General features: G+C 63.9%; 61 protein-coding genes (1 of these 61 only partly in view). 17 read left to right on the forward strand and 44 right to left on the reverse strand.

Translation table 11 applies throughout. The features are described from left to right. Window positions 1–324 carry the 3' end of a DUF499 domain-containing protein gene (locus tag BN1313_RS07235; protein WP_091738393.1) on the forward strand. It extends 2,976 nt beyond the left edge of the window, so the window shows 324 of its 3,300 coding nt (coding positions 2,977–3,300); its start codon lies beyond the left edge, outside the window; its stop codon occupies window positions 322–324. A gap of 87 nt (window positions 325–411) precedes the next feature. Beyond that, window positions 412–1,359: a LysR family transcriptional regulator gene (locus tag BN1313_RS07240; protein ID WP_091738396.1), complete on the forward strand. Its 948-nt coding sequence runs from the start codon at window positions 412–414 to the stop codon at window positions 1,357–1,359. Here BN1313_RS07240 and BN1313_RS07245 read toward each other — a convergent pair. The 24 genes from BN1313_RS07245 to BN1313_RS07360 form a co-directional block, all read right to left on the reverse strand. After that, on the reverse strand, window positions 1,326–1,574 hold the full coding sequence (locus tag BN1313_RS07245; RefSeq protein ID WP_091738399.1) for a DUF2274 domain-containing protein: 249 nt from the start codon (window positions 1,572–1,574) through the stop codon (window positions 1,326–1,328). The genes BN1313_RS07240 and BN1313_RS07245 overlap by 34 nt on opposite strands. Before the next feature lie 4 nt (window positions 1,575–1,578). After that, complete coding sequence (locus BN1313_RS07250) at window positions 1,579–2,823, reverse strand: TraB/TrbI/VirB10 family type IV secretion system protein (RefSeq protein ID WP_091738402.1); 1,245 nt, start codon at window positions 2,821–2,823, stop codon at window positions 1,579–1,581. Beyond that, the gene (gene trbG / locus BN1313_RS07255; RefSeq protein WP_091738405.1) at window positions 2,820–3,821 is read right to left on the reverse strand and encodes a P-type conjugative transfer protein TrbG; all 1,002 of its coding nucleotides are present in this window, start codon (window positions 3,819–3,821) and stop codon (window positions 2,820–2,822) included. The genes BN1313_RS07250 and trbG overlap by 4 nt, the downstream gene beginning before the upstream one ends. Then, entirely contained in the window at window positions 3,821–4,507 is a 687-nt protein-coding gene (gene trbF, locus BN1313_RS07260) for a conjugal transfer protein TrbF (RefSeq protein ID WP_091738408.1), read from the reverse strand. The genes trbG and trbF overlap by 1 nt, the downstream gene beginning before the upstream one ends. Beyond that, window positions 4,504–5,802, reverse strand: coding sequence for a P-type conjugative transfer protein TrbL (trbL, locus tag BN1313_RS07265; protein ID WP_091738411.1), 1,299 nt, complete (start codon window positions 5,800–5,802; stop codon window positions 4,504–4,506). Before trbL ends, trbF begins: the two co-directional genes overlap by 4 nt. Continuing rightward, window positions 5,802–6,149, reverse strand: a complete 348-nt coding sequence (trbK-alt, locus tag BN1313_RS07270; RefSeq protein ID WP_091738414.1) for a putative entry exclusion protein TrbK-alt — start codon at window positions 6,147–6,149, stop codon at window positions 5,802–5,804. Before trbK-alt ends, trbL begins: the two co-directional genes overlap by 1 nt. Before the next feature lie 8 nt (window positions 6,150–6,157). Beyond that, window positions 6,158–6,901, reverse strand: a complete 744-nt coding sequence (trbJ, locus tag BN1313_RS07275; RefSeq protein WP_069321294.1) for a P-type conjugative transfer protein TrbJ — start codon at window positions 6,899–6,901, stop codon at window positions 6,158–6,160. Then, a complete protein-coding gene (gene trbE, locus BN1313_RS07280) occupies window positions 6,898–9,333 on the reverse strand; it encodes a conjugal transfer protein TrbE (RefSeq protein ID WP_091738417.1) in 2,436 nt (811 codons plus the stop codon). Before trbE ends, trbJ begins: the two co-directional genes overlap by 4 nt. A gap of 8 nt (window positions 9,334–9,341) precedes the next feature. Next, complete coding sequence (locus BN1313_RS07285; RefSeq protein WP_011157784.1) at window positions 9,342–9,614, reverse strand: VirB3 family type IV secretion system protein; 273 nt, start codon at window positions 9,612–9,614, stop codon at window positions 9,342–9,344. Continuing rightward, window positions 9,614–9,925: a TrbC/VirB2 family type IV secretion system protein gene (locus BN1313_RS07290; protein ID WP_234803422.1), complete on the reverse strand. Its 312-nt coding sequence runs from the start codon at window positions 9,923–9,925 to the stop codon at window positions 9,614–9,616. The genes BN1313_RS07285 and BN1313_RS07290 overlap by 1 nt, the downstream gene beginning before the upstream one ends. A 2-nt stretch (window positions 9,926–9,927) precedes the next feature. Continuing rightward, window positions 9,928–10,863: a P-type conjugative transfer ATPase TrbB gene (gene trbB, locus BN1313_RS07295; RefSeq protein WP_218054387.1), complete on the reverse strand. Its 936-nt coding sequence runs from the start codon at window positions 10,861–10,863 to the stop codon at window positions 9,928–9,930. Between the two features lie 184 nt (window positions 10,864–11,047). Further along, window positions 11,048–11,491 (reverse strand): CopG family transcriptional regulator, encoded by a 444-nt coding sequence (locus tag BN1313_RS07300; protein WP_091738423.1) that lies wholly within the window; start codon window positions 11,489–11,491, stop codon window positions 11,048–11,050. Next, window positions 11,488–13,491 (reverse strand): conjugal transfer protein TraG, encoded by a 2,004-nt coding sequence (locus tag BN1313_RS07305; RefSeq protein ID WP_091738426.1) that lies wholly within the window; start codon window positions 13,489–13,491, stop codon window positions 11,488–11,490. The genes BN1313_RS07300 and BN1313_RS07305 overlap by 4 nt, the downstream gene beginning before the upstream one ends. A gap of 110 nt (window positions 13,492–13,601) precedes the next feature. Beyond that, window positions 13,602–15,134, reverse strand: coding sequence for a relaxase/mobilization nuclease domain-containing protein (locus tag BN1313_RS07310; protein WP_245620128.1), 1,533 nt, complete (start codon window positions 15,132–15,134; stop codon window positions 13,602–13,604). Between the two features lie 490 nt (window positions 15,135–15,624). Beyond that, window positions 15,625–16,467, reverse strand: a complete 843-nt coding sequence (locus BN1313_RS07315) for a lytic transglycosylase domain-containing protein (protein ID WP_091738431.1) — start codon at window positions 16,465–16,467, stop codon at window positions 15,625–15,627. Continuing rightward, window positions 16,464–16,985: a S26 family signal peptidase gene (locus tag BN1313_RS07320; RefSeq protein WP_091738434.1), complete on the reverse strand. Its 522-nt coding sequence runs from the start codon at window positions 16,983–16,985 to the stop codon at window positions 16,464–16,466. Before BN1313_RS07320 ends, BN1313_RS07315 begins: the two co-directional genes overlap by 4 nt. Then, the gene (locus BN1313_RS07325) at window positions 16,982–17,455 is read right to left on the reverse strand and encodes a DUF2840 domain-containing protein (protein WP_069321286.1); all 474 of its coding nucleotides are present in this window, start codon (window positions 17,453–17,455) and stop codon (window positions 16,982–16,984) included. The genes BN1313_RS07320 and BN1313_RS07325 overlap by 4 nt, the downstream gene beginning before the upstream one ends. After that, the gene (locus BN1313_RS07330) at window positions 17,452–17,697 is read right to left on the reverse strand and encodes a hypothetical protein (protein ID WP_091738437.1); all 246 of its coding nucleotides are present in this window, start codon (window positions 17,695–17,697) and stop codon (window positions 17,452–17,454) included. The genes BN1313_RS07325 and BN1313_RS07330 overlap by 4 nt, the downstream gene beginning before the upstream one ends. Beyond that, window positions 17,694–18,332, reverse strand: coding sequence for a ParA family partition ATPase (parA, locus tag BN1313_RS07335; protein ID WP_091738440.1), 639 nt, complete (start codon window positions 18,330–18,332; stop codon window positions 17,694–17,696). The genes BN1313_RS07330 and parA overlap by 4 nt, the downstream gene beginning before the upstream one ends. A 202-nt stretch (window positions 18,333–18,534) precedes the next feature. Further along, window positions 18,535–19,437: a replication initiator protein A gene (locus tag BN1313_RS07340; RefSeq protein WP_091738443.1), complete on the reverse strand. Its 903-nt coding sequence runs from the start codon at window positions 19,435–19,437 to the stop codon at window positions 18,535–18,537. Next, on the reverse strand, window positions 19,434–19,712 hold the full coding sequence (locus BN1313_RS07345) for a helix-turn-helix transcriptional regulator (RefSeq protein WP_091738446.1): 279 nt from the start codon (window positions 19,710–19,712) through the stop codon (window positions 19,434–19,436). Before BN1313_RS07345 ends, BN1313_RS07340 begins: the two co-directional genes overlap by 4 nt. Window positions 19,713–19,867: 155 nt before the next feature. Continuing rightward, window positions 19,868–20,428: a DUF2285 domain-containing protein gene (locus BN1313_RS16525; protein WP_176695935.1), complete on the reverse strand. Its 561-nt coding sequence runs from the start codon at window positions 20,426–20,428 to the stop codon at window positions 19,868–19,870. Further along, window positions 20,373–20,615, reverse strand: a complete 243-nt coding sequence (locus tag BN1313_RS17085; protein WP_091738451.1) for a transcriptional regulator domain-containing protein — start codon at window positions 20,613–20,615, stop codon at window positions 20,373–20,375. The genes BN1313_RS16525 and BN1313_RS17085 overlap by 56 nt, the downstream gene beginning before the upstream one ends. Window positions 20,616–20,773: 158 nt before the next feature. Then, entirely contained in the window at window positions 20,774–21,034 is a 261-nt protein-coding gene (locus BN1313_RS07360; RefSeq protein ID WP_091738453.1) for a DNA -binding domain-containing protein, read from the reverse strand. Between the two features lie 193 nt (window positions 21,035–21,227). On the opposite strand from BN1313_RS07360, the gene BN1313_RS07365 reads away from it, so the two are divergent. Continuing rightward, a complete protein-coding gene (locus BN1313_RS07365; RefSeq protein ID WP_091738456.1) occupies window positions 21,228–21,473 on the forward strand; it encodes a helix-turn-helix domain-containing protein in 246 nt (81 codons plus the stop codon). 68 nt (window positions 21,474–21,541) lie between these two features. On the opposite strand, the gene BN1313_RS07370 is transcribed toward BN1313_RS07365, so the two are convergent. The 3 genes from BN1313_RS07370 to BN1313_RS16530 form a co-directional block, all read right to left on the reverse strand. Further along, window positions 21,542–21,865 carry a DUF736 domain-containing protein gene (locus BN1313_RS07370; RefSeq protein WP_069321281.1) on the reverse strand — a complete coding sequence of 108 codons (324 nt, stop codon included), beginning with the start codon at window positions 21,863–21,865 and terminating at the stop codon, window positions 21,542–21,544. 627 nt (window positions 21,866–22,492) lie between these two features. Then, complete coding sequence (locus BN1313_RS07380; RefSeq protein ID WP_218054330.1) at window positions 22,493–22,945, reverse strand: hypothetical protein; 453 nt, start codon at window positions 22,943–22,945, stop codon at window positions 22,493–22,495. Between the two features lie 126 nt (window positions 22,946–23,071). Next, window positions 23,072–23,233: a hypothetical protein gene (locus BN1313_RS16530; RefSeq protein ID WP_173655763.1), complete on the reverse strand. Its 162-nt coding sequence runs from the start codon at window positions 23,231–23,233 to the stop codon at window positions 23,072–23,074. A 210-nt stretch (window positions 23,234–23,443) separates the two neighbouring features. Between BN1313_RS16530 and BN1313_RS07385 the strand changes: the two genes are divergently transcribed. Next, window positions 23,444–23,833 carry a hypothetical protein gene (locus BN1313_RS07385; RefSeq protein WP_091738460.1) on the forward strand — a complete coding sequence of 130 codons (390 nt, stop codon included), beginning with the start codon at window positions 23,444–23,446 and terminating at the stop codon, window positions 23,831–23,833. A gap of 20 nt (window positions 23,834–23,853) precedes the next feature. Here the strand turns inward: BN1313_RS07385 and BN1313_RS07390 are convergent, their stop codons facing one another. The 10 genes from BN1313_RS07390 to BN1313_RS07435 all read right to left on the reverse strand — a co-directional run bounded on the left by BN1313_RS07390 (window position 23,854) and on the right by BN1313_RS07435 (window position 36,657). Then, entirely contained in the window at window positions 23,854–24,669 is an 816-nt protein-coding gene (locus tag BN1313_RS07390; RefSeq protein WP_425414998.1) for a DUF2493 domain-containing protein, read from the reverse strand. Window positions 24,670–25,115: 446 nt separating this feature from the next. After that, the gene (locus tag BN1313_RS07395; RefSeq protein ID WP_245620129.1) at window positions 25,116–26,180 is read right to left on the reverse strand and encodes a DUF7146 domain-containing protein; all 1,065 of its coding nucleotides are present in this window, start codon (window positions 26,178–26,180) and stop codon (window positions 25,116–25,118) included. Further along, window positions 26,167–30,522 carry a strawberry notch-like NTP hydrolase domain-containing protein gene (locus BN1313_RS07400; protein WP_091738469.1) on the reverse strand — a complete coding sequence of 1,452 codons (4,356 nt, stop codon included), beginning with the start codon at window positions 30,520–30,522 and terminating at the stop codon, window positions 26,167–26,169. Before BN1313_RS07400 ends, BN1313_RS07395 begins: the two co-directional genes overlap by 14 nt. 87 nt (window positions 30,523–30,609) lie before the next feature. Then, window positions 30,610–30,852, reverse strand: a complete 243-nt coding sequence (locus BN1313_RS07405; protein WP_091738472.1) for a DUF6117 family protein — start codon at window positions 30,850–30,852, stop codon at window positions 30,610–30,612. A gap of 88 nt (window positions 30,853–30,940) precedes the next feature. After that, window positions 30,941–33,046, reverse strand: coding sequence for a ParB/RepB/Spo0J family partition protein (locus BN1313_RS07410; protein ID WP_091738475.1), 2,106 nt, complete (start codon window positions 33,044–33,046; stop codon window positions 30,941–30,943). 119 nt (window positions 33,047–33,165) lie between these two features. After that, window positions 33,166–34,110 (reverse strand): ArdC family protein, encoded by a 945-nt coding sequence (locus tag BN1313_RS07415; RefSeq protein WP_091738478.1) that lies wholly within the window; start codon window positions 34,108–34,110, stop codon window positions 33,166–33,168. A 108-nt stretch (window positions 34,111–34,218) separates the two neighbouring features. Next, complete coding sequence (locus BN1313_RS07420; protein WP_141653100.1) at window positions 34,219–34,632, reverse strand: hypothetical protein; 414 nt, start codon at window positions 34,630–34,632, stop codon at window positions 34,219–34,221. A 194-nt stretch (window positions 34,633–34,826) separates the two neighbouring features. Next, on the reverse strand, window positions 34,827–35,264 hold the full coding sequence (locus BN1313_RS07425; RefSeq protein ID WP_245620131.1) for a thermonuclease family protein: 438 nt from the start codon (window positions 35,262–35,264) through the stop codon (window positions 34,827–34,829). Beyond that, a complete protein-coding gene (locus BN1313_RS07430; RefSeq protein WP_091738487.1) occupies window positions 35,261–35,989 on the reverse strand; it encodes a hypothetical protein in 729 nt (242 codons plus the stop codon). Before BN1313_RS07430 ends, BN1313_RS07425 begins: the two co-directional genes overlap by 4 nt. 44 nt (window positions 35,990–36,033) lie before the next feature. After that, window positions 36,034–36,657 (reverse strand): hypothetical protein, encoded by a 624-nt coding sequence (locus tag BN1313_RS07435; RefSeq protein WP_091738489.1) that lies wholly within the window; start codon window positions 36,655–36,657, stop codon window positions 36,034–36,036. 107 nt (window positions 36,658–36,764) lie between these two features. Here BN1313_RS07435 and BN1313_RS07440 point away from each other — a divergent pair, with 107 nt between their 5' ends. The 8 genes from BN1313_RS07440 to BN1313_RS07475 all read left to right on the forward strand — a co-directional run bounded on the left by BN1313_RS07440 (window position 36,765) and on the right by BN1313_RS07475 (window position 42,587). Beyond that, window positions 36,765–37,067 carry a hypothetical protein gene (locus BN1313_RS07440; protein ID WP_091738492.1) on the forward strand — a complete coding sequence of 101 codons (303 nt, stop codon included), beginning with the start codon at window positions 36,765–36,767 and terminating at the stop codon, window positions 37,065–37,067. Window positions 37,068–37,257: 190 nt separating this feature from the next. Then, a complete protein-coding gene (locus tag BN1313_RS07445) occupies window positions 37,258–37,590 on the forward strand; it encodes an ArsR/SmtB family transcription factor (protein WP_011157809.1) in 333 nt (110 codons plus the stop codon). An 11-nt stretch (window positions 37,591–37,601) separates the two neighbouring features. Further along, complete coding sequence (arsC, locus tag BN1313_RS07450; protein ID WP_091738495.1) at window positions 37,602–38,030, forward strand: arsenate reductase (glutaredoxin); 429 nt, start codon at window positions 37,602–37,604, stop codon at window positions 38,028–38,030. Further along, the gene (locus tag BN1313_RS07455; protein ID WP_091738498.1) at window positions 38,030–39,313 is read left to right on the forward strand and encodes an arsenic transporter; all 1,284 of its coding nucleotides are present in this window, start codon (window positions 38,030–38,032) and stop codon (window positions 39,311–39,313) included. Before arsC ends, BN1313_RS07455 begins: the two co-directional genes overlap by 1 nt. Further along, on the forward strand, window positions 39,313–40,068 hold the full coding sequence (arsH, locus tag BN1313_RS07460) for an arsenical resistance protein ArsH (RefSeq protein ID WP_011157812.1): 756 nt from the start codon (window positions 39,313–39,315) through the stop codon (window positions 40,066–40,068). Before BN1313_RS07455 ends, arsH begins: the two co-directional genes overlap by 1 nt. 381 nt (window positions 40,069–40,449) lie before the next feature. Next, entirely contained in the window at window positions 40,450–41,007 is a 558-nt protein-coding gene (locus tag BN1313_RS07465; protein WP_091738501.1) for a DUF1697 domain-containing protein, read from the forward strand. A 39-nt stretch (window positions 41,008–41,046) separates the two neighbouring features. Beyond that, complete coding sequence (locus tag BN1313_RS07470) at window positions 41,047–42,099, forward strand: type III polyketide synthase (protein WP_091738504.1); 1,053 nt, start codon at window positions 41,047–41,049, stop codon at window positions 42,097–42,099. Next, on the forward strand, window positions 42,096–42,587 hold the full coding sequence (locus BN1313_RS07475) for an isoprenylcysteine carboxyl methyltransferase family protein (RefSeq protein WP_091738507.1): 492 nt from the start codon (window positions 42,096–42,098) through the stop codon (window positions 42,585–42,587). Before BN1313_RS07470 ends, BN1313_RS07475 begins: the two co-directional genes overlap by 4 nt. 1 nt (window position 42,588) lies before the next feature. Here BN1313_RS07475 and BN1313_RS07480 read toward each other — a convergent pair whose 3' ends face one another. The 4 genes from BN1313_RS07480 to BN1313_RS07495 all read right to left on the reverse strand — a co-directional run bounded on the left by BN1313_RS07480 (window position 42,589) and on the right by BN1313_RS07495 (window position 43,773). After that, entirely contained in the window at window positions 42,589–42,843 is a 255-nt protein-coding gene (locus BN1313_RS07480) for a hypothetical protein (RefSeq protein ID WP_091738510.1), read from the reverse strand. Further along, window positions 42,840–43,052, reverse strand: coding sequence for a hypothetical protein (locus BN1313_RS07485; protein WP_245620132.1), 213 nt, complete (start codon window positions 43,050–43,052; stop codon window positions 42,840–42,842). Before BN1313_RS07485 ends, BN1313_RS07480 begins: the two co-directional genes overlap by 4 nt. 173 nt (window positions 43,053–43,225) lie before the next feature. Then, a complete protein-coding gene (infA, locus tag BN1313_RS07490) occupies window positions 43,226–43,495 on the reverse strand; it encodes a translation initiation factor IF-1 (protein WP_091738513.1) in 270 nt (89 codons plus the stop codon). A 68-nt stretch (window positions 43,496–43,563) separates the two neighbouring features. After that, entirely contained in the window at window positions 43,564–43,773 is a 210-nt protein-coding gene (locus BN1313_RS07495) for a cold-shock protein (RefSeq protein WP_091738516.1), read from the reverse strand. A 271-nt stretch (window positions 43,774–44,044) separates the two neighbouring features. Between BN1313_RS07495 and BN1313_RS07500 the strand changes: the two genes are divergently transcribed. Continuing rightward, a complete protein-coding gene (locus BN1313_RS07500; protein ID WP_091738519.1) occupies window positions 44,045–44,704 on the forward strand; it encodes a glutathione S-transferase family protein in 660 nt (219 codons plus the stop codon). Here the strand turns inward: BN1313_RS07500 and BN1313_RS07505 are convergent. The 3 genes from BN1313_RS07505 to BN1313_RS07515 form a co-directional block, all read right to left on the reverse strand. Further along, window positions 44,701–45,450, reverse strand: a complete 750-nt coding sequence (locus BN1313_RS07505) for an alpha/beta fold hydrolase (protein ID WP_091738521.1) — start codon at window positions 45,448–45,450, stop codon at window positions 44,701–44,703. The two genes, BN1313_RS07500 and BN1313_RS07505, sit on opposite strands and share 4 nt — an antisense overlap. Before the next feature lie 50 nt (window positions 45,451–45,500). After that, window positions 45,501–46,748 (reverse strand): MFS transporter, encoded by a 1,248-nt coding sequence (locus BN1313_RS07510; RefSeq protein ID WP_091738524.1) that lies wholly within the window; start codon window positions 46,746–46,748, stop codon window positions 45,501–45,503. 282 nt (window positions 46,749–47,030) lie between these two features. Further along, on the reverse strand, window positions 47,031–47,990 hold the full coding sequence (locus BN1313_RS07515) for a quinone oxidoreductase family protein (RefSeq protein WP_091738527.1): 960 nt from the start codon (window positions 47,988–47,990) through the stop codon (window positions 47,031–47,033). A 132-nt stretch (window positions 47,991–48,122) separates the two neighbouring features. Here BN1313_RS07515 and BN1313_RS07520 point away from each other — a divergent pair, with 132 nt between their 5' ends. From BN1313_RS07520 to BN1313_RS07535, 4 genes are all read left to right on the forward strand, one after another. Beyond that, on the forward strand, window positions 48,123–49,502 hold the full coding sequence (locus BN1313_RS07520; protein WP_176695936.1) for an aromatic ring-hydroxylating oxygenase subunit alpha: 1,380 nt from the start codon (window positions 48,123–48,125) through the stop codon (window positions 49,500–49,502). Between the two features lie 125 nt (window positions 49,503–49,627). After that, window positions 49,628–51,004, forward strand: coding sequence for an aromatic ring-hydroxylating oxygenase subunit alpha (locus tag BN1313_RS07525; protein WP_176695937.1), 1,377 nt, complete (start codon window positions 49,628–49,630; stop codon window positions 51,002–51,004). 173 nt (window positions 51,005–51,177) lie between these two features. Then, window positions 51,178–52,566, forward strand: coding sequence for an aromatic ring-hydroxylating oxygenase subunit alpha (locus BN1313_RS07530; RefSeq protein ID WP_091738536.1), 1,389 nt, complete (start codon window positions 51,178–51,180; stop codon window positions 52,564–52,566). 192 nt (window positions 52,567–52,758) lie between these two features. Beyond that, complete coding sequence (locus BN1313_RS07535; RefSeq protein ID WP_091738539.1) at window positions 52,759–54,135, forward strand: aromatic ring-hydroxylating oxygenase subunit alpha; 1,377 nt, start codon at window positions 52,759–52,761, stop codon at window positions 54,133–54,135. Window positions 54,136–54,300: the final 165 nt, after the last annotated feature.

Consider the following 54,300-nt stretch of genomic DNA (forward strand, 5'->3'; position numbering starts at 1 on the left):
CCTTCCGTTGCAGGTCCTCCCGCCAGTCCAGAAGGTCTCCCACCCGCCGCTGGTCCTGCGGATGGAACGCCGGATGCCCCGGCACCGGAGCGTAAGCCGACCCGGTTTTTCGGGACGGTCATGATTTCTGCTGAGCGACCCGCGCGGGAAATCCATCAAATCGTGGAAGCGATCGTGGAGCAACTGACGACGATCCCTGGCAGCGCCGTGACTCTTAAGTTGGAGATCGATGCGGACGTGCCCAGCGGCCTCGATCGAGCCAAGGTTCGGACCCTGATCGAAAACGCCAACACTTTGGGATTTGTCGAAAAATCGATCGAATGATTGTCATCAAGGCTTAATCATCGTCGAATTATCGTGCGGCCAGAGGTCGCTTATGAGTATTCCGACGATCTGGAGGCTGGGTAGCAAATGACGGCTGGTTTCAAACCCAGTCGTCGTCTCGGCCTTGATCTGGCGTCCATTCGTCTGGCGCTTTCCATAGCCGAACATCGCAGCCTCCGCCGTGCGGCGAGAGTGATTGGTATCAGCGAGTCGGCATTGAGCCATCGTCTCCGCGCCCTGGAGGATGTGCTGGCTGTTGCTCTGTTTCATCGCTCATCGGAGGGAGTGGAGCCTACTCAAGCGGGGCTGGTCTTTTTTGAACAAGCGCGCGACGCATTGCGCGTGCTTGACCTTGCGGTGGCCAATGCTGGCGCGACCAGTCGGGGTGTTGCCGGTCGCTTGACCCTTGGCCTTTACACATCGCTCTCGACGGGCCGCCTGCGTGATGCGCTGGCGGCCTACACTGACCGGCACCCTGAAGTGGAGCTCCACGTTGTTGAGGGCGATCGCTCGCGCATGGTCGAGGGCATCAGCTCGCGCTCGATTGATATTGTGGTCCTCCTCGGCGCTCCAGATGACATGCTTGGCGAACCGCTCCTGCTTTGGCGCGAGCGGCTGCACATCATCCTCATGGCCGATCACCCATTGGCGGAGAGGTCCGAAATCGCTTGGTCAGATATAGAAAGCGAAACCTTCCTCGTGTCGGCCCACGGCGCCGGCCCTGAAGCAGTTCAGTTGCTCGCGGCGCAGCTTGCTGGGCCAGGCCGCCAGCCACTCACACGTTCGCATCTGATCAGTCGCGAGACGGCGCTTTCCATGGTCGGTATGGGCTTGGGCATCGCATTGATGATCGAATCCGATCTGGGGCGGCTGCCTGAAGGCGTCGTGGCGGTGCCGCTCGGCAGCGGGGCGGACGACGCCTTGGTGCCGCTGACGGCGTATCGTGATCCAGGAAACGATAACCCACCGCTGCGGCGGTTCTGGTCGTTCCTCAAGAGCGGCTATGTCGAGCCGTCGCCGTCACCCGAGGGGTGAGCCTTAGCCCGACGGGCTTTGGCGAAAGCGCGATCCGAAGCCATGAACCGCGCAAGCATCGGCGCGATCAACTTGGTCGGCTCGGTCTTCGTGCCGGTCTCCCGCGCCAAGACGTCGGCATAGGCGGCCAGGTCACGGTGAATTGCAGCGGGCAGTTCGATCGTCAGACGAACCGGGCGGTCATCAACCAGTGCGCCGAGTTTGAGCCTTGTCATCGGTTCAGCCTCTATAAGGTTCGAGGACGAGATCGCGGGTGACGATCACGCGGACCGGGAAGCCAGGGCGGATGGTGATGGTGGGCTGGATACTCAGCGAGCGGCCGACAATCTGCCGTCCTGTCTGGCTGATGCTGTCGGATCCGCCACGCCGTATCGCCTGAAGCAGGTCGCTCTCATCCGAGGATGTGCCTGCTTCCGACCCAACGCTCAGCAGGGTGGACAGCATCGCGGCCCGGAAAAGTTGCCCCCAATGATTGTCCACCTTGTCTTCGAGTCCGGCATAGCCGGAGGCGTCGGCGCCGGGCTGACGCTCCAGGATGATCGAGCGGCCGTTGGGGAGGATCAGGCGGTTCCAGACCAGAAGCGCCCGAGATTGGCCGAAACTGACCTGTGCATCGTACTGTCCAATCAGCCGGGCACCTTGGGGGATGAGCAAGATGCGCCCGGTGGGGCCATCATAGATATTCTCGGTGACTTGCGCGGTAATTTGGCCCGGCAGGTCCGAGCGCAGGCCCGTCACCATCGCGGCGGCAATCACAGCGCCCGCTTGCACGGTATAGGGACTCGCCGGGGCCTGAAGCGTTTCGGTACTGATCGTGCGCCGGTCAGCGGGACCGCCCAAGAATGCCGACCTCCGATCGCCTTCGCTTGGCGGCGGTGTCGGTTGACCGCTTCCGGCCGCGAGGGCGCCGAGTTGCGGCGACGCCGCTCCCGGCATCTCGAGCCCAGCGGCTGAGGGACCGCTGCCGGGCGTGCGGGATTCCCCCGCGAACAGTCGACTGGCGCGAGCGGCCTCGCGTTCCTGAGCGATCCGCTGACGCTCCTGCGCAACGCGCTGGGCTTCCGGATCCGGCGCGGTCGCGGGTGCCGGAGCGCCCGGGATAGGACCGGGCTGGATGCCGTTGTTGAGCATGGGGCGTCCGAGATCGCCGGGGAGCGGCGGCCCGAGCGGCGGCACTTCACGAGGCACCCCGGCATAGGATGTAGGCAGCCGCGACAGGCCGTCGGCCGTGGTCCTGTTGTCGGTGTTATAAAGCTCGGCGGTCGTTCTCGGTCGGCTGGATTGCAGCGCCCATATCAACGATCCGCCGATGGCGACGGCCGAAACGCCCGCGATGAGGCCGAGCACTTTTCGCGAAAGGCGGACGACCTTGGGCCGGTCGGGCCGAAGACGCAGCTCAGCGGCGATTTCGCGCTCTGGCCGAGGAGGCTCGTCCGGCGTTTGCTCAAGAACGGGGCCGGTCACGATGCCGGCCTCGGGTCAATGCGAACGATACGGACGCGCCGTTGGCGGTCTCCGCCCAGGCGAAGCTCAGCGCCGCCAAAGAGACGGTCAACGACCATGTAGCGGCCACGCACGCGGTAGTTCACCAGTTCCGCATTGCCCTGTGCGCCGATGATCCAGAGCGGGGGCATCTCGCCCTGCGCAATGCCAGTTGGAAACTCGATGAAGACCTGCCGCCCGTCGTCGAAGGCCCTAACCGGTCGCCAAGCCGGATTGTCGCCTTCGATCCGGTAGCGAAAGTTCAGCGACTCCAGCGCCGGCAACGGCGAGGTCGCTGCCGTCTCCGCGGCCTGCGCTTGTGAGTTCTGGCGGCGTAGGGCGATGAGCTGGTCTTGCGGATAAGACCAGGAAACACTGGCCATGTAGGTGCGCTCGGCCGCCCGCAGTTCGAGATGATACGTCCGGCGATCGGTATTGATCACCAAGTTGGTCTGAAGATCGGCGCGCGTCGGCTTGACGAGGATATGGATCCGTCGGGTCGGCCCGCTGCCGCTTTCCGTATCACCGATGATCCAGCGCACCGTGTCGCCGGCGGCCACAGGTCCTGTGCCGACCAGTTGCTCACCCGCTTCGAGGGCGATGTCGGTCACCTGGCCCGGCGCTGTGTACACTTGGTACAGCGCGCCATCCGAATAGGGATAGACCTGAACCGCGTTGAAATAGCCGGACCGGCTTGGCTGAATGCGGGCGGCGCCATTGGCGGCTTCCACCCGTGCGCGCGGGTCGGCCGGCTCCGGTGTCTGCGAGGGGGGCGGTGGAATGCGTTGGAGTTGGCCTGGCAGAGGCAAGGGCGTCGGAATCTGCACGATTTCGACCGGCTTGGGCGGCTCGACCTCGGGCGTCGCCGGCTGCGGGGCCGCGATAGGATCATAGGTGATCTCCGGCGGCTTCCAGGTATGCGAACAGGCCGCGAGCGATACCGACGCAAGCATGATGGTTGTAACGGGGATCAGTCGCATCAGCCGAGCTCCTTCGACCAATTGAGGGCATGGACGTACACACCGAGCGGATTCTTGCGCAGGCGCTCGACGTCACGAGGGGTTTGGATTGTGATGGTCAGGATGGCCGTCCAGCGCTCGGTGGCCGCGAGCGCCCCATCGACGTATCGCCGCTCGACCCAAGCAACGCGAAAGCTCCCCGGTGACGCTCGGATGACGCTGGAGACATCGACCGCGACCTGTTCCCGGCCGACCTTGGCAAACGGGTCGTTGACCCGTGCATAGTCGTTAAGCGCCAGCGCGCCTTGGTCGGTCGTATAGTCGTAGGCGCGTAGCCAGTTCTGGCGCAGCACGATCGGGTCCGCCGGGATTGAGCGGGTTTCCTCGATAAAGCGGGCGAGATGCCAAGCTATCTGAGGATCGGTCGGCCGATAGCCGGTCTCGGCTGGCGAGATCGCTTGGGCTTGCCCGAGCCGGTCAACCTGCACGACCCACGGCACGACCGTTCCAGACATGGCTTGCCAAACGACGGCAGCGGACAGGCCGGCAGACAGGCACAGCGAGCCGAACGCCATCAGTCTCCAGTTGCGAGCCTGGATGCGCGCAGACCCGATGCGGTCATCCCAAGCCTGAGCGGCACGTTGATAAGGGGTCTCGGGTTCGGGCGTCCGGCCGTAACGGCTGGACGGTCGTTTGAAGAACATCATTCACCCTCTCGAATGCTGACAGAAGAGCCTGCGCCGCCTCCATCGCCGGCACGGACGGCATGAATGGCGGTCTGGATGCCGTGCGCGGCTGATTGGCGTTGACGCATCGATTTGGCCCAGGCGGGCTCCCCGGAGGCGGAGCCCGCATCGTTGGCCGGGCTGGCGTCGGTCCCTCCGGTGACTTTGCCGCCCATGGCTTCGAACGCCGCCCGGCCACCGGCTTGGTAGCGCTGCCCCATCTCGGCGGCTGCTCTGCGGAGCGGCGAGGCCGCTGCGGAAGCCCCGGCTTGCGCGACGCCGGATAGTCCGCCCGCAACGCTGCCCCCTTTGGCGGCGCTTCCAAGTTGATAGGCCGTCGAAGCGCCGCCAGCGACACTGGCTCCGCCCCGCACGGCCGCCATCGCCGCACCGCCCGCCATGCGCGCGCCGGCTGCGCCAGCAAGGAGCGCGCCGCCGGCAGCCAGTCCAGTGCCAACGGCTGCCCCGGCGCCAAGCTGCGGGCCGCCCGAGACGATGCCATTGGCGATCGAGGGGCCAAAAATGCCAAGGCCGAGCAGCGACAGCGCAGCAAGCACCAGCGCCATCGCGTCTTCGATTGTGGGCTGGGCCTGAAAACCTTGCGTGAACTCGCCGAACAACGTCGATCCGATGCCGACCACAACGGCGAGCACCAGCACCTTCACGCCTGAACTGATCACGAGACCAAGCACTCGTTCGGCCATGAACGCGGTCTTGTTGAACAGGCCAAAGGGCACGAGCACGAAGCCGCATAAGGTCGCGAGCTTGAACTCGATCAGGCTGATGAAGAGCTGGATGGCGAGGATGAAGAAAGACAGCAGCACGATCGCCCAGGCCAGCAGCAGGACGACGATCTGGATGAAATTTTCGAAGAAGCTGATGTAGCCCATAAGCCCGGAGATGGACTCCAGGATGGGCCTACCGGCATCGAAGCCGACTTGGGCAATCCGACCGGGGCGCAGAAATTCCGCAGCCGTCAGCCCTGTGCCCGATGCCTTCAGCCCGAGCCCCGCAAAGCTCTCAAAGACAATGCGGGCCAGCGTGTTCCAGTTGCCGATAATGAAGGCGAACGCACCGACGAAGAGGGTCTTCTTGACCAGGCGGGCGAGGATATCCTCGTCCGCACCCCAGGCCCAAAACAGTGCAGCGAGCGTTACGTCGATGACGATCAGGGTTGAGGCCAACCACGCGACTTCGCCCTGGAGCAAGCCAAAGCCGCTGTCGATATAGCGGGTGAAGACTTCCAGAAAGCGGTCGATGACCCCGGTGCCCTGCATCAGCGTTGCTCCTGTCGGCTAATCGGAGCGCCGGGATGTTCGTTCACGGCTGGCGCCTGCGCGTTGGCGCCGCCGAGAAACCGGCGGCGATTTTCAGACCAGGCCCGTTTGCAGCCTGGATCATCGATCGCGGGCGAACCCAGGTCGTTGCAGCGGGCCAGTTCGGCTTCGAGCGGATCGCGCGCGATCGTCGTCGCGGGGCTTCTTTCGGCCGGCCTGTCGGAGCGTGCCGCCGTCGTGAACCACACCGCGATCGCGACGATCACCGCCGCGACAGTGCCGACGACGAGGATCCGACCAGGCTTTGGTCGCTGGAGCCTGTCGGCGAGCAATGCAGGCCAGCGCATCCGCCCGCTCAGCGATCGTGGAACATGGTGACCTCGGTGGGCTGGTAGCCCTGACCCGGAGTCAGAAAACGGCGAAGCTGCTCGCGACCTTGGTCCGCAGCCGCCGCGCGCTGCGCCGCTTCGAGGTTTTGCGCACGCCCCTGCGCCGCGACGGCGGCAGTCAGATCGGACAGTTGCTGGGCCTGGAGCGCCAGAAGCTGATTGCCGGCTTGGGTCGCCTGCAGCGCGCCGGTGGCGGACTGGCTGGAACCTACCAATGCCGCCATTTGCGTGCGGTTGGTTTCGATATTGCCCACGACGCCGGCCTGAACACGCATCGCATCCTGAAGTGCGCTGACCGATGTCTGCCAACGCTGGCGGGCCGATGCGAAGAGCGCTTGATCGGAACTGGAGGCGCTGGCTGGCGCGTAGCTCGTCTGGAAGGCGCGATCGATCTGCTGCACGTCATAGGCAATGCTCTGCGCCTGCCCCAGCAGTTGCTGGGTCCTAGCGACCGACTGCTGGAGTTCTTGCAACGAGGAGTAGGGCAGGCTCGCCAGATTGCGGGCCTGATTGATGAGGCTTTGCGCCTCGTTTTGCAGCGAGGTGATCTGGTTGGTGACCTGCTGGAGCGAGCGCGCGGCCTGCAGGACGTTTTGGGTATAGTTGGTCGGGTCCCAGACCGTGATCTGGGCCTGAGATGGCATCGGCAGCGTGGCCAATGTCAGGGCGGCGAGACCGGCAGTCCATGCCGGACGGAATCGGAGCTTCATGGCAGTTTCTCCTCTTGTGGGGTGATGATGAGATCGGTCGCCCAAGCGACGCCGCGGGCCTCAAGCCAGGCCTTGGCAAAGCCGGTCGGGCCATGTTCGGCCATCAGCCGAGCAATGAGGATTTGATCGCCCTTGCTGGAGGCCGCTGTGAAGGCGAGCGCCACCTCGCCCAGGCCCAGCTCGAACAGACGATTGCCGCGGCGTGACTGGCAGTAATAGTCGCGCTTCGGGGTGGCGCGGCTGAGGATCTCGATCTGACGATCGTTGAGCCCGAAGCGTTCGTAGATTGTCGCGATCTGGGGTTCGAGCGCGCGCTCGTTAGGCAGGAAGAGCCGCGTCGGGCAGCTCTCGATAATGGCCGGCGCAATCGCCGAACCGTCGATGTCGGCGAGCGATTGGGTGGCGAAAATCACGCTCGCGTTCTTTTTCCGCAGCGTCTTCAGCCACTCGCGGAGCTGGCTGGCAAAGCCTTCGTCATCGAGGGCAAGCCAGCCTTCGTCGACGATCAACAGCGTCGGACGACCATCCAGACGATGTTCGATCCGGTGAAAAAGGTAGGCAAGCACGGCTGCGGCGGCGCCCGTGCCGATCAGGCCTTCGGTTTCGAAGGCGAGCACGTCGGCTGACCCGACACGCTCGATCTCGGCATCGAGTAGACGACCCCAAGGCCCGCCGACGCAATAGGGCTTGAGCGCTTGTTTGAGCGCCTGGCTCTGGAGCAAGACCGATAGGCCCGTGAGGGTGCGTTCGGACTTGGGGGCCGACGCCAGATTGTTGAGCGCCGACCAGACATGTTCCTTTACGTCGGGCGTAATGTCGATCTTCTCGCGGGCCAGGATGGCGGCAACCCACTCGGCCGCCCATGCGCGTTCTTCCTCGGCATCGATCCCGGCCAGCGGCTGCAAGGCGACCGGTTCGCTCGCGTCTTCGGCGAGTGAGCCGCCAAGGTCGTGCCAGTCACCACTCATCGCCAGCGCGGCTGCCCGGATTGAGCCGCCGAAGTCGAAGGCAAAGATCTGCGACCGGGCATAGCGACGAAACTGGAGCGCCATCAGCGCCAATAGCACCGACTTGCCGGCGCCCGTTGGGCCGACAACCAGTGTGTGTCCGACGTCGCCGACGTGGAGCGAAAAGCGGAATGGCGTCGACCCTTCGGTCTTGGCCAGAAAGAGTGGCGGAGCATCAAAATGCTCGTCGCGTTCCGGTCCCGCCCAGACTGCGGAGAACGGCATCATATGCGCGAGGTTCAGGGTCGAGACCGGCGGCTGGCGGACATTGGCATAAACGTGCCCCGGCAGGCTGCCGAGCCAGGCCTCGACGGCGTTGACGCGCTCGACCATGCAGGTGAAGTCGCGGCCCTGGATCACCTTTTCGACGAGCCTCAGCCGCTCATCGGCGATGCGAGGGTCATCGTTCCAGATGGTCACGGTTGCGGTGACATAGGCCGCTCCCACCAGATCAGAGCCGAGCTCCTGAAGCGCCATGTCGGCGTCCACGGCCTTGTTGGCGGCGTCGCTGTCCATGAGGGCTGAGGCCTCGTTCGTCATGATTTCCTTGAGCATCGCGGCGATGGATTTGCGCTTGGCGAACCATTGGCGGCGAATACGGCCCAGGACCTTCGCGGCGTCGGTCTTGTCGAGGCAGATCGCCCGGGTGACCCACCGATAATCGAAGGCGAGGCGGTTGAGGACGTCCAGCAGACCCGGCCAGGATTGGGACGGAAAGCCCATGATGGTCAGCGTGCGCAGGTGAGCCTGACCCAGGCGAGGTTCTAGCCCGCCAGTGAGCACCTGATCGGCCAGGATGGCGTCGAGGAGCATGGGGGATTCGGGCACCCGGACTTTATGCCGGTGGGTCGAGACCGTCGCGTGCAGATAGGTCAGGGTTTCAATGTCGCTGAGCCACGCGGTTTCGGGCATGAACCCGTCAACGAGGTTGAGGACGCGGTCGGTGCGATCGATGAAGGTGGCGAGTTGCTCGTGACCGTTGATACCGGATTGCTCGCGGCCCTCGTACAGCCAGGCCTCGGCGCGTGCCGCGTCCTCGGCCGGCGGCAACCAGACCAGTGACAGGTAATAGGACGATTCATAGTGTGCGCCGGCTTCGTCGAACTGTGCTCTGCGCTCGAAATCGACGAGATTGGAGACACCGTCCGGAAACGTGCCAGGCGGATAGGCACTGGCCGGATGGCGCTGCGCCTCGACGAAGATCGCCCATCCGGAGCCAAGGCGCCGCAAGGCATTGTTGAGCCGTGAGGTCGTGGAGACCAACTCGGCGGGTGTTGCGCTATCGAGATCCGGACCGCGGAACCGAGCAGTGCGCTGAAAGCTGCCGTCCTTGTTGAGGATGACGCCTTCGGCAACCAATGCCGCCCACGGCAGAAAATCGGAGAGAGCTTGGGATTTCCCGCGATACTCGGAGAGATTCAGCACTACCGGTCTCACGCGCCGAAATGGGTCGGGTAGCGAAGGTGGCGGCGCACCACGTCGACGAAGGCGGGGTCGCGCCGCGCTGCCCATACGGCGGCCATGTGTCCGACGAGCCAGATCAGCAGGCCAGCCAGCCAAAGCCGCAACCCCAGCCCCAGAGCTGCGGCGAGCGTGCCATTGATGATGGCCAGCGAACGCGGAGCGCCACCGAGAAGGATCGGTTCGGTCAGGCTGCGCCGAACCGGTGCATAGAAGCCGACGGCGGGTTCATCTGCGCCAAGCATCAGACCAGCGCCCCACCGCCGAACGAGAAGAAGGACAGGAAAAACGAGCTGGCCGCGAAGGCGATCGAAAGCCCGAAGACGATCTGGACCATCTTGCGAGCACCGCCCGAGGTGTCGCCAAAAGCGAGCGTGAGCCCGGTGACGATGATGATCATCACCGCGATGATCTTGGCGACCGGTCCCTGAATTGACTCCAGGATCGACTGGAGCGGCGCCTCCCACGGCATGTTGGAGCCGGCGGCGTAGGCAGGTGCGGTTGTGATCGCGAGCAGCGCGAAGGTTGCTGCGCCGGTCAAGCAGCGACGGAACATGGTCATGGCAGGTCTCCTGGCGAAGGTTGGAGGTGGTGGATGAGCCGGTAGTCGCCCTCCGGGGTCAGCCCTTCGACGCGCATGAGCTCGGCGAGCCGGCGGGTGTTGCCGCGGCCGGAGAGAACAGCGATCAGGTCAATGGTCTCGGCGATCAGCGCGCGCGGCACTGTGATCACCGCTTCCTGGATGAGCTGTTCGAGACGCCGCAGAGCGCCAAGCGCGGAGCCGGCGTGTAAGGTGCCGACACCGCCGGGGTGGCCTGTGCCCCATGCTTTGATCAGGTCGAGCGCTTCGCCGCCGCGCACCTCACCAATCGGGATCCGGTCAGGACGCAGGCGCAGCGCCGAGCGAACTAGGTCGGTCAAGCTCGCTGCGCCGTCCTTGGTCCGTAGCGCGACCAGATTTGGGGCCGCGCACTGCAATTCGCGGGTGTCTTCGATAAGCACCACCCGGTCGCCGGTTCTGGCGACCTCGGCGAGCAAGGCGTTGACGAGTGTCGTTTTGCCGGTGGACGTACCGCCAACCACCAAGATGTTCTTGCGGGCGTAAACGCCAGCGCGGAGGCTCTCGGCCTGCTCGGCGGTCATGATCCCCGCCTCGACATAATCGGTCAGGGTGAAGACGGCGACGGCGGGCTTACGGATGGCGAAGCTGGGCGCGGCGACGACGGGAGGCAGCAGGCCCTCAAAGCGCTCGCCGGTTTCGGGGAGTTCGGCCGAGACCCGCGGGTTGCCGCCATGGACCTCGGCTCCGACGTGGTGGGCCACCAGCCTGACGATGCGCTCGCCGTCTGCCGCGTTGATGCGTGCGCCGGTATCCTCCAGGCCGCCCGCGAGCCGGTCAATCCACAGACGGCCATCAGGGTTGAGCATGACTTCGACGACGCCCGGGTCATCGAGATACCCGGCGATGTCGGCGCCCAGCGCGGTCCGCAACATCCGTGCGCCGCGTGCGAAACTCTCGGACCGGAAAGCAACTGTGGTCACGAACGTCGTCCCGTTTTCGCGTCTCGCCGGAGGCGAGACTGTCAACGGGACGAGCAAGAAGCGGCGATATCGTACTGATTCAATAGGCTTGAGGGCGTAGTAGGGCTGTAGCGTACAATGGCAGGGAAACGGCGGTTCACTCCTCGTCGGGATCTGCGCTCGTGGTTGCCGGAACGTCCTGAACGATCTCGTCGGCGAAGCTGCGCCCCTTGGCGAGGCGTCGCCCCAGGGTTTCAACAAAGCCCTCGAAGCGTTCGCGGCCCTTTGCTTGAGCTGCCGCTTGAGCTGTGTCGGGGAGCGGCGGCACGGCCGTCAGCCAGAAGCGCACAAAAAGAGCCAATGTTTCGTTGCTGATCATGATGTGGCGCTCAAGCCGGTCGATCTGGCGGGTCATGCGATCGAGCCGTCTCGCCAGCGCCGCCTCCAGGCGGTCGGCGCCGTCTGGTGATAGGTGGGATGACAATGCGGCTTGCACCACGTCGCCCTGGGCGACCCGCCGGCGCCGGGCATAGTCAGCCAAATCCCGGCTCAGCTCAGCGGGAAGGCGGAATGTCTGTTTGATCCTGGGAGGCGGCTTCACAATACGATCCCATCATCAGGATCGAGTGAAGCCTGGCGCGCCATGCCACGCATTCGCGCCTGCAGCGTCTGAGCGCGAAGGGCGTTGTCGTCAGGTTCGTCGTCCAGGGCGTCGAACTCGCGCACGGGCAGCGGTGTCTCCGGCGCGATTGCCTCATGCGCGGGAATTTCCGGCTCCCGCCGGATTCCGGCATTGGCAGAATCGTCGGCGTCGCCATCGACGGCATCATCCCCTGAAGTTCTTGCCGCGGTCGGCGCAAATGGCAGCGGCGCCAGCGCGCTCCAATCATCGCTCTGCGCGCCAACCTCCTCGCGCTGGGTCGGTTCGGTGGGAGGAGGCAGTAGTCGCGCCTTGAGTTGGCGATCCTCATAGTAGCGCGCCTTCGTCGCCCGGACCGGGAAGAGTCCTGAAACGAGCACGATCGCGTCGCTCGGCGGGAGCTGCATGATTTCGCCCGGGGTCAGCAGCGGCCGCGCTGTTTCCTGACGCGAAACCATCAAATGGCCGAGCCAGGGCGACAGACGATGGCCGGCATAGTTGCGGGCATCGCGGATCTCGGTCGCGGTTCCCAAGGCATCGCTTACACGTTTGGCCGTGCGCTCGTCGTTGGTCGCGAAACTCACTCGCACATGGCAGTTGTCGAGGATCGCATTGTTCGGCCCGTAAGCCTTTTCGATCTGGTTGAGACTTTGAGCGATGAGGAAGCTGCGGATGCCGTAGCCAGCCATGAAGGCAAGCGCCGACTCGAAAAAGTCCAGGCGACCGAGTGCGGGGAACTCGTCGAGCATCAGCAGCAGGCGGTGGCGCCGTCCCTTGGCGGCAAGGTCCTCGGTCAAGCGTCGCCCGACCTGATTGAGGATCAGCCGGATCAGGGGCTTGGTGCGCGATATGTCGGATGGCGGGACAATCAGATAGAGCGTGACCGGGTCTCGCCGATCAACAAGATCAGAAATCCGCCAATCGCATCGGCGCGTCACGCGCGCGACGACAGGGTCGCGGTAGAGGCCGAGGAACGACATCGCGGTCGACAGCACGCCCGATCGCTCGTTTTCGCTTTTGTTCAACAGTTCGCGCGCGGCCGACGCAACGACAGGATGAACGCCGTCATCGCCAAGATGCGGAGTCGTCATCATGGCGCGCAGCGTCGTATCGATGGGACGCCTGGGATCCGAAAGGAAGTTGGCAACGCCCGCCAACGTCTTGTCGGCTTCGGCATAGAGGACGTGCAGGATCGCGCCGACGAGCAGGGCGTGACTGGTTTTTTCCCAGTGATTGCGTTTCTCGAGTGCGCCCTCGGGATCAACTAGAATATCGGCGATGTTCTGCACGTCGCGCACTTCGGAGGGGCCGCGCCGGACTTCGAGCAGAGGGTTGTACGCATCCGAGCTGATATCGGTGGGGTCGAAGCGCAGGACGTGGCTGAACCGGTTGCGCCACCCCGCCGTCAGTCCGAAATTTTCGCCCTTGATGTCGTGAACAATACAGGCGCCCGGCCAGGTAAGCAGGGTCGGGATGACGAGGCCGACCCCCTTACCGGACCGCGTCGGCGCAAAACAAAGCACATGCTCGGGACCATCATGGCGCAGATACCGCTGGTGAAAGCGACCGAGAATGACGCCGTCGTCGCCAAGCAATTTGGCGGTTCGCAATTCGCCAGGCGTCGCCCAGCGCGCCGACCCGTAGGTCGTGACATTCTTCGCCTCACGGGCACGCCATACAGACATGCCGACCGCGACCGCGATCGACGCAAATCCGCCTGCGGAGGCGATGACAGCGCCTTGATAAAAGATCTTGGGGGCGTAGGCGTCGAAAAAATACCACCACCAGAAGAACGCGGGCGGCGCGTAAATCGGATGCCCCATAAGGACAAACCATGGTCGTCCCAGTTCGGGCTGATAACCCAACTGCCATGCGGTCCATTGCGTGGCCCCCCAGACCGAAGCCAGCACAATGAGGGCGACAATCAGAACCTGGCCCCAGAGGATTTTGGTCGCGGACATAAGGAAACTCCCGCAGCGCAGGCGCTGACGGTGGGGTGAGCGTCTGGCGTTGCAAGGGCATTGTCAGTCGCGTCGTAGGATCGGCTAGGCTGTCGTGCAGAACGGCGGGGTCAGCCGATGCCGAGCCCTCGCTTGCGACCCATCGACCAATCGACGCCCCCGCCAGGAAGCATCACGCCTGTGACTTGGCGGCCGAGATGCTGATCGAGGGCAGGCTTCCAGGGCACGAGCTCAAAGCCCAGGCCGTTGTCGATCATGGCGAAGCGGCCTGAGGCGAGGTTGACGCGCTGGCGGTAGAGGCCGGCGACATGATTGCCCGGCTCCGAGGGCCGATAGGGAAGGCCGGTCTCGTTTGCCAGATGACCTGAGGCATTGGCCAGCTCGCTTTGTCTCAGCGTATCAATCAGGTCGCGTGCGAAGACCGCGCCTTGGAGGCGTCGATTGGCCAGACCCACTGCGGCGAGTGTGTCTGTGCGCTGATCGAGCGCCTCGCGAACTTCGGCGCCGAACCCTGTGCTGGCGACTGGCGGCGGATCTCGGCCGACGAGATGACGATCGAGCCAGGTCGCACCGGTGGCGGACACCTGTTCGGCCAGATCGTAATCCGATCGCACCGAGAGGGTGAGACGCCGCTGATTGTCCGCGCCGGTGAAGGGACGCACCTCCACGATTGCACCGATCTTGGCATCACCTGTGGCTTCGATGCTCGGTAGCCGGACGTGATGGGTTCGGCCATCGATCCCATCGATGACGACGTAGCCGGTTCCTGCCAGTTCATCTTGGAGGCCGCGATCAACGAGGCGACCGAGGACGTTCGGCGAGCCCTCGCCGTGAATTGCGAAGTCGGCGACGCCGCGCGATTGACCTTGCCGATCGAGCGCCCGATGCATCGTTTTGATGATGTCTCCGCGTTCGCCTAACGCCCGAAGAGTCGTCTCGGCGTCGGGTGCGATGGTCCATTGCGCGGGGCCAATCTGATCGGTGATGCCGAGGCGCTGCAGATGCTGGGCACGGCCGACCAATAGATCGTGCAGGTCTTTGTCGCCGTGAGCGTGCCCACCAGGACGGAGATCGATGACGCCGCCGGTGTCGTCCGCATAGTCGCGCAAGGTTCGATCCAGGCGGGTCCACCGCTCCGCACTGACCTCACGCCGCAGGGTCACGCTGACCTCTTGGTCGCTTCGCGGCCCAAGCTCAAGTGACACGAGCCGCTCAGCCTGACCCCGCAGACCGCGACTGATATAGTCCCGGCTGATAACGAGGTCGGCGCCATCCTGATCACGCCCGCGTACCAGGAGATGGACATGAGGGTTGTCGGTGTTGTGATGTGTGACCGCGACCCAATCGAGCCTGGTTGCCAGATCTGCTTCGGCCTGCGCCATGAGGTCGCGCGTGAATTCTCGGAGGTCGCTCATCTGCGCCGCGTCCTCGGGTGAGACGATGAACCGAAAATGGTGGCGATCCTCTTCGCACCGTTCGGCAAAGGCTCGGCCATCAGCATGGTCGCTCGCGCGATCAAACAGTTGACCGGGACGACCGTCTCGGTTCGTCCCGTCGCGTTGAAGGTAGGTCAGGTGAGTGGAAAGCGGGGCGGCGCGAAAGTGACTGCCACGGTGACGTGCGACGCGCGTCTTGATCAGCACCCGGCGTGAGGGACTGCGTAGCGCCGCTCGCGCGGTCGCAGCGCGGCCACGGCCGAACGAAGATTGCCGGACGCTGACGCTGGAAAACCGTCGTCCGCCATGTCCGGCCCGGCTGGCCGCTCGCATGACTTTGGCCACGAAGCTTTTGGCTTTGCCCCCAGGTGTTCCACCGTCACGGCTTCGACCGGGCCGGATACGCAGGTCGTCGTCACCCCGCTTCATCGGCTCATGTCCTGCGGCAAGCGCTTACTGGCGTCTAAGCAAATGAAATGAAATCGAAAAATCCGAGAATGTCTGGCAGGGTATCGGCGGGAGCCAGACAAAAAAATCCAAGAATACCAACCGCATAGACCCAAGCCGCAGGCAGGGCTTTTATCTTGCCCTCTGCTCTGTTTCCGACAGTTTCTACCCCGACCAACTTGCCCGTCACCGCCGACAATACGCAATTGCCGCCGATGCCCGCCCAGCACACGATTTCGCAGGCGGTGCTTCATTGCGCGGACCGGGCTTCGTTCCGCGCAACGAAAAGGGGGCTTTCGGCCGGGAGGAGCGACCGACGGGAAGGCGCTGGCGAAGACGACGTTTGTGCAGCCCCGGTGGCGACAGATGGATCGTCTCGAAACATCGGCGGTGCATTGGAAGCGGTAGGCGATGGCGCTTGGTCACGCCCCACGCGCGTTGGATTGGCGACGAGAATTTCAAGAATTCGATTTGCGTCGCTGGGCGCAGACTGTGCGACCGAAACACCATTAGCGCGCACAAACAATGGGGCCTCGAAGGGGGAAGGTGGGCGCCTGGCAGCAGGTTCGCTGGCGCTATCCACCGCGGCGAATCCGAGCGCCGGGGCCAGCCTCGACAGATAATTGACGGTCTCTGCAGGTAGGGGACGGCTTCCGTTGAGGTGGCTTTCCCAGCGCCCTGGCCCAGCATTGTAGGCCGCCAAAAAGCCGGGCGCTCCGTAGCGATCGTACATCTGGCGCAGATAGGCCGTGCCCGCGAGAATGTTGTTGCGGACGTCGAAAGGGTCCATGCCAATCCCGAGTTGCTGGCGCAATTCGGCGTAGGTCGCGGGCATGACTTGCATCAGCCCGATCGCGCCGGCGCGCGATACCGCGCGGCGATCGCCATTGCTTTCAACGCGCATGACGGCGCGGATCCAAGCTTCGGGAATGCCGAACCGCCGGGAGGCTTCGTCGATGGCCGTCGCTATCGGATCTCCCGCATTCTGTGCTGCTACCGGCTCCTTCGCGGGCGTTGCGTTAGCGCCGACTGTCACGCTCAAGAGCAGCGCGACCGTCGTCAAACCGAGTCGGCTGGCGCGAGGGAATGTCATGATTGCCGATCCTCCGCGGTCCAGAGCGGTCGAGCGACCCCGAGGATGGCACTGGCAGGAAGTGGCCCGAAGTACCGACCGTCCAGCGATCCGGTGCTGTCAGGATTGAGCAGAAAAACCTGATCGGCGGCGAGTGTTTGGCAGCCGCGCCAGACGGGCAGCGGGCGACCCCGTCGATCCCGACTGAGGGCCTCACCTATCATGACGCCGTCGACGGTGATGGTGCGATCACGCCGGCAGACGCGTTGCCCTGGAAGGGCCGCGACATGCTTGAGAAGCGGCACCCCTTCAGGCAGATAGCCGCCCTCCGACAGAAATCGCGCGAGTGGTTCTGGCGGATGGACGACGGCGATATCCATGCGCTCGGGTGAGCGGCGCGGATCAACCGCATACAGGCCGATCGGCACGCTTGCGCTGGCATTCCAGATCACGCGCGGGAGCGGGTGGATGACGGCGGTTATGGCAAGAATGCCGATCGCCGCCGTCGCTGCGGCGAGAGGTTTCCATGGCAATTTCATCGGTTCAGACTCCGCCGTGAAAGCCAGGCCGCGTGCCGTCGAACCGTGTAGGGACGCGGCTCCTCGGCAGCGGCAAGGCGGTTGTGGATGTGTCGCCAGTGGTCCGGACAGGCGTCGGCGGGCTGCACGCCAAGCGCCTCGACCTGATCGATCAGTTGCAGGACGCGCTCGACTTTGGCCCAACCGTTTGCGCGCAGCAGAACCTCACCCCCTGGCGCGACGCCGGGGATGGTCGTGTAGGCTTCGTTCGCATGGCAGGCGCGCAGAATATCGATGCGGGAGACGAGGGTTCCGTGGTCCCCGGCGGCCCACCGGATGAAGGCGAACACGCTGTCGGGCCTGAACCAAAAGGCCCGACGCCGACGATCGAGAATCTCTTCGTCCGCGACATGGCCGAAGCGGATCCAGCGTTCGATCTTGCCCTCAAGATGGAGCAGTTCAACGCGTGTTCTGAGGACGGTATCGGTCATCCGGGCGAACTTTCGTCGTCCGGAAATTCGCGATCGAGCAGCGCGCGCAACATATCGGCGACGGTTTGGCCGTTCCGAAAGGCGATAATCTTGAGTCGGCCGCGCATCGCCGGCGTCACGTCGATGGTGAGGCGCGCCGTATAGCTGTCACGCAGCCCGGATGACGGTCGATCAGGCGCGCGCACCCAAGCGTCTGGGTCGCTGGGACGACGGATGAAGGCCGGCTTGCGAGGATCGGTCATTGCGCCAATCCATCGAGTTCATCGGCCAGCGCCTCGATGTCGCGTGTCGCCATTTGTCCGGTGTCGCTCTCCGACGCGAGGCGGCCGGTGCGTGCCGCGTCGGCGAATGCGACCCGCTGGCCGACACGGCTCGCGAGCATCGGCGGATCCTGGTCAGCCAGTGCCTCTGCGGTTTCGCGGGCAATGACGGTGCGCGCCGCGCAGCGATTGAGGAGCATCCGGGCGCGCAGTTCCGGTCGGAAGATACGGGCTTCGTCGAGCAGCCTGAGCATCTCGCTGGAAGCCCAGCCATCGAATGGCGAAGGCTGAGCCGGAATGAGCACCAGATCGGCTGCGAGGAGTGCGGAACGCGCGATGCCGGCGACTCGCGGTGGGCCATCAATGATCAGATGGTCGGTCTCGCGGGCAAGGTCGGGAAGCTCCTTGTGGAGTGTTTCGCGTGCAAGCCCGAGGACGCCGAAAAGTCGCGGCAGACCTTCGTGCAGCCGCTGATCGGCCCAGTCGAGCGCCGACGCTTGTGGGTCCGCATCGACGACCAGAACGCGCCGGCCACGGGCGCTCCAGGCGCCCGCCAGATGCAAGGCGAGCGTCGTCTTTCCAACGCCGCCCTTCTGGTTGAGGAAGGCGACGATCATCGCGCGCTCCGATCCGCGCGCTGCAGGCCGTGCGGAGCCGCCAACTGCGTTAGAAAGAATCCGAAGGATTCTAGGTTAGAGATGTTAAGGGCGGAGTATCGCGTTGAAATCGCAACGAATATCGGCGATTCCGGTCCTCGATAGCACGAGGCGGCGGTCCCCGATGGCACGATAGCGGCGGTCCTTGATAGCACGACGCAATTCACAGCTTATCCCCAGCGAAAGCGCCGCGCAGCCGGCGAGGGATCGCAAAATCAAGCGGGTCGGTGGTGGGGACGAAGACCAGGCGATCAAAGCCATAGGGACGTTCAAGCGTCAGCTTATAACCCGGCAGGGGCTGGCGGCGGACGATGTCGCGCAGGTCATAAGCGAAGTGCTTGAGCGGGCTCAGCGAGCCGGATTTTGCGTGCAGATGGGTGAGGTCGAAACTCCAGCCACCGGGCTGGCGCCCGCCATGCTTGCGGACGATCCGATAGAGCCAGCGCTCTAGCCCGCCGGTCAGATCGAAATAGGCGCGGTCGATCGTCAGGACCAGAGCATCGTCGAGGACGGCCGAGTAGAACCAGTCGGGCAGGATAAGTTCGACCCCGTAAGGGCGGCCTTTGCTGTCGGACGTTTCCTTCCACTCGTTGATCCAGGAGAAGCGGTGCCGACGCCGTTCACTGGGCTGGCGGATTGTTGTGGCGACGGTCGTTGCCTGAAGACGGTCGAGGCCGGCCTTCAGGCGATCATAGTCTCGCGCTGACGTGCCACGGCCTACGAAGGTCAAGATCTCATAGGGCGTCGCCGCAACCAGCCTCGATGTCCGAAAGCCGTGGTCGCGCGCTTCGACCAACTGACTGGCTGCCCAGATCAGTACATCGGCGTCCCAGATCGTAGCCATACCATGCTCGGGCACGGCCTCGACGCGGATCGCGACGGAGCCTGCCTGAAAGTCGATCGGCTTGAGCCGCTTTGATTTCGCCAGGCTGAAGAATGGGTAGGCCATCAAGTCCTGGGCATCACGCGGCGCCAGATCGCCAGGGATGGCGCGGAAAAGCTCAAGCTGGTCGCGCTCGGGCGTCGGGTGGCGACGCCCCGGCTGGGCGCTCGGTCGCGAGCTCATCGACGGCGCTCGAAGGATGTTTCTTCCGCGTGCCGTTTGGCGGGAAGGACGACGCTTCCGGTCTCGTCTGTCGTGGAAGACTTCGCGCCGCGATCAACCCAGATCTGGAGGTCCTCGACGCGATAAACCACGCGGCCGCCGATCTTGGAGTATCGCGGGCCAGTTCCGTAGGTCCGGTGCTTTTCGAGCGTGCGGCCTGAAAGGCCGAGGAAGCGCGCGGCCTCGGGTGTACGAAGGCAGCGGGGTGGTAATGTCGCGGTCGCGGATGAGGACATGATCGAACCTCCGAAAGATTGCGGCGGCTCTGGCGAGCTGCCGACGGTCGAAGGCGAATGTGGCGAAGTAGGAAAAGGCCGAGGCGGGTCGCAAACGACGCCCCCTGTTTCCGACCCGTCAGCCGGACATTTTCGCGGCCCAGCCGGGCGCCGTGTCAGGATTTCAGGAGCTTGCGGTATCCGCCGGCTGTGAGGGCCAGGCCGTCCCGGATCAGGCGGGCGGTTCGGCTGCGCAGATGATGGTCGTCGAATGCGACGCCCTCTGGCACCTGTTCCGGGCCAAATATGGTCTCTGCGATGTCACGACGTGTGGCGCCGGCATGGCGGGCGTCAACGGCGCGCAGGCTCATCGCCAGACGCTCTCGGCGTGACGCTGGGATCTCGCGTGCATAGGGAAGGCTCTGTTGGCCCGTCAGCGCACGCCATAGGCGAGCCATCGCCTCGATCCGCGTCGGGATGTTGGCATCGAGCGGAACGATCGCCATCAGCGGCGCGTCAAGCGGTAGGCCGGGCGCGAGCTTTGCCGTGCCCGAGGCCTTAGAGGCACCGATCTTTGCGTAAGCGCCATCATCGCTGGCGATATCGTGGCGCAGCGGGAGCTGCCCAGCCGTCACGTCGCCTAGCCCGGTAGTATCGGCGACGAGCTGGATCAGGCGGGGATCATAATTGGCAAGCCAATAGACTTCGGTCTCTTCCGCCGCCCGGCGAGGATCCACCGCGAAATCGCAGGCCCCAGCGCTGCGCCATCAGGTCAGCGGCATCTGCCGAGGAGCGCATCACCGACGCATAGGCCCTTTGGTACGCTGGATTGCGGCGCAGAAATTCCCAGGCCAGATCGGCCGCCGGAAGCTCTTTCGCCCGAAGATAAGGCTCAGAATCTCGCCAGTTACGCTTACTCGACATCGCGAACTCCTTGCACAGGACGCGCCACGGTTGCGCGCCGCTATAGGATTCGGGATGGCATTCTTGGGATTGAACCCCGGTGAGCTAGGCATGGTGTTCGTGAAAACCGATCACGCCGAAATGGATATTTTATCGCGTGATGGCGGGCAGCACGGACGTCAGGCTTTGGGCCAAACAAGCGATTGATACCCCTGCGCGCTGATCCACCGCGCCCGTGCCAAGTGGCTGTCGTAGGTGGCACGCGCCCGCTCAAGGTCGGCGTTCGGATCGACGCCAAAGATCATTTCCACCGCCTCGCGCCAATCAGCGCCGTCGTCGGCGGCATCAATCAGACGCAAATAGGTGGGCATCTGGTCACGATCATAGGCGGTGAGATCGGGACCGTCTGGAGCGAGATCTGAAATCGGCGAGTTGGCCATCACGGGCGAGCGCGGCTGAGAGGGGGCTGAATCACGAGGTTAATGAAACCGCCAAGCGTTGCCGCACAAGCAGTTTTTTGCACTGCGGCACTGCTGAAAATGGGACGCGGTGGCACGCTCACAGCCTTCAAGCCAATGGTCTGTAGAGAATACTCCGTGGTGAAATACTCTACAAGCCAGTGCTGTCTCGTTCATGGAGATACGAGAGGTCCTCGCGCTTAACCTGCGGAATTACCGGCAGGCTCAAGAGCTTTCGCAGGAAGAGCTCGCGCACCGTGCCGAGATCGACCGGACGTATGTCAGTTCATTGGAACGGTGTGTTTATGCCGCCAGCATCGATGTGCTGGATCGGTTGGCGCACGTTTTAGGTGTCGAAGCGGCCGATCTGTTGCGTCGGCCCGACCCCGGAGCGGAACCGGTGCCGGCTTCTAAGACCTAAGCCAAGACCGGTAAGAATACGCGGCGGGGCGAGTCCCCGCCCGGGCTAGCCCGGGCGGGGTGAGAGGCTCAGTCGCCGTTGCGCTTGGCGGCGCGCGACCAGATCAGGCTGAAGGTGTCGCCCTCTTCGTCGTCGAAGAGATTGGCGTAGATCGGAGCGGTGAAGCTGGGATCATCGAGCTTGAGGCCCAGATATTCGCGGCCCTCGTTCGAGGTCTTGCTCCAGGCGGCGCCGATCTCGGCACGGCCGACGTAAACCCGATGGCTCGGCGCGTTGTCGCCGCTGCGGTTCGCCTCGGGGACGATGCGGACGCCCTTGGCCTGGACGCTGAGCGTCACGATCTCGCCGCTGAACTCGTTGCCGCTCTTCTTGAAGGTGCCGATGGTCGCCATGTTAAGTCTCCTTGGATGCTATTTCGAGCACCGCGCCCATCGCGGCCTCGATGGTGATCAAGGGGCCGGAGGCGATCGACGCCGCACCCTTCAGGGCCGCAGCGCAGCGGAGGATGTCGGTCGGGAGACTTTCTTGTCCCGCGAGGAGGCCCGCCGGGCCGGGGAAGAAAGTCGGACGACAGGCGTTGCGGCTGAGGCGATCGAGGCGAAGCCGGCCTTCGGCCAGATCAGTCCATCAAGAGACCGCTTGGGTGTGTGCATTGATAGCCGATCCAACCGGAGACCTGGCGAATGTCCTTGGCTCCAAGCAAGGCAAAAACGCAGACGGCGCATTGTCGGATAGTCCAGCGTACAAAACGGCGCGCACGGCCCGATTGTCGGGGTGGCAGTAGAGAAGTGAAATGCTCATGAGGGTTGTCGATCTTCGCCGAGTCGCCGTGGGAGGCTCCCTGAACGAAAGCGGCAATGGGCAGGCTCGTTTAACCGACAACCGCGCTTAATCGCCAATCTCAGACAAGAAGGGGGCCATAGTCTCCAGCCCCGTTCGCGCCCGGTGCGTCATGGTGATGACCTGAGCTGCTGCACCTGCTCGGGTCGGTCCGGGCGGGGAATCATTCTGGCGAGACGTTATTGCCCTGATAGACGCGCGTCTGAAGGAGTGGCTCGAAAGCCTGCCCCGCGGGGCAAAGCAAGCCGAGCCAAGGCAGTGAGGCTGATCGCTCCAGAGCCGAAAAGGGCAAAGGCTTGGCGCCATCCCTCAGCCGGGATCGCCAGCGCGGCGAGCCCGTGCGTGGCATGATAGCCCGCAATCGCGGCGGGGATCGCGAAGAGACCTGCGACTGCGACGCGGACCAACGTAGACGGGACGAGCGTAAAGACCATTTGGCCTGCGGTAAGCGTGGCGATGCCAGCTAGAAGACCGAGAAAAATAGCGCCGATTGGACCGGCACCGGTATCGGTCGTCGCGAGCCCCACGGACACAGCGGCGAACAGCGGAAGAGCGAAAACGGCGAGGTTGAACAGCAACCAACACATCGCACCCAGTACGATGATCAGCATGATGATGCCCAGAATGATCATGGCGGTGTACTCCGTTGCAAACAGGAACGGTCGCGCCTCCACCACCACCACGGCGCAGCGTCGAGTATAGCCCAAAAGTCGGCTGGGCGGGAGCGCGTTTTTGCGCTTCCGCCCAACAGGTGTGGCTCACGACCAGGGGTCATATTCATGGACGACGCTGTCGGGGTCGCCGTCAAACTCGGCCGAGGGCATGACGCCGAACTCGGATCCTGCCTTGAAAAGGGTGACGCAGACCATGAGGGTCTTTGCGAGGTTCCAGGCGCTACGTTGGGCGAGAGAAAGCGACATCGTTCCGGCTCCTGTCTGGAGGCGGGGACCATCCCCGCTCGACAGGCGCCCGAAGTGTCCGGGACACGGCCGCGGTCACCGCGCCAGGCGTTAGCCCAGCGGCCGCAAGCTCCGCTTAGCGGACCCTTTACGGGTTGACCGTGGAAGGCCGGGCCCGGACCAAGGAAAGCGGCTATGAGAGCGGGGTGGGCAACGACGGGGTAGGGAAGAATGTCAGACGAAGATCTTCTCTCCGAAGCAAAGCAGCGCTTCCTCGACGCTCAGCGAGACGTCGACATCCTCCGACAAAAGATCGCGGTGGCTCAGTGCCCAATACAGATCGGGGACACGGTTACGATCGTTGATGGCGGCAAGACCTACGAGGGTGTGGTCGAGCATGTCGGTCATGCCATGTCTGCTGCAGAGCTACTTGGTCCGGTGGTGGGCGCCCCGACCCTTTGGGCGGCGAGCGGCCACCGCGTGAACAAGACAACGGGCCAGATCGGGAAGTGGTCATTTGCGATTGTCAGCGACAGCGCTGAATTTCTCGACGGCAAATGGGTGATTGCCGAACGCAGTATCGAGGCCTTGCTCGGTCTGGCGCCCCACAACGGGCGCTAGCGTTGGCTGGTCGGCGGCGCTCACGCGCCGCCGCCTTTCCGGAAATCGAACAGCGGGATGCCGAGTTTGCGAGCTTTGTCCGCAAGGTTGTCGGAAATGCCCGATCCTGGGAACACGATGACCCCGATCGGCAGGATGTCGAGGAGTTGGTCATTGCGCTTGAAGGGCGCGGCTTTGGCGTGGCGGGTCCAGTCTGGTTTGAAAGCGACCTGTGCGACGTGGCGATTGTCGGCCCAACAGGCCGCGATGCGCTCCGCCCCCTTGGGGGAGCCGCCGTGCAACAGCACCATGTCTGGGTGTTTGGCGCGGACTCGATCAAGTGCTGCCCAGACCGCCTGATGATCGTTGAAGTCGGAGCCACCCGTAAAGGCGACCTTGGCACCGGCGGGGAGCATCACCTCGTTCTCGGCGCGCTTGCGGGCGGCAATGAAGTCGCGGCTGTCGATCATTGCCGAGGTCAGCGCCTTGCGATTGACCATCGAGCCTGAGCGCGGGCGCCAGGTTGACCGGAGGTGGGTCTCGAACTGGTCGGCTGCCTGATCACGCATAAATTCAAAGGCGTTGCGGCGTTCAATGAGCGTCATGCCTTCGGCGATCTTACGCTCCAGCTCGACGGATTTGACCTCCGAGCCGTCCTGCTCGCGCTGTCCGCGCTTTTGGGCTTGCTCGTTATCATCGAGTTCGCGTTCGATCCGTTCGGCGGCGCGGTGGAAGAGGTTCACGGTCGACCACAGCAGGTCGTCGAGGTCGGGTTCAAGACGTGTGTCTTGGAATGTGGAAGCCAGGGCGTCGAAGATGTCGGCGATCGCGCCACGGACGTGGCGTTCTTCGGGCAACGGCCTGGGATCGGGTTCATCCTCGAAGGGCCTGTGTCCAAAGAGCTGCAGCTCATCGAGGAGGCTGGAGGTGGGGGATTGCTCGTGCAGCGGTTCGAAATCGGGATCGGTGCTCATGGTGTCCTGCCTGTCCGTTTGCCGGCCGCGCCCATCGCGGCCTTCGCAGGCGATGAAGAGCGGGGGCGGAGCGGGCCTGCACCGCCGGTCCGAAGGACCGAGCGGCCGCAGCGCAGCGTAGGACGGCAAAGGCGGGCTATTTTGGCTCGCGATGCAAAGGTCCGCAGGACCGGCGGAAAATAGCCCGCCGCAGCCGTTGCCGACCCGAACCGGCTCCGGTCCGATCGCCCTCTCAGAAGGCCGTGGGCGCCGCGCCTCAAAGAAAAGGCCAGACCGAGCGTTCCTCCCGCTTTACGGACAACAAGCGTCTTCCTGCCGATCACCATCGATCAAGGAAATCGGACAATATCGTCGGGCAGGAGCTGATCGCGGAGCTCGCGCGTGACCGCATCGCGTCCAAGCCGCTGCAGATCGTCGTTGAAGTCGCCGAGGTTGGGTTTCAGGGGAATGACTTGGATCCCCAGGGCGATCGCGCGTTCGGCCAGCGTTTCCTGCGCCCGATCACCGGCCGGATCGGCATCGTGAGCGATATAGAGCCGACGGAGCGTGGGGGGCAGGATCAACGCCGCGAGGTGGTTGGCCGACAGGGCGGCGGCCATCGGTAGGGTTGGCAGGATCTGACGAACCGAAAGCATTGTTTCGATGCCCTCACCGGCAACGAGCACATCCACAGCATGACCGAACCGCACTGCATTGCCCAAGAGCTGCCCCATGGCCCGTCTGGGGGTGGAGATGTCGGCCTTGTGCGAGCCTGAAGGATCGAGCCAGGTCCGATGGGCTCCGGTGATCGTGCCGTCGAGATCGGTGACCGCTGCAATAATGGCTGGCCAGGCGTCGCGCAGGCGATCACGCGGGTCTTCGTCATCACCGCGATACCAGCAGCGAGGATGAAAGCGCAGGGGGTCGCCATGCCGCACATCCGTAATGCCGCGTCGGCGCAAATACGAATGTGCGACTGTGCCCGTGATCGGCTTCGACATCGCAAATAGGCGACGCGCCGCTTCGGGCGACCCTGTTGGCACCGGCGCGGCCGGTCGCCTGTCGGCATGAGACTCGGTTCGTGGCAGGCTGAGGAACAGGCGAGCCTCGTCCAAGGTGTCGCGCAGGCTTTGCAGATTTCGGCAGGCGGCGATCAGGTCGAGCAAATCGCCATGATCGCCCGTCGCGGCGTCGGTCCATTTGCCGGCCGCGCCGCTGCCGGTTTCGACGCCGCGCAGCCGGACATAGAGACTGCGGCCTGGGTTGTTGTTGATGTCGCCGACAAGCCAGTATCGGCCTTCGCGGCGTCCATTGGACAAATAGTGTCGGCAGACCGCCTCGGCGTTACGCGCGAGACGGTCGGCCAGCTCAGCAGCAGGGCCGTGCATTGCCGGTCTCCGGTCACGCTGCGGCATGGCGGGTTGCCGCCCGAGGGGCGATCCGTTCGATAGGGTGCCGACTGAGCAAACCCGCTGTAATCGAAGGACCGTTGCTGCCCGTCGGGATAAACAGGCGCAGCTTCCAGGCGATGATTTCGGAGGTTAAGCCGATGGCTTTCAGCCGCGCGACCATCGCGCTGGTGAAACCCACCAATTCGATCCGTTGAACGCCCATGACGAGCGAACGCCGCAGGGACATCGCATCGGTAAGGTGAAGTGTATCCCCCTTGGTCAGCACGGCGGCAAACGCATCACCTGCAGCCATGCTTACAGGCGCTTCTCCGAAGGCCTGAGCCACCCATGCTGCCGCGACCTGCCGGCCGATCACGCGCTCGCCATCGTCAGTCTGAAGCCGGTAAACCCGACATCCTTCTCCGGGAAGGCGTCGCCAGATGGGCAACAGCAGCCCGGTGACGATGTGCGAGGTGACTTCGGTAAAGGCCGGCAATTCGGCGATTTCCGCAGTCCACGCGTGGGCAAAGCGCTCCGCGTCGACCTCTTCCCAGGCCGATTCCTCAAGAGCGCTTTGCGCCATGGCCATGCGCTCGACTGGGCGGAGCAGCCGGACGCGGCGCTCCACCTCGCCGTCATCGAGCGTCAGACTGGGGGCCGGAATTTGTACCGCTGCCCGCTTCGAACGGTGATTGATCAATAAGCGGCTGTCGCGGTCGGCACCGCGCTCAACCGCTTCGACAAGTGAAATCGGCTGGGTCGGGTTTCGCTCGACGACCGTAAAGACCTGGGTCTCGGCGCCCGTCGCAGGGTGGGTATAGAGTGTGCGGCGCTCGGTGACGCGTAGCGAGTGCGCCGTGATGGTCTCTACGCCGCGATCATAGACGCCGGCGGCGACCGCGCCTTCGATCTTGGCGCGAAGCAAACCTTCGAATACGTCGAAGATCGTGCCTTGCAGGTCGATGGTCAGCGCCAGCATCCGGTTGAGGAATTGCGTGATTGGCGGCAGTTCCTCGCGCAGGGTGCCGTCGCGATCGGTCAGTTTGAGGGCCGTGGCGTCCTCGAACCGTTGTAGCGTGCAGCCCGGCACCTTGCCGAGCAGGAGCAGTGTGTAGAGCTGGCGCAGTGCCGCTTTGGCATAGGCGCTTTCGAGGTTGTCTTCGGCACGGAAGAGACCCTGTCCGCCAGTCTGCCGCTGTCCTTTGGTAATCGCGCCCAACGTGTCGAGCCGCCGCGCAATAGTCGATAGAAACCGCTTTTCCGCTTTCACGTCGGTCGAGATCGGCCTGAAGATGGGCGGCTGAACCTGGTGGGTGCGATTGGTGCGCCCGAGCCCCTGGATGGCCGTATCCGCCTTCCAGCCTGCCTCGAGCAAATAGTGAATGCGCAGCCGCCTGTTCCTGGCGCCAAGGTCGGCATGATAGCTCCGGCCCGTGCCACCCGCGTCGGAGAACACGAGGACGCGCTTGTCATCGTCCTGAAAAGCAGCGGTCTCCGCCAGGTTGGCGCTGCCCGCGCGATTTTCCACACACAGACGCCGTTCGCCGTCCGCGCCGATGCGGGCGACGACGCGGCGGGACCGTCCGGTGACTTCGGCGACCTGCTCGGTGCCGAACCGCTGGACGATCTGATCGAGGGCGCCTTGCACCGGGGCCAGTGCGCCGAGATGCTCGATGAGACGATCGCGGCGTTCGAGCGCATCGCGGCATTGCACGGGCTGGCCATCCCGCATCACCGGCCGCGAGCACAGGTTACCCTCGCCATCGGTATAGGGTTCGAAGAGCTGGGTTGGGAACGAGTGCGCCAGATAGTCCAGGACATATTCGCGCGGGGTGATGTCGACGGCGATATCGCCCCATTCTTCGGTGGGAATGTCGGCGAGTCTCCGCTCGAGCAAGGCTTCGCCTGTGGAGACGATCTGGACGACGCAGGCGTGACCTTCGGCAAGGTCACGGTCGATCGCCGCGATCAGCGTCGGGGTCTTCATGGCGGTAATCAGATGATTGAAGAAGCGCTGCTTGGCGCTCTCAAAGGCCGACCGCGCCGCGGACTTGGCCTGAGCGTTCAGCGTCTTGGTTCCGCCATCCGGCCCGGCACCAGTGATGTTGGCGGCTTCAAGCGCGGCTGACAGATTGTTGTGAATGATCTCGAACGCGCCGGCATAGGCGTCATAGATGCCGGTCTGCTCGGCTGTCAGCCGGTGTTCGACGATCTCATATTCGACCCCTTCGTAGGACAGCGAGCGAGCGGCATAGAGGCCGAGCGCTTTGAGGTCGCGGGCGAGCACTTCCATCGCGCCGACGCCACCGGCCTCGATTGCCTGCACGAACTCGGCGCGGTTGGCGAACGGGAAGTCTTCGCCACCCCACAGGCCGAGCCGTTGGGCATAAGCGAGGTTGTGAACCGTCGTCGCGCCGGTCGCCGAGACGTAGAGTATGCGGGCATCGGGAAGCGCATGTTGCAGGCGTAAGCCAGCCTTGCCCTGCTGCGACGCGGCCTGATCGCCGCGTTCGCCTTTGCCGCCTGCGGCATTCTGCATGGCGTGGGATTCGTCGAACACGATGACCCCGTCGAAGTCGGAGCCCAACCAGTCGACGATTTGTCGGACGCGTGAAACCTTCCCCTCGCGTTCGTCCGACCGTAGCGTGGCATAGGTGGTAAAAAGGATGCCTTCCTCCAGTCGGATGGGCGCCCCTTGGCGAAAGCGGGAGAGCGGCGTCACCAACAGCCGCTCCTGGCCGAGGGCCGACCAGTCGCGCTGGGCGTCCTCAATGAGCGCGTCGGATTTCGAGACCCACAGCGCGCGTCGACGGCCCTTCAGCCAATTGTCGAGAAGGACGCCGGCGACTTGGCGGCCCTTGCCCGCGCCCGTCCCATCGCCGAGCATGAAGCCTCGGCGAAATCGGACCATGCCGTCGGCATCTTCAGGCGCGGCACTGATCTGGTCGAAGGTCGCATCGACTGTCCAGGCGCCTGCCAACTGGCCATCATGGGCTTCGCCCGCATAGATGACGGTTTCAAGCTGGGCATCGGAGAGAAGGCCGGCTTCGATCAATCCCTCCGGCAGGAGCGGAACATAGCTCGGCTTTGGTGGGCACACAGAAGCCATGGACGCGGACTGCACAAGCGGCGTCGGATGGGGGCGAGCTCCATCGATGGCCACTGATTGCAGTCCGTAGCCTTCATAGAGAGCCTCGGTGATCCGATCGGCTGCGGGTTGGGACCAGTCCACCACGGAATAGCGGAGCGGCACGGCTGCGGGGTCGATCGATTGCGACGCAGATCGTGCAGGCGACGCAACGGATTTCCGCAAAGCCGGCTTTGCGGAGACGCGGCTCGGCGTAAAAGCGGCGCTGATGGGCAGGCGCGCGGGAATCGCATTGTCGACCCAGGCCAGAAGCTCGGTCGTACTGGACGCCATGCCGGGTGTGACGGGGAAGCATGACGGGTCATCGGCCGGGAGACGGTCGATCACGGTCAGGCGCGTTTCGGTCGTTGTACCATGCCGAGCATAGACACGGCCGTTGATCGCGGCGGAGAAGACGATTCGGCCCCGCGCCTGAAGGTCGATGAACGCATCGCGCCATGCTGCATCGTAGGGGGACAGGCTCGCCCCAGTGATGGCGACCAGGCGACCGCCTTCGGCGAGACGGGCCAGGGCGGAGTTGATGTGCCGCAGGGCCGCGTCGGCGACGCGGCCTTCGACCTGCGCGGCGACCGAGAAGGGGGGATTCATGAGGACGGCGCTAGGGACGAGCCCGGCGTCGAGATGATCATGGATGTGGGCGGCGTCAAACCGAGTGACGACCGCGGTTGAAAAGAGGTGACCGAGAAGGTCGGCGCGGGTTTCGCCCAATTCATTGAGCGCCAATTCGGCGCCAGTAAGCTCAGCGAAGATTGCAAGCAATCCGGTCCCGGCCGATGGCTCCAGAACAAGATCACCTGGCGTGATCATGGCTGCGCGTGCCGCGATCCAGGCAAGGGGCAACGGCGTCGAGAATTGCTGAAGCGCCTCGCTTTCTATCGAGCGTCGGGTGTGGGTGGGGAGCAGGCCGGCAATCTTGCTGACCACGGCAAGCTGCGAACTAGCCGGACGGCCGCACAGCGCCGGTCCAAATCGGCGCAGGAATGTGATCTGCGCTGCTTCGCACGCCTCATAAGCGTCCTTCCAGGTCCACAGCCCTTCGGCGTCCGATCCGCCAAACGCTGCCTCCATAGTGGTGCGAAGGGCGCGGGCATCGAGCGCCGTGCCCGCGATCAGGGTGGGAAGGAGATCCTGAGCGGCGCGGTGGAGCGCCAGGGCGCGAATGGCCGGCACGCGGCTTGTCACGGTGAGGATTGGGGACGCGAGTGCGGTTGATGTCATGGCGGGTCATCCGGGAGAGCAGGAGGAGGGCAAGCCGATCGGCGCTCTCTCTCGACCGCACCGGCTCGCCCCCTCCCGGCCCCGCTCTCACTCTGTTTCTGCAAAGCCGCCGCCGTCGACCGGAGGCAGATAGGCGTCGAAGGGATTGCCGGGCGCGAGATGGCCGAACGGCGTGAAGACATAGTCTTCGCCGTCTCGGCCGACGGCGCAAAGGACGTAGCGCAGCTCGCGCGTCTCGGCGTCTAGGCATTCCATCAGGGCCAGATCATCATTGCGGGCGGCCTGTAGGAGAGTCTGGAAATTGCGGGAGGCATGGTCGGGGATCGGCATGGCAAGCTCCTGACAAAAGAAAGGCCCGCCAGAAGGCGGGCCGAAAGGTGGGAGTGGAGCGGGGCGGCCGGACGCCGCCCCGCGATGTTCATTCAGCGGCGATGGCGTGCTCGAACCCTGCATCCGGCTCGGGGTCGGAGGCTCCGGTCTCGTCATCCTCGTCTGCGGTCAGGAAAGCCGGCAGCGCTTCGGGCTCCGATCCGTCCGGTTCGAGCAAGACGGGTTGATCGGTTGCGGTGCGCAACGGCTCCGGCAGCCAGCCTGAACCGGCCAGCAGCCGTTCGGCCTCCTTGGCCATATCGCCCTTCTTGAGGTGCTCGATGAGCTGGGCCTCGCGATCACCCTTGCCGTCGCGAACAGCCTCCAGAATGCGCGGCTTGGTCACGCGGCCGAGGTAGGATTCGACCGTCGGGGTCCAGCCTGCGGCTACCATGTCGAGATCGACGACCTGCGCCAACGCGTCAGCATGTTTCATCCTGTCGCCCTGGTTCCAGGACTGGTGGACGGCGTTGATGCTGAAGCTGACGCAGTGGGCGAACAGTGCCCCGCGTCGATCCGTGTCGAAGGTAGTCAACGTCTGCCACAACGCACCAGGGTCCTGAGGCAGCTGATCCGACAAGCTCGCATGGCGCGCGGTGATCGCCTGCGCCGACGCTGTGTCGTTGAGACCAGGCACCTGGTGACCAAAGGCGGAGTGCTTGGCTTCGATCTCTAGGCACGTCGCGGTGCTGAAGCGGTAGAACGTCTTCAGCGCGAGGGCATGAAGGACGGCGAGATAGGCCGTGTCGGGGTCGGCACCCACCGCGTTGCGCAAGGCCAGCGTCCGATGCGCAGTTAGTTCGGTCATCAGCCGCTCGGGCAGCGGCTTGATGGTGTCGTCATCCTCATCGGGTTCGCCGCCGGGCTGGGCTGCGCCGCCGATCGTGATGACGGCGCGCTGGATGCCGGCATCGGGCTCGGAAGGCTCGACGGCATCGTCGGTATCGCCACGGGGGGCATCCGGCTCGGCTTCTGCCTCGTCCTCCGGTCGCACAAACCCGCGTTCGATCTTGAGGCTGCCAGAGCTGTCGAGGCTGACAAAGGCGCCCGCCCGCGCGATGTCAGCAGGATCGAACAATGCCGGTCGGTTCTGGAGATCTTCGAGCGCGGCCTCGATTTCGCCCAGGCGCTGGTCGGCCTCGTCGGGCAGCTCCTCGGCCTCGGCGTAGGTTTCCTCGAGCGCCGCATACTCCTGGCTGAGCGCCTCGTAGGTCGCGTGTTCTTCATCGGTCAGCGAGCTGGTGGAGGGCAAGGCGCGGAGTCCGCGCGTGTGTCCGTAATCGAAACCGATGTCGGCGCTGATCCACTTCCAGCCTTCGGCGGCGACGGTCTCCGCAGCCGCCGCGAGTTTGTCTGAGACCAGACGGTCGAGAAGCGCCGGATCCTGGAACCACCCACCGTCATCGGTCTGGAAGAGGTCACGCGAGATGTCGCCGCCTGCGGCTTCATAGGCTTCCGCGCCGATGAAACGTGCGCGTCGATCGGAAGCGCGCACGGCGCCTTCGGTCAACATGCGCCGGATCTGATAGGCTTCCTTGTAGGGGTTGCGCGCGAGCGCCTCCCAGACCTGTTCTTGGCGCGCATGGTCGTTGGTGACGGTGAAGGCCATCAGCTGGTCCAGGGTCAATTCGTCCTCGGCGTAGAGGGCGAGCAGCTGGTCGGATACGGACGCCAACTTGAGGCGCTGGCGAACGATGGCCGGCGTGACGAAGAAGCGCGCCGCGATTGCCTCGTCGCCTTGACCCTGTTCGCGCAAGGTCTGGAAGGCACGAAATTGGTCGAGCGGATGCAGCGGCTCACGTTGACTGTTTTCGGCGAGCGAATCCTCCTCGGCCGAGATGTCCGCGCTCTCGCGGATGACACAGGGCACGGGTGCTGTCCGCGACAGGCGCTTCTGTTTCACGAGCCGTTCGAGCGCACGATAGCGCCGACCTCCGGCCGGCACTTCGAACATGCCGGTTTCATTGCCTTCGGCATCGACGACCGCGCGGACGTTGAGGCTTTGGAGCAAGGTCCGTCGTGCAATGTCCTCGGCAAGATCTTCGATCGAGACGCCGGACTTGATCCGGCGCACATTGGACTGGCTCAGCACTAGCTTGTTGAAGGGGATGTCCCGCGAGGGGGACAGGACGATCTTCTGGGAAGCCTGGGTCATGGGATATTCTCCGTGACGGGCGGCCGGGAGCCTCTCTCTCGACCCTGACCCGTCACGAAGTCCGTCTCGACCCTCTTACTCTCCTGGACTCCGGCCGAGCTGGCGCGCAGCGGGCGAGGTCACGCCGCTTCCCGATCCTCCTCCCGTGCCGTCGCACTGGGCGCGAAGGCCAGGAGGTAGTCCGCCGCTTTGGAGGCCGCGCTCGCGGCGCGCACGATGGCGCGATTGTCCTCGCGCAGGACGTCGAGCCAGGCGCCGATGTAATCGGCATGGCGCACGGTCGGCGCGATGCCGAGGCTCGCGCAGCAGAAGGCCGACGTCATTTCGGCGACGAGCTCCTCGCGCGAATAGGCCTTCGACCCGAAGCCACCGCTCAGGTCGCGCGCGAGGCGTCCGGGATGGCCCGACCAATGCCCCAGCTCATGCAGGGCCGTGCGATGCCAGTTGATCGGCTCGAAATAGGCCTCGGGCCTGGGGATCTGAATGAAATCAGGACCCGGTGCATAGAAGGCCTTGTCTCCGCCCAGACGCAAATCGGCACCGCTGGCACGAATGAGCGCCTCGACCTCTGGTACGATCAGACCTTCGGGAATGGGTGGGGGCGGCGCCGATAGCCCGTCGGGCAAGCCCTCACATTGGGCGACATTGAACACGGTAAAGCGCTTGAGGAAGGGAATGGCGGCTGGATCGTCACCATTGTCCTGTGCCCGGCGACGCTCGTCATCGGGAATGAAGCGATCGGCATAGACGACGGTGGTGCCGTGTTCGCCTTTGCGGACATTGCCGCCCAGCCCCAAAGCCTGGCGGAAGGTGAGCCAGCCTTGCGTGGCGAAGCCATGTTGAACGACCGCGCCCCAGAGGATCAGGACGTTGATGCCGGAATAGCCACGATCGGTCGCGGCGTTCCGCGGCATGGCAAGTGGCGCCGATACCGTGCTCGAGCCCCAGGGCTGGACCCAGGGGAGGCGGCCTGCCTCCAGCTCGGCAATAATCTTGGTCGTGATCTCGTCGTAGATGTTCGAGCGCTGGGTTCGGGCATGGCCTTTGGAAGCTGGGCGTGTCATCGCGTATCTCCGCGACGGGCCGGCCAGAGAACCTCTCTCGACCTTCAAAACCCGTCACGGCGACAGCCGCAGCCCTCTCCCTCTCATGCGCGCCGGCGGATCCGACAGCTACCTAGTGACCGACACGCGGACCTGATCAAGCAGGCTCCGCGTCAGGGCCAAGGCCTGATCGGGCGACATCGCCAAGCCGCCGGTGGCCACCAATTCGGACAGTCCGTGCCGCTTATAGTAGGGGCTAATAGTGGCGATCAGGGTGGCAAGGTCGGGATGCGCTGGTACAAATCCGACCTGCGCCGCTTCGCCGAGGGCTTTGGCGATGTCATGCCGCACCTCGGTGCGGCAGCGATCGTCGTCCCATCCCCGCTCAACAAGGAGCGCTTTGAGCCCGAGTTCGAGCGCATAGCCGACATTCTGTAAAAGCGGTTCTCGGCAAAGCCGGGCTTCAGGTTCGGCGACGTGATCGGCCATGACTAGGAAGCTCGCTGCCCGTTCGAGCAGATGTGCCTGAAGCGTGGGTTTCATCGCGTGAGTCTAATGCTGACGGTCAGAGACAACGCACGTCGCTGCGAATGGATTCCGCCTTCAGGATTGGTTGCCACCGCGGGGGCGTTGCGGGGCGATCCCCGCAGAAGGGGTCGGGCGAGACGTGTCGTCTCGACCGCAGGGGAAGGCATTCCCCTCCTGGACCCAGACCCTTCTGGATTGAGGTTCGACGATCAGTTGCCGCCTTCGGGCGCGTGCCGCGCGCGGAGTAGGTCGCCGATCGAGCGTCCATGGACGCGGCAGACGGCGATCACCCGGTCGAAAACGATAACGCGGCCACGCCGCCCGCGCCGCGCCTCGCAAGTTACATTCTGACCGAACGCAACCTGCTCGAGGAGCGATTTGGACAGGCGGCCATCAGGGGCGTGGAGCTCCGGCGCGTCAAAGTCCGCCAAGCGCACTTCGATCCAGGTGTTTGGATCGCTGGAATTGCCAACGCACAGCCCGTCGCCGTCCCCGACATAGCGGACCGTTCCCGAAAACTGCTGCCCCGGCTGAGATGGCAGGCGACCTTCGCAGGGGTCCGCCCGGGCGGGCGTCGCCATCACCGAGAAGGCAAAGGCGCAGAGGACGAAAGCTGGTGGGCTCAGCACACGGCGCGCCGCAATCATGCGGGATCCTCGGGTGCGGGAATCGTCAGGCCATAATCGGCCTTCAGCATATCGACGATACGAACCAGGGCGCGGTGAATGCTCAGCTCGTTGGCGCCGAATTTGTAGTGGCCGGTGATCAGCGCTTCGGGCTCGAGATCATCGACGCGCGCCTTGCGCTTCTCCTCCTTGCCGTCGCGGATGTAGGTGACAGGGTATCGGAATGAGCGTCCTTCGCCCTCCCAGACGCCCCAGGCGCTGTAGTTCTGGATGTTGGCATTGTAGCACTCTGAACCGATGATCGCCTCCATCCGCACCAGGATGTCGCGAATGGGACCGACCTTGGCGCGGGTGCGCTGAACGTAGCGATAGCCCTCGATCGCCTGTTCCACCGTCTCAAGCTGCATGGCGAACCAGTCATGCTCGGCGGCGGCCTTGCGTTTGTGTTCGGCAATGAAGTCGGTCGGGACGTCATCGGGCGCGAGGGCGGCGAGGGCTCTGAAGGCCTCGACCTCCTCCGAGACAAAGCCGTAAATCTCTTCCCAAGTGGTGTGGTATTCCTTCGCCTCCGTGAGAATCGCAGGCTTTTGGTCGGCAGCCTCCCCGTAATCGAGGTCTTCCAGCCCTCGGTAAGCGGTGGTTTCCGCGTCGATCGAATACTGCTGCATCTCCCGATCGCCCGGCCATTCCTCGCGGGCGACGCGCTTGATCTCGGTCAGGATTTCGGAAGGAATATCGTCAGCCATATCGGTTCTTACTCATGCGTTTATCGACAGCCATGCGCGAGCGATCATGGCGTTGGTGTCACTTCGAGCAAGAGATAGTGTAGCGAAGTCGTCCCATCCGCCCACTGGAACTGGTAGTCGCGCGCTAGCGTGATGGGCGGGCCGAAGTCTCCGCCAGTGTTGTAAGTCAGAGTCTTTCCAGCCTGATATGTCGCCCCGTTGCGAAAGTCGAAATCGCTGGTCGCAAGGGAATACACCTCGTTGCTGACGTAGTGCAGGTGGTCGGTCGCGACGATCATGAAGCCGACATCCGCGACGTCACCACAACTTTCAAGGCGCGCAATGTCTTTGAAGACCTCGTAGCGATTGTTGGGTTCTCGATGGTTCTTCCGCTTGAAGAACTTGAGCTCGATCGCGCATCGCCACTGTCGACCGTCATCGTCAGTGAGCCGGAACAACACATCGATGCGGCCGCGCTTGCCGCCGGCGCCGCGTAGAGGCTTTTCCAGCTCAACCGAGAAGGTCTCGCGCTCGCTGGTGATTTCGAGATCGGCAGCAGTGGCAATGATCCTGCCAAGGTGGAGTTGCAAGGTCGCTTCGCTTTCACACTGCACCCGACCGCCCGCTATCTGGCGGAAGAGGGTCGGAACCGACAGATTCACGATGGTGCGCAGGCGTTGAACGGACATAGCCTCGTCGATACTCCAGGTTGGCAGAATGTTGAGGCAGCTATTCCCATATGTTGTTCGCCGAGCAAGATGTTCTATAAAGGTTCCGCTATCGAGGGAGTACGTTGTTGGCCGAGATTCTTTTGAGTGAGCAGGCAATCGCGCCCGGCGAACCCTATTTCGCGGTCTACGTGGACCGTCCTACAGGCGCTGGGCAATCGATCGTCGCCGAACTTGAAATGAACCTGGTTGGTCCGGTCACAGCGCAGATGGCGAAGCCACGCAGGCTTAGCGGCTTCGAGCTCCCCGCCCTCGAATTGGTGCATAAGGCAAAACAGCGAGCGGCCGAGCAAGGTGTGATGAAGATCCTGCTGGTCGATCCGCAGGGGCTTTTGAGTTTGGCGCGGATCAACCGCTATGATCACGGTTAGATCAATGCATGGCAACGGCGGGGCCGGAGTGCCCCTGTGCCGCTCGTCGCGGACGGACACGCCAGCTCTCGTGTAGGCCAGGCGCGCGATCCGCGCGCAACGCACTGTTCCGAGTCGGAAGGCGTTGCAGGCCCAAATTTGCCGACGCGATTCCGTTGCCTGCTCCCAATATATCGATTAAGCCGGATATATGGATAACGATTCGGCCATCGCTTCGCTTGGCGCGCTCGCGCAGGGTACGCGGCTCGATGTATTCCGCCTGCTGGTACGGCACGAACCGGACGGCTTGGCGGCCGGCGAAATCGCCCGCCAGCTCGACGTGCCGCAGAACACCATGTCCGCGCATCTCGGCATTCTCGCGCGCGCCGGCATCGTGCGCTCGGAACGGCATAGCCGGTCGATCATCTACCGGGCGGATCTGGACGGGCTGCGCGCGCTGACGCTGTTCCTCGTCAAGGATTGCTGCGCCGGCGCACCTGAACTGTGCGCGCCGCTCTTGGCCGAACTCACACCCTGCTGCTGAAAGGACGCCCCGTGGCCGTCGATATCGTGATCTATCACAACCCCGAGTGCGGTACGTCGCGCAACACGCTGGCGATGATCCGCAATGCCGGCATCGAGCCGCATGTGGTCGAATATCTGAAGACGCCGCCCTCGCGCGCACTGCTGGTCGAGCTGATCGATCGCGCTGGGATCACGCCGCGCGATCTGCTGCGCGAGAAGGGCACGCCCTATGCGGAGCTGGGCCTGGGCGACACGTCGCTATCCGACGACGCGCTGGTGGACGCGATGATGGCGCATCCGGTTCTCATTAACCGGCCGCTGGTCGTCTCGCCGCTTGGCGTGAAGCTGTGCCGACCCTCCGAAGCGGTCCTCGATCTGCTGCCCGAGGCTCAACAAGGCGCGTTTGCCAAGGAAGACGGCGAAAAGGTCGTGGACGCCTCGGGTCAGCGCATCGCCTGATGCTGATCGCGCTCGCTATCTTTGTCGCCACAATCGCGCTCGTCATCTGGCAGCCCAAGGGCCTCGGAATCGGATGGAGCGCATTGGGCGGGGCGGCGATCGCGCTGCTAGTCGGAGTCGTCTCGCTGTCTGACGTGCCGGTGGTGTGGGGGATCGTCTGGAATGCGACCGCGACGTTTGTCGCGATCATCATCGTCAGCCTGTTGCTCGATGAAGCCGGGTTCTTCGAATGGGCGGCGCTCCATGTGGCGTGCTGGGGCGGGGGACATGGTCGCCGGCTGTTCGTGCTGATCGTGCTGCTCGGCGCGGCGGTGTCGGCGCTGTTCGCCAATGATGGCGCGGCCCTGATCCTGACGCCGATCGTTATCGCGATGCTGCGCGCGCTGGGATACAAGGACAACGCGACGTTGGCGTTCGTCATGGCGGCGGGGTTCATCGCCGATACCGCCAGCCTGCCGCTGATCGTTTCCAACCTCGTCAACATCGTGTCGGCCGACTTCTTCCGGATCGGCTTTGCCGATTATGCCTCGGTGATGGTGCCGGTCGATTTGGCGTCGATCGCCGCGACGCTGGTCGTACTGCTGCTGTTCTTCCGTCGCGACATACCGGCCAGCTATGACGTGGCGCAGCTCCGCGCGCCCGCTGACGCGATCCGCGATCCTGCCACGTTCAAGGCGGGCTGGGTCGTCCTTGCACTGCTGCTCGCCGGCTTCTTCCTGCTCGAACCCAGCGGCGTGCCGGTCAGCGCCGTTGCCGCTGCCGGCGCGGTCCTCTTGCTGATCATCGCCGCGCGCGGCCATGTCATCCAGACGCGCAAAGTGCTGGCCGGCGCGCCGTGGCAGGTCGTGATCTTCTCGCTCGGCATGTACCTGGTCGTCTATGGCTTACGAAATGCTGGGCTTACAGACCACCTTGCCGGTCTGCTCGATCACACCGCGCAAGGCGGCGTATGGGGGGCGGCATTCGGCACTGGGATCATCGCCGCGCTGCTGTCGTCGGTGATGAACAACATGCCGACCGTGCTGGTGGGGGCGCTGTCGATCGACGCGACGCACGCCACGGGCGCGATCAAGGAAGCGATGATCTACGCCAACGTGATCGGTTGCGACCTCGGGCCGAAGATCACACCGATCGGCTCGCTCGCGACGCTGCTATGGCTGCATGTCCTCGGGCAAAAGGGCATCCGGATCGGCTGGGGCTATTACTTCAAGGTCGGCGCGACGCTGACGGTTCCGGTGCTGTTGGTGACACTCGCTGCCCTCGCCATAAGGCTCAGTCTGTAATGCCGCTTCGCACGCTCTCCGATCCTGACCATCTGCCCGCGCTTGATCGCCGCTATGCGCTCGACCGTCCCGCCTTAGGGCTGGGTGCTGGTGATCCGCCTCCGCGCATCCTGCTACTCTACGGCTCCCTGCGGGAACGGTCGTATTCGCGCCTGTGCGTCGAGGAAGCTGCCCGCCTGCTGCAATTCTTCGGCTGCGAGACGCATATTTTTGATCCCTCCACACTGCCGCTGCCCGATCAGGTCAATGGGGACGATCATCCGGCCGTCCACGAGCTGCGAAAGCTTTCAATGTGGTCGGAAGGGCATGTGTGGTGCTCTCCCGAACGTCACGGACAAGTCACCGGCATCATGAAAACTCAAATTGACCACCTACCGCTGAACATGGGTGGGATGCGACCTACTCAGGGCCGCACGCTCGCGGTCATGCAGGTGTCTGCCGGATCACAATCGTTCAACAGCGTGAACACCTTGCGCATCCTCGGTCGCTGGATGCGGATGTTCACGATCCCGAACCAGTCGAGTGTCGCCAAGGCGTTCAACGAATTCGATGAAGCCGGGCGCATGAAGCCCTCCAGCTACTACGACAGGATCGTTGACGTAATGGAGGAGCTGGTGCGGTTTACCGTGCTAATGCGTCCGCACGCGGCCCAGCTCGTTGATCGCTATTCGGAGCGGAAGGAAGCAGGGGTGCCGATCGACATTGCCACCGATCTGTCGGCCATCGCGACGGCGGGAGCGAGGGGCAAGAGCTAACGGTTTTTGACTCGTTTGGGCACGTCCATCTGTCTACATCCGCGAGAACCTGCCTCTCGGCGATTCAGACAAACGAGAGTACCCCTCATGTAAGAGCCATGTTCAGGTGACACAGATGCGGGTTTTGACGGTATTTTCTCCGCGCCATTCCCCGAAAGCGATTGACGTCGTGTTGAACGCAAATGCGATGAACGGGGCGAAAGATGACGATTGATATGGAGATGTCGACCCTCGAGAGGGGTGGAAATTCTCCAGTAAAATCAACAGCCCGGTTTTTTGACGGCACGCATAGCGGCATCTCAAAACATAAAAAATATTTTGATTAAGGAAATCAGTTAGTTATGGTGTCGGCGCACAATCGAGTGGGAGTAGGGCGCAGGGGTGACCCGCTACGTCGTTCTGGTGCGCGCCATCAACGTCGGGGCACGCCATGCCCCGATGGCGGACCTCCGCGCGGCCTGCGAGGCGGTGGGGTTCGCGGATGTGCAGAGTTACATCGCAAGCGGCAACCTTGTGCTCTCCGCCGCGCAGCCGGCGGCTGAGGTCGAGGCGAAAGTCGAACAGATTTTCGCCGAGCGCTACGGCTTTCACGCCGACGCAATCGCGCGGACCGCCGCAGAGTGGCGCAGTTTCCTGGCGGCGGCCGCTTTTGCTGCAGAGCGCGAGGCGAGGCCGACGCAGATTCATCTATGCCTGTCCAAGAGCCCGCCGCTGGCCGCCGCCGCGGAACGTCTGGCGGAGCGGGCGACGCTGGGTGAACGCTTCATCGTACAGGCGGAAGTCTTGTGGGCGGACTTCGCCGGCGGCGTGGGCAAGTCGAAGATCACGCCCAGCTTGCTGGACCGCTGCGTTGGGTCTCCAGTTACGTCGCGCAATTGGAACACCGTCTTGAAGCTTGCGGAAATGAGCTCCGGAACCGACCGATCCGCCGCAGGTTAGCTTGGCTGTCGCGCCTTCACGCGCCCGATGGAGCGCCCTATGCCGCAACCTGTGTCAATCCTGTCGCTCGCGACCGCCAGTCCGCCGCACCAACTGCCGCAGGCCGAGGTCGCCGCGGTGGCCCGCGGGCTCTTCCAACATGTGTTTCCGCAATACGATCGCATGGCCAAGGTGTTTGACACGGCCGGGGTCCGTACGCGCCAGGCGGCCATGCCGATGGACTGGTATCTGACGCCCCGCTCCTGGCCCGAACGGACGGAGGCCTATCTCCAGGGCGCGACTGAGCTTTTCGTCGCCGCGGCCAGCAAGGCTTTGGACGAGGCGAGTCTTACAGGCGGAGAGGTGGACATCATCGTCACCGTGTCGTCCACGGGCGTCGCCACGCCCAGCCTCGAGGCGCGGGCCATGGGCCGGCTGGGTTTTCGGCCTGACGCCGCGCGTATCCCGGTGTTCGGCCTGGGCTGCGCCGGCGGCGCGACGGGCCTGGGCCTGGCCGCCCGACTGGCGCGCAGCAGTCCCGGCGCCGTGGTTCTGCTGGTCATCGTTGAGCTCTGCACCCTGGCCTTCCGCATGGCCGACCTGACCAAGGCCGACATTGTCGCTACGGCCCTGTTTGGCGACGGGGCCGCCGCCTGTGTGCTCAAGTGCGGGGAGGGCGGTTTCGCCGTCGTCGAGGCCAGCGCTGAACATACCTGGCCCGACACCCTCGACATCATGGGATGGCGGGTCGATCCGGAGGGGTTGGGCGTCATCTTCGCCCGGGCGATCCCGCCGTTCGCCCGGGCGGAGCTTCGGCCTGCGATGACATCGATGCTGGCCGGGGCCGGACTGTGCCTTGACCAGGTGGACCGGTTTGTCTGCCATCCCGGAGGCATGAAGGTGATCGAGGCTATTGAAGCGGCCTTGTCGATCACGCAGGGCGGTCTCGATCACGAACGCGCCGTCCTCGCTCAGCACGGCAACATGTCCGCGCCTACGGTGCTGTTCGTCTTGGACCGCGCGCGTCGCGTCGGCCTGGCCGAGCGCTCAGTGGTCACGGCGCTTGGGCCGGGCTTTACGGCCAGCGCCGTCAGCCTCAAACGCGCCGCATGACGCTCAGTATCGCTGTCTTGGCGTTTGTCACCTTGCAACGCCTCGCTGAACTCTGGCTTGCGCGCCGCAACACCCGCCGCCTCATGGCCCGAGGCGCAGTGGAGGTGGGGGCGGCGCACTATCCGGCGATTGTCGGGCTGCATGCCGCGTGGCTGATCGGCCTGTGGCTTCTGACGTGGGACAAACCTGTCAGCCTGGCTTGGCTCATCGTGTTCGCGGCCCTGCAATTGGCCAGGGTGTGGGTCATCGCGTCACTGGGAGAACGCTGGACGACGCGGATCATCATCCTGCCGGGCGCGCCGAACGTGCGGCGCGGGCCCTACCAGTTTATTCCGCACCCGAATTATCTGGTCGTCGCCGCAGAGATCGCAGTTCTACCGATCGCCTTTGATCAGTGGCTCTTCGCGGTGGTCTTCTCGATCATGAACGCGCTTGTCCTGCGCCACCGGATTCGGGCGGAGGATGCAGCGATGGCGATCGACCCCTAGCCTATTTCGGCAGGATCAGTTCGCTCGAAACAACGCCGCCCTCTTGGACGGTCACGCCCAGGAATTTCATTACGCCATCAGCGAAGCTGATGTCGGAGACCGCGAGGGTTCCGTCGCGCTTCAGCAGGCTCGCGTCGGCGCGGGTCAGATGCAGGGTCATGGCGTCGCGATCGACACCTTGGCTCGTTGCGCTTTCGATGGCTTCGCGAAAGGCGATCGCCGGCGGACGACGACGGCTGGTGACGACGGGCTTCACAGGGCGGCCTTGAAGAAGCCGGTCTCGCCGCTGACCTGGACCAGGCAAGGACGACCAGCATCCATCATGTCACGGGCGCGGCGGTTGGCGGCCGCCCGGGCGATCGCCTTCTCGGTGGAGACGCCGAAGACCTCGCCTTCCAGCTCGACCATCCAGCTGCCGTCCTTCTGAGTGACGGTCAGGACCGCCCGATCTTGGATCATTTTCATACAGGACCATACCACGGCTCTTTCGTGGGACTGGAACTATTTGAAAAGAATTAGGCGCGCAGGCGCCTGTCGAATCGTCCCGAACGATTTCAGAAACACGGTCGCGGCCGACGCCAGAACTGGCGCCCGCCGCATCAAATCACGTGGAAATCTCAGATCGACTTCAGCAGCGACTAGCGCTTGCGGTAGACCGGCCGCGGCGCGCCGCCGATGCGGGGGCTCGCGTCACGATGGCGGAACGTAATCCGTCCGCGATCGAGGTCATAGGGAGTCATTTCGACCGTCACCTTGTCGCCCACCATGGAGCGGATGCGGTTCTTCTTCATCTTGCCCGCCGTGTAGGCGAGGATCTCGTGGTCGTTTTCCAGCTTCACGCGGAAGCGGCCTTCCGGCAGCAGTTCGACGATCTGCCCTTCGAATTCGACCAGTTCTTCTTTAGCCATGCCGTCTCCAGTTTCGATGGACGCGCCGACCAGGCCGTTGTGCCCGGTCGGCGCGCCGTTTCGGTCGCTTAGGCCGCGGTCAGCTGGCCAGCCGACATCTTGCCGCTGCGCTTGTCGCGCTCAAGCTCGAAGCCGATACGTTGACCTTCGTTCAGCGAGGCCATGCCGGCGCGTTCAACGGCCGAGATGTGCACGAAAACGTCCGCGCCGCCTTCTTCAGGTTGAATAAAGCCGAAGCCCTTGGTGGCGTTAAACCACTTCACGGTGCCGATTTGCATGTTGGTCGTCCCTTTCCGGACAAGTGTTCTCGTAGCCCCAGCGTGGGGCCGCGAGTGTCAAATTTTCGGAGAGGTTCGAGGTCGATGCGCTTACGGACCGAAGGCCGGTTGGCGAAGTCTGGCGAGCCAAAACGAATATTGATGGCGCCGAGTATGGGCCTTCCGAGGCAATTCCGCAACTGGCCGCATGAAAATCGGGCGATCTGCGCCTATGCAGCCAGGCCTAGGTTGGCGACAACGGTGTGTCGCTCTTGGCCTTATAGAGACCCAGATGTCGCTCGTGATCTACGGTCACCGTTTCTCTTCCTACACCCAGAAGGCGCTGATCGCGCTTTATGAAAACGCGACGCCCTTTGAACTGCGCGGCCTGGGGCCGGACCAGCCGGAGCACACGTCTGAGTGGCTGGCCCGCTGGCCGTTCGCGAAGATGCCGGTGCTGGTCGATGGAGAACGTGATGTCGTGGAGACGAGCGTGATCATTGAGTATCTCCAGCTTTGCCATCCGGGCGCGGTCCGGTTCGTCCCCGATGACCCGATGGCCGCCTTGTCCGTGCGCTTCCTTGACCGCTTCTTCGACCTGCACGTGATGAACGCGGCGCAGCACGCTGTAGACGGGGCGTTGACCGGTGATCCTGTGAAGCGCCGAGACGGCCTGACGATGTCAATCGAGAAGCTGGAGCGCGCCTACGCTTGGCTGGAAGGCGCTCTGGAGGGCCGGACCTGGGCGGCGGGCGAAGACTTCACCCTGGCCGACTGCGCCGCCGCGCCATCCCTCTTCTACGCCGACTGGGTGCATCCGATTGACGAAGCCTATCCCACCGTCAGCGCCTATCGCGCCCGTCTGCTGGCGCGTCCGTCTTACGCTCGTGCGGTGGAGGAGGCGCGAGACTTTCGCCCGTACTTCCCCCTCGGCGCACCCGACCGGGACTAGCCCTCAGCTTGCGGCAAGTTGGCCCGCAGGAAGCGTTTCACATGGGCGACGGCCTCGGCGATGTTCGCGGGCGAGTCTTTCCAGGGATAGAGGGTCGAGGCGGCCTTCGGGGCGAGCGCCACCACTTCTAGCGCCACGTGCAGGGGGTGGGCTCCCACGTTGTCCGGCATCACCAGTATCGGCGTCTGGCATTGACTGACGAACTCTCGGGTCACGCTGAAGACGAAGTCCGCTGGATCGCGCCAGAGGCTATTAAGATAGGTGGCGATTTCGTCGTCATCGGCCTCGGGCTTCCAACCGCGATAAACCTCGGCCCACTGCAGGCTGAACCTGTGCATCGTGTCGACGTCGTCGCGGTGCGCGCCAACAGGCTGGCAAGACACGACCGCGCGTGCGAGATCCGGCGCACGCTCGCAAAGCTTCATGACAAATGGGCCGCCGATGCACATCCCAAGGGCGAAGAACTCATCCACGCCCAGATGATCCAGCAGTCCCAGTTGGTCGTCGGCGAAGGCGTCCCAAGGCCTTGCCACCTGTAGCGGTCCCATCGATCTCGGGATGGAGTTGCGCTGATCCATGGTGATGACGCGGAACTCGTCACGGAAATCGGCGGGCGAGAACGGCATGTTCGCCCAGCGCTCCATGTTCGACTGCAGTCCGCCACCAGGCATCATGAGCAGCGGAAAGCCGTCGCCGCCAAAGTCTTCGTAGTGAAGCCGCACGTCGCCACGTTCGTAGATCGCCACCTGTTCCTCCCAGGACTCCGTTTCCTGATCGGTAGCATGGGCGCCAGCGGCTAGTCGCCTGCCGGCAGACCTTCCTCTGCGAGACGGCGTCGGCGCGTCTCCCGGCTGCCGGACCAGGTCATCAGGGCCGCAGCCACCATGCAGATGGGCGCCAAAAGGAAGGGCGATGATTCACCGAACAGGGAGAAGAGCAGACCACCGCTCATGGGTCCCAACACCCGGGCCGCCGCGCTAGCGGCGTTGTTGACCCCGAGCGTCGCGCCCTGTTCGTCATCCGGCGCCGCTCGAGACACCAAGGTTACGCCAGCAGGCTGCGACAGGGTGTGGAAGATGGTGACGCCGACAATGATGATCGCCGCGACCGTCGCCGGGGGCCCAAAGGCTTCGGCCAGGAGGAACATCGCCGCCACGCTCAGGCCGATGATCGCGGTGTTGGCCTCGCCGATTCGACGGCTCGCCCAGCCGGAGACCAAGCCCTGACTTGCGGCGGACGCGATGCCCGTGAAAGCCAGCACCATGCCGATGTCGCGCGGGCCCCAGTCGAACCGGGCCGCGCCCCACAGGCCGAAGGTGCTGAACATGGCGGAGAAGCCGCCAAAGGACAGGAAGGTCGCGGCGACATAGCGCCTGAGGATGGTGTCGCTCAGTGTGCGGCGCACGACATCGGCGCCGACCGGTCGGCTTTTGCCGGCTGATGAATCCTGGCGCCGCCCGCTTTCGCGGACAAAGAGGAATGTGCAGACCACGGCCATGGCGCATAGGCCGGCCGCGGCGAGGAGCGGCGGACGGAAACCTGCGACGCCTAACTCAGGCCGCGCCAGCAGACCGCCTAAGGTCGGGCCGACGATGAAGCCGATACCAAAGGCCGAGCCGATCATGCCCAGGCGTCCCGCCAAGCGATCACGCGGCGACACATCGACGATGTAGCCCTGGATGGTGGAGATGTTGCCACAGAAGAAGCCGCTGACGGCGCGTGCGGCGATCGCCGCTCCCATGGTCGGCGCGTAAGCCAGGGCGACATAGCCCAGGCCGCTGAACAGTATGGTCGCGATAATGATCGGCTTGCGGCCGATCCGGTCCGACAGTCGTCCCCAGAACAACTCGCCGAAGAATTGGCCGGCGGCGAACACCGAAGACATCAGGGTGACTTCCCACGCGCTCGCGCCGAAGACGTCGCGATAGAAGGGCAGGAGCGGCACGACGATGCCAAAGCCCACGAGGCTCAGGAACACGGCGCCCATGGCCACGAGGACGGCGCCGCCGCCGGCGCCGGCTTCAGGTTTCAGTCTCTCGGGCATGTCCGCTCATACGCGGGAGCGCTGTCGGATGTCACCCCTGCGGCTGGCGAAATGTTGTGAGGGAACCCCGGAGGGCACGACGGTTCGCCTCCATTTTCCGCGTTCCACCGCGGCTGGCGATGTCGTCAGCGAAGCGGAGGCCGTTCTGATGCCGGCTATTCACGCAACGCCATCGTCCACCACGGACGGCTCGAGGCGGGCGTGCAGTTGATCTCCAAGCCCTTTACCTTGGAGCAACTGGTCAATCGCGTGCGCGACGTCCTCGACCAGCTGCCGTGAGACCTACGGTTCCATGATCACGCGGCCGACGGCCTGGCGGCTTTCGATGTAGGTATGGGCCGCGGCGGCTTCCGACAGGGGGAAGACCTTGTCGATCCAAACCTCGAGTTCGCCGCGGGCAGCCTCCTCGATCAACCGCTGGACCATGGCGTGGCCGCTGGGCGTCATGCCCTCGAAGAAGGCCGCGGTGATGGAGCGGTTCATGCCGCGCAGCAGCGCCAGGTCGAGAACCACAGGTTCGCGGCCAGCGCTGCCGACCCAGGAGATGCGGCCGCCGGGCGCCAGCACCCGCATGGAGCCTTCCAAGACCTTGCCGCCGACGGGGTCCAGTACGACGTCTACGCCGCGGCCGTTGGTTAGGGCCATGACACGCTCAACCACATCTTCCCGGGCGTAGTTAATCGCTTCATCGACGCCCAGTGAATGCAGGCGATCCAGCTTTTCCGCGCTGGAGGCTGTGACGAGCACCCGTGCGCCGGCTCGCTTGGCCAGTTGGATGGCCGCCACGCCGACGCCGCTCGCGCCACCCTGGACCAGCACTGTCTCGCCGGTTTGCAGCCTTCCGCGTTCAAACAGGCAGTTGTGGGCGGTGCCGAACGCCACTGGCATGGCGGCCGCCTTGCGCATTTCGAGCCTGTCCGGAACCGCGTAGGTCGCCGCCGCCGGCGTTACATGCAGCTCAGCGTGCGACCCTTGATTGATGTTGAAGCCGACCACGCGGTCGCCGACTTTAAATTCGCTCACGCCAGGACCGACGGCGGCGACCTCGCCGCCCGCCTGATAGCCGACCACATAGGGTGTGTGCGGCGGCGCCATGCGGCTCCGCCGCAGGACGTCGCCACCTTCGATGCTGATCGCCTGGACGCGGATCAGGACCTCACCGGCGGCCGGCGTAGGGTCGGCGACGTCTTCGTAGCTAAGGACGGATGGCGAGCCGGGCTCGTAATAGACGGCGGCTTTCAATGTCGGCTCCTCCCCATATTTTCCGAACCTTAGCGTGACTTGCCCGCCTGTTTACAGCGGACGTGAAGCTGATAGCGTCTGCTGAGCTTGAGAGCGCGGAATAGCGCCCAGCTCGGTCTTGGGAGGATGACCATGCTTCACGACGCCAGAGGTCCGTTCAGCAGTCTCGTCGATGTAACGACGGGTCTGGTCGATCGTTCGATCTATGCCGACCAATCCATCTATGAGCTAGAGCTGGAGCGCATCTTCGCCCGCGCGTGGAACTTCATGTGCCACGAGAGCCAGATCCCGAAGGCCGGCGACTTTTTCCTGAGCTTCATCGGCGAAGAATCGGTGATCGCGACTCGCGACAAAAAGGGCGAACTCCAGGTCCTGTTGAACTCGTGCCGGCACCGCGGTAACGCGGTCTGTCGGGCCGAGAGCGGCAATGCGCGCTCGTTCCTCTGCACCTACCACGGCTGGACCTACGGCCTGGACGGATCGCTGATCGGCGTCCCCGGCTACAAGGATTTCTACCACGAGCAGTTGGACAAGAGTCAATGGGGCCTAGTGAAGGCCGGCAAGGTGGCCAGCTACAAGGGCTTCGTCTTCGCCACCATGGATCCGGAAGCCCCGGACCTTGAGGAATACCTCGGTGAAGTCGGCCGCATGGGCATCGATCTGATCGCCGAGCGCGGCGACATGGAGATCGTCGAGGGCATCCAGAAGAACCTGATCGGCTGCAACTGGAAGCTGGCCGTCGACAACCTGTTCGACTGGTATCACCCGCAGATCAGCCACGCCTCGGCCTTCATGGCCGGCGCCGTGCGCGAGCCGCAGAACCTTACTCAGCAAGACATGATGCAACTACAAAAGGCCCAGATCGGCGGGCTCTCTCCCATGCACCAGCGTGTCATTCTCGGCGGGTACGGTCATGCGATTGGTGGTCCTCGGATTGAGGAGGAAGCGCTGGACATCCGGTCCAAGTTCTATGACCGGGTCGATCCGATCTTCGACGATCGTTACCGCGAAGATCCGAAGGTTCAGGACGTGCTGGGCGGTGTCGGCGTGACCACGGCGGGCCACCCGAACATCTTTCCGAACCTTTGGGTCGCTTTGGGCGCGCACCAGCTGTCGCTGCGTCTGCCGCGGGGGCCGCATCAGACTGAGATCTGGTGGTTCACCTTCACGCCGAAGGACGCAACTCCAGACCGAAAGGCTGCCATAGTCGGCATGGCCAACTCGATCTTTGGCGCCGCGGGCTTGCTCGAGCAGGACGATGGGGAGAACTGGGATCAGTCCACACGCGCCATGCGGGGGGTCGTCGCGCAGCGCTATCCGCTGAACTTCGCCATGGGGACGGGGGCCACGCCAGTCGCCGTCGCTGGCGGGGTCAGCTACATCGACACGACTATCAATGAACATGCCCAGCTATGGACCTATCGCGCCTGGGCGGAATGGATGGACGCGGACAGTTGGGCCGCGCTCAAACAGACCCATTCTACGGCGCCGGCGGCGGACGCGAGGCCCTAGGTCCCACCTTTGCTGTCGCGGCCTAGCTTGTCGATGGCGGCATTTACAAGCTGACGGTCTTTCGGCATATTCTTGCGCTAGCAAGGATCGCGCCCTCGACGGCGCGGCCAATGAAGGAGGATCTGATGCTTTACGAAACCAAGGGCCCGTTCCGCACGATGGTCGACGTCGAGTCGGGCACGGTCGATCGCGGCATCTATGCGGACGAAGGCATCTATCAACTCGAGCTTGAGCGCATCTTCGCCCGCGCGTGGAACTTCATGTGCCACGAGAGCCAGATCAAAAAGCCGGGCGACTTCTTCCTGAGCTTCATCGGCGAAGAATCGGTCATCGCCACGCGGGACAAGAAGGGCGAGCTTCAGGTTCTGCTGAACAGCTGCCGCCACCGTGGGAACGCCGTCTGCCGGGCAGAAGAGGGCAACGCGCGCTCGTTCCTCTGCACCTACCACGGCTGGACCTATGGCCTCGACGGCCAGCTGATCGGCGTTCCCGGCTACAAGGATTTCTACCACGAGCAGCTCGACAAGAGCCAATGGGGCCTGGTGAAGGCCGGCAAGGTCGCTAGCTACAAGGGCTTCGTCTTCGCCACCATGGACCCGGAAGCCCCGGACCTTGAGGAATACCTCGGCGAGGTCGGCCGCATGGGCATGGACCTACTCGCCGAAAAGGGCGACCTGGAGCTGGTCGGCGGCGTTCAGAAGAACCTGATCGGCTGCAATTGGAAGCTGGCCGTCGACAACCTTTTCGACTGGTACCACCCGCAAATTTCCCACGCCTCGGCCTTCATGTCAGGCTTCCGGCCCCAGCTCGAGAAGTTGAGCCAAGAAGATCAGGAGCTGGCCAAGATCGCTGGCATCGGCGGCGGCGGCGCCCGTCAGCTGCAGCGCGCGGTTCTGGGCGCTTACGGCCACGCCATTGGCGGCCCGCGTCTGACCAAGATCGAACGCGACGCCCGCGCCAAGCTCGGCGACAAGATCGAGATCCTGAACAACGATCGGTTCCGGGAACTGCCGCAAGCCCAGCAGGTCCTGGGCGAGGTCGGCATCGACACTGCCGGCCACCCCAATATCTTCCCGAATCTCTGGATGACCGGTTTCCAGCTGTCATTGCGCCTGCCACGCGGCCCCAGCCAGTGCGAGATTTGGTGGTTCACCTTCGTGCCGAAGGAGGCTTCGGAAGAGCGCAAGAAGGTCATCGTCCATGGCGCGAACCACGTGTTCGGCGCGGCGGGTCTGTTGGAGCAGGACGATGGTGAAAACTGGGACCAATCCACGCGCGCAATGCGCGGCGTGGTCGCCAGCCGTTACCCGTTGAACTTCCAGATGGGTCTCGGCCAGACTCCGGTCAGCGTCAACGAGGGCGTGGCCTACATCGACACCAATATCAACGAGCATCCCCAACTGTGGACGTATCGTGCCTGGGCGGAGTGGATGGACGCCGAAAGCTGGGCTCAGCTGAAGCAGAACCACTCGGCGGCGCCTAAGGTTGGCGACCTCATTTAAGTCTATCGTTCGCCGATATCGAAAGCCTCCGTCGCTGCCGCGTCGGAGGCTTTTTCGTTTGGCGACCTAATTAAATTTTGACGCCGTTGTTTACAATTTTGAGCGAGCGGATCAGTCTTTGCGTCGGCAAGGATCGCGGCACAAGCGACCGGCCTTAGCAATGGGAGGTAGCAATGCTCTACGAGACGAGAGGACCGTTTCGCAGCTTGGTCGACGCTAAGGCCGGCGCCGTCGACCGTTCGATCTATGCCGACGACGACATTTATCAGCTGGAGCTGGAGCGGATCTTCGCCCGCGCGTGGAATTTCATGTGCCACGAGAGCCAGATCCCGAAGGCGGGCGACTTCTTCCTGAGCTTCATCGGCGAAGAGTCGGTGATCGCGACGCGCGACAAGAAGGGCGAGCTTCAGGTCCTGTTGAACTCGTGCCGGCACCGCGGCAACGCGGTCTGCCGGGCCGAGAGCGGCAACGCCCGCTCGTTCCTGTGCACCTATCACGGTTGGACCTATGGCCTCGACGGATCGCTGATCGGCGTCCCCGGCTACAAGGATTTCTACCACGAGCAGCTGGACAAGTCGCAGTGGGGCCTGGTGAAGGCTGGCAAGGTGGCCAGCTACAAGGGTTTCGTCTTCGCCACCATGGATCCGGAAGCCCCGGACCTCGAGGAATACCTCGGGGAAGTCGGCCGCATGGGCATCGACCTGATCGCCGAGCGCGGCAAGGACCTCGTGGCCGTCGAAGGCGTCCAGAAGTCGATCATCGGCTGCAACTGGAAGTTGGCCGTCGATAACCTGTTCGACTTCTACCATCCGCAGATCAGCCACGCTTCGGCGACGATGTCGGGCTTCCGCAAGCAGGTGGACAAGTTGAACGCAGAAGAACGCGAACTGGCCGCCAAGGCCGGCATCGCCGGCGGCAGCGGCGTCGGTCGTCCGCACCGCGTCGTGTTTGGCGCCTATGGCCACTGCGTCGGCGGTCCAAGACTGACCCCGGAGATCCGAGCGATCCGCACCCAATTGGCCGACAAGATAGATAGCCTGATCGACGACGATTTCCGCGACTGGCCGCAGGCGCAGGAGGCTCTGGGCGAGGTCGGCATCGACACTTCAGGCCACCCGAACATCTTCCCGAATCTTTGGGTCGCCTCGCAGGGCAGTCAACTCAGCCTGCGTCTTCCCAAGGGGCCAGGGCGGACGGAGATCTGGTGGTTCACCTTCATCGACAAGGCGGCGACGGAGAAACGCCAGAAGGACCGGGTCGAGCGGGGTAACCATGTGTTCGGCGCCGCCGGCCTGCTTGAGCAGGACGATGGTGAAAATTGGGATCAATCGACCCGCGCCATGCGCGGCGTCATCGCTCGTCGCTATCCTCTGAACTTCGCCATGGGCTCGGGCCATGATGAGGTGAAGGTCGCCTCGAACACCGCCTATGTGGATGGCCCCATCAACGAACACGCTCAGCTATGGACTTACCGTTCCTGGGCCGACTGGATGGACGCCGACAGCTGGGCGGCTCTTAAGCAGAACCACACGGTCCCGCCCGAGGCCGGCGCCCGACCCTAGCCAGTTCCGTTAGACCGTGAGGCGGCGCCCGATTGCGGCGCCGCCGGATCAATCCCTATGATTTTGGGCCAAATAGGTTGAGCGTTGGCCGAAAACTGACGTCGACGTTTACAAATCATAGGTCCCGGCCCAACTTTTTGCCCGAGCAAGGGACGCGGCGACAAGCGTCCACGGTCAAACTGGAGGACGCAAATGCTTCACGAAATCCGGGGGCCGTTCCGCAGCCTCGTCGATGTCAAGACCGGCCTGGTCGATCGTTCGATCTATGCTGACGAGGGCATTTACCAGCTTGAGTTGGAACGCATCTTCGCCCGAGCGTGGAACTTTATGTGCCACGAAAGCATGATCCCGAAGGCGGGCGACTTCTTCCTGAGCTTCATCGGCGAAGAGAGCGTGATCGCAACCCGCGACAAGAAGGGTGAGCTTCAGGTTCTGCTGAACAGCTGCCGCCACCGCGGCAATGCGGTCTGCCGCGCGGAAGAGGGCAACGCCCGGTCCTTCCTTTGCACCTATCACGGCTGGACCTACGGTCTCGACGGCCAGCTGATCGGCGTCCCCGGCTACAAGGACTTCTACCACGAGCAGCTCGACAAGAGCCAATGGGGCCTCGTCCGCGCCGGGAAGGTCGCCTCCTACAAGGGCTTCGTCTTCGCGACCATGGACCCGGAAGCGCCGGATCTTGAAGAGTTCCTCGGCGAAGTCGGCCGCATGGGCCTCGATCTGATCGCCGAGAAGGGCGAGGAGATGGTGGCGGTCAAGGGCGTCCAAAAGAGCGTCATCGGCTGCAATTGGAAGCTCGCCGTCGACAACCTGTTCGACTTCTACCACCCGCAGATCAGCCACGCCTCAGCCACCATGTCGGGCTTCCGCAAGCAGCTGAACAAGCTGACGACGGAAGAGATGGACATGGCCGCCAAAGCCGGTGTGCTGGGCGGGGGTCTGCGTCCCCACCACCGTGTTTCCATGGGCAAGTACGGCCACGCCGTCGGCGGCCCGCGCATCACCGAAGAGATGCTGGAGGCCCGGGCGATCCTTGGCGACAAGCTGGATGGCCTGGTGCAGGACCAGTTCCGTGATCGCCCGCAGGCGCAGGAAGCGCTCGGCGAGGTCGGCTTGAAGCAGGGCGGCCACCCTAACATCTTCCCGAACCTCTGGATGACCGGCTACCAGCTCTCGCTGCGTCTGCCCAAGGGCCCGAGCGCGACGGAAATCTGGTGGTTCACCTTTGTCCCGAAGGAGGAAACCGAAGAGCGGAAGGCCGAGATCATCGAGCGCGCCAACCATGTCTTCGGCGCGGCCGGCCTGCTCGAACAGGACGACGGTGAGAACTGGGACCAATCGACCCGCGCCATGAAGGGCGTGGTCGCCCAACGCTATCCGCTGAACTTCGGCATGGGCGTGGGTCTGGCCCCCGTGCAGCGGGTGGCGGGCGTCTCCTACGTCGACACCAACGTCAACGAACACGCCCAACTCTGGACCTATCAAGCCTGGTCGGAGTGGATGGACGCCGAAAGCTGGGCGCAGCTGGGGCAGATCGCGACCTCGGCGCCCCTCGACGGCGTTCGGTAAGGACCGCGAGCAAGCACTCAGGAACGCCTGGTCGCTCAGCGGCCGGGCGTTTTGATTCCGGCGGCGAAATTAACTGACGGCGTTTACAAAAGTGGCCGACGAGGCCAATCTACTTGCTAAAGCAAGGGTCGCGAAATGAGGCGGCCGCAGAACTTGGAGGATGTC

It is taken from the genome of Phenylobacterium immobile (ATCC 35973) (genome assembly GCF_001375595.1).
GTDB lineage: Bacteria > Pseudomonadota > Alphaproteobacteria > Caulobacterales > Caulobacteraceae > Phenylobacterium > Phenylobacterium immobile.

Excerpts from the sequence above, each read along its gene's own strand:
- BN1313_RS07240 (WP_091738396.1), top strand. The coding sequence starts at position 412 with ATGACGGCTGGTTTCAAACCCAGTCGTCGTCTCGGCCTTGATCTGGCG.
- BN1313_RS07245 (WP_091738399.1), bottom strand. The coding sequence starts at position 1,574 with ATGACAAGGCTCAAACTCGGCGCACTGGTTGATGACCGCCCGGTTCGT.
- trbG (WP_091738405.1), bottom strand. The coding sequence starts at position 3,821 with ATGCGACTGATCCCCGTTACAACCATCATGCTTGCGTCGGTATCGCTC.
- trbF (WP_091738408.1), bottom strand. The coding sequence starts at position 4,507 with ATGATGTTCTTCAAACGACCGTCCAGCCGTTACGGCCGGACGCCCGAA.
- trbL (WP_091738411.1), bottom strand. The coding sequence starts at position 5,802 with ATGCAGGGCACCGGGGTCATCGACCGCTTTCTGGAAGTCTTCACCCGC.
- trbK-alt (WP_091738414.1), bottom strand. The coding sequence starts at position 6,149 with ATGCGCTGGCCTGCATTGCTCGCCGACAGGCTCCAGCGACCAAAGCCT.
- trbJ (WP_069321294.1), bottom strand. The coding sequence starts at position 6,901 with ATGAAGCTCCGATTCCGTCCGGCATGGACTGCCGGTCTCGCCGCCCTG.
- BN1313_RS07285 (WP_011157784.1), bottom strand. The coding sequence starts at position 9,614 with ATGCTTGGCGCAGATGAACCCGCCGTCGGCTTCTATGCACCGGTTCGG.
- BN1313_RS07290 (WP_234803422.1), bottom strand. The coding sequence starts at position 9,925 with ATGTTCCGTCGCTGCTTGACCGGCGCAGCAACCTTCGCGCTGCTCGCG.
- trbB (WP_218054387.1), bottom strand. The coding sequence starts at position 10,863 with ATGTTGCGGACCGCGCTGGGCGCCGACATCGCCGGGTATCTCGATGAC.
- BN1313_RS07305 (WP_091738426.1), bottom strand. The coding sequence starts at position 13,491 with ATGTCCGCGACCAAAATCCTCTGGGGCCAGGTTCTGATTGTCGCCCTC.
- BN1313_RS07315 (WP_091738431.1), bottom strand. The coding sequence starts at position 16,467 with ATGACATTCCCTCGCGCCAGCCGACTCGGTTTGACGACGGTCGCGCTG.
- BN1313_RS07320 (WP_091738434.1), bottom strand. The coding sequence starts at position 16,985 with ATGAAATTGCCATGGAAACCTCTCGCCGCAGCGACGGCGGCGATCGGC.
- BN1313_RS07325 (WP_069321286.1), bottom strand. The coding sequence starts at position 17,455 with ATGACCGATACCGTCCTCAGAACACGCGTTGAACTGCTCCATCTTGAG.
- BN1313_RS07330 (WP_091738437.1), bottom strand. The coding sequence starts at position 17,697 with ATGACCGATCCTCGCAAGCCGGCCTTCATCCGTCGTCCCAGCGACCCA.
- parA (WP_091738440.1), bottom strand. The coding sequence starts at position 18,332 with ATGATCGTCGCCTTCCTCAACCAGAAGGGCGGCGTTGGAAAGACGACG.
- BN1313_RS07340 (WP_091738443.1), bottom strand. The coding sequence starts at position 19,437 with ATGAGCTCGCGACCGAGCGCCCAGCCGGGGCGTCGCCACCCGACGCCC.
- BN1313_RS07345 (WP_091738446.1), bottom strand. The coding sequence starts at position 19,712 with ATGTCCTCATCCGCGACCGCGACATTACCACCCCGCTGCCTTCGTACA.
- BN1313_RS17085 (WP_091738451.1), bottom strand. The coding sequence starts at position 20,615 with ATGTCGAGTAAGCGTAACTGGCGAGATTCTGAGCCTTATCTTCGGGCG.
- BN1313_RS07360 (WP_091738453.1), bottom strand. The coding sequence starts at position 21,034 with ATGGCCAACTCGCCGATTTCAGATCTCGCTCCAGACGGTCCCGATCTC.
- BN1313_RS07365 (WP_091738456.1), top strand. The coding sequence starts at position 21,228 with ATGGAGATACGAGAGGTCCTCGCGCTTAACCTGCGGAATTACCGGCAG.
- BN1313_RS07370 (WP_069321281.1), bottom strand. The coding sequence starts at position 21,865 with ATGGCGACCATCGGCACCTTCAAGAAGAGCGGCAACGAGTTCAGCGGC.
- BN1313_RS07380 (WP_218054330.1), bottom strand. The coding sequence starts at position 22,945 with ATGATCATTCTGGGCATCATCATGCTGATCATCGTACTGGGTGCGATG.
- BN1313_RS16530 (WP_173655763.1), bottom strand. The coding sequence starts at position 23,233 with ATGTCGCTTTCTCTCGCCCAACGTAGCGCCTGGAACCTCGCAAAGACC.
- BN1313_RS07385 (WP_091738460.1), top strand. The coding sequence starts at position 23,444 with ATGTCAGACGAAGATCTTCTCTCCGAAGCAAAGCAGCGCTTCCTCGAC.
- BN1313_RS07395 (WP_245620129.1), bottom strand. The coding sequence starts at position 26,180 with ATGCCGCAGCGTGACCGGAGACCGGCAATGCACGGCCCTGCTGCTGAG.
- BN1313_RS07400 (WP_091738469.1), bottom strand. The coding sequence starts at position 30,522 with ATGACATCAACCGCACTCGCGTCCCCAATCCTCACCGTGACAAGCCGC.
- BN1313_RS07405 (WP_091738472.1), bottom strand. The coding sequence starts at position 30,852 with ATGCCGATCCCCGACCATGCCTCCCGCAATTTCCAGACTCTCCTACAG.
- BN1313_RS07410 (WP_091738475.1), bottom strand. The coding sequence starts at position 33,046 with ATGACCCAGGCTTCCCAGAAGATCGTCCTGTCCCCCTCGCGGGACATC.
- BN1313_RS07415 (WP_091738478.1), bottom strand. The coding sequence starts at position 34,110 with ATGACACGCCCAGCTTCCAAAGGCCATGCCCGAACCCAGCGCTCGAAC.
- BN1313_RS07420 (WP_141653100.1), bottom strand. The coding sequence starts at position 34,632 with ATGAAACCCACGCTTCAGGCACATCTGCTCGAACGGGCAGCGAGCTTC.
- BN1313_RS07425 (WP_245620131.1), bottom strand. The coding sequence starts at position 35,264 with ATGATTGCGGCGCGCCGTGTGCTGAGCCCACCAGCTTTCGTCCTCTGC.
- BN1313_RS07430 (WP_091738487.1), bottom strand. The coding sequence starts at position 35,989 with ATGGCTGACGATATTCCTTCCGAAATCCTGACCGAGATCAAGCGCGTC.
- BN1313_RS07435 (WP_091738489.1), bottom strand. The coding sequence starts at position 36,657 with ATGTCCGTTCAACGCCTGCGCACCATCGTGAATCTGTCGGTTCCGACC.
- BN1313_RS07445 (WP_011157809.1), top strand. The coding sequence starts at position 37,258 with ATGGATAACGATTCGGCCATCGCTTCGCTTGGCGCGCTCGCGCAGGGT.
- BN1313_RS07455 (WP_091738498.1), top strand. The coding sequence starts at position 38,030 with ATGCTGATCGCGCTCGCTATCTTTGTCGCCACAATCGCGCTCGTCATC.
- arsH (WP_011157812.1), top strand. The coding sequence starts at position 39,313 with ATGCCGCTTCGCACGCTCTCCGATCCTGACCATCTGCCCGCGCTTGAT.
- BN1313_RS07470 (WP_091738504.1), top strand. The coding sequence starts at position 41,047 with ATGCCGCAACCTGTGTCAATCCTGTCGCTCGCGACCGCCAGTCCGCCG.
- BN1313_RS07475 (WP_091738507.1), top strand. The coding sequence starts at position 42,096 with ATGACGCTCAGTATCGCTGTCTTGGCGTTTGTCACCTTGCAACGCCTC.
- BN1313_RS07485 (WP_245620132.1), bottom strand. The coding sequence starts at position 43,052 with ATGAAAATGATCCAAGATCGGGCGGTCCTGACCGTCACTCAGAAGGAC.
- infA (WP_091738513.1), bottom strand. The coding sequence starts at position 43,495 with ATGGCTAAAGAAGAACTGGTCGAATTCGAAGGGCAGATCGTCGAACTG.
- BN1313_RS07495 (WP_091738516.1), bottom strand. The coding sequence starts at position 43,773 with ATGCAAATCGGCACCGTGAAGTGGTTTAACGCCACCAAGGGCTTCGGC.
- BN1313_RS07500 (WP_091738519.1), top strand. The coding sequence starts at position 44,045 with ATGTCGCTCGTGATCTACGGTCACCGTTTCTCTTCCTACACCCAGAAG.
- BN1313_RS07510 (WP_091738524.1), bottom strand. The coding sequence starts at position 46,748 with ATGCCCGAGAGACTGAAACCTGAAGCCGGCGCCGGCGGCGGCGCCGTC.
- BN1313_RS07520 (WP_176695936.1), top strand. The coding sequence starts at position 48,123 with ATGCTTCACGACGCCAGAGGTCCGTTCAGCAGTCTCGTCGATGTAACG.
- BN1313_RS07525 (WP_176695937.1), top strand. The coding sequence starts at position 49,628 with ATGCTTTACGAAACCAAGGGCCCGTTCCGCACGATGGTCGACGTCGAG.
- BN1313_RS07530 (WP_091738536.1), top strand. The coding sequence starts at position 51,178 with ATGCTCTACGAGACGAGAGGACCGTTTCGCAGCTTGGTCGACGCTAAG.
- BN1313_RS07535 (WP_091738539.1), top strand. The coding sequence starts at position 52,759 with ATGCTTCACGAAATCCGGGGGCCGTTCCGCAGCCTCGTCGATGTCAAG.